52 protein-coding genes, 2 pseudogenes and 1 other annotated feature (2 of these 55 cut by a window edge) are annotated in these 56,526 nt (G+C 63.4%); of the genes and pseudogenes, 31 read left to right on the forward strand and 23 right to left on the reverse strand.

All coding sequences use genetic code 11. The features are described from left to right. Positions 1-582, reverse strand: the start of a protein-coding gene (tolB, locus tag AAV94_RS07540) for a Tol-Pal system beta propeller repeat protein TolB (protein ID WP_046741710.1). The gene continues 732 nt to the left of window position 1, outside the view; only the first 582 of its 1,314 coding nucleotides appear in the window; it begins with the start codon at positions 580-582; its stop codon lies beyond the left edge, outside the window. 379 nt (positions 583-961) lie between these two features. Here tolB and msbA point away from each other — a divergent pair, with 379 nt between their 5' ends. The 3 genes from msbA to AAV94_RS07555 all read left to right on the forward strand — a co-directional run bounded on the left by msbA (position 962) and on the right by AAV94_RS07555 (position 5,237). Beyond that, positions 962-2,830, forward strand: coding sequence for a lipid A export permease/ATP-binding protein MsbA (gene msbA, locus AAV94_RS07545; RefSeq protein WP_046741711.1), 1,869 nt, complete (start codon positions 962-964; stop codon positions 2,828-2,830). Positions 2,831-2,959: 129 nt separating this feature from the next. Next, positions 2,960-4,435: an FAD-binding oxidoreductase gene (locus AAV94_RS07550; protein ID WP_046741786.1), complete on the forward strand. Its 1,476-nt coding sequence runs from the start codon at positions 2,960-2,962 to the stop codon at positions 4,433-4,435. Then, positions 4,428-5,237: a thymidylate synthase gene (locus AAV94_RS07555; protein ID WP_046741712.1), complete on the forward strand. Its 810-nt coding sequence runs from the start codon at positions 4,428-4,430 to the stop codon at positions 5,235-5,237. Before AAV94_RS07550 ends, AAV94_RS07555 begins: the two co-directional genes overlap by 8 nt. 9 nt (positions 5,238-5,246) lie before the next feature. Here AAV94_RS07555 and AAV94_RS07560 read toward each other — a convergent pair whose 3' ends face one another. The 3 genes from AAV94_RS07560 to gph all read right to left on the reverse strand — a co-directional run bounded on the left by AAV94_RS07560 (position 5,247) and on the right by gph (position 7,458). After that, positions 5,247-5,921, reverse strand: coding sequence for a histidine phosphatase family protein (locus AAV94_RS07560; protein WP_046741787.1), 675 nt, complete (start codon positions 5,919-5,921; stop codon positions 5,247-5,249). A gap of 64 nt (positions 5,922-5,985) precedes the next feature. Then, positions 5,986-6,714, reverse strand: a complete 729-nt coding sequence (locus tag AAV94_RS07565) for an alpha/beta fold hydrolase (RefSeq protein WP_046741713.1) — start codon at positions 6,712-6,714, stop codon at positions 5,986-5,988. Between the two features lie 39 nt (positions 6,715-6,753). Then, entirely contained in the window at positions 6,754-7,458 is a 705-nt protein-coding gene (gene gph / locus AAV94_RS07570; protein WP_046741714.1) for a phosphoglycolate phosphatase, read from the reverse strand. A 71-nt stretch (positions 7,459-7,529) separates the two neighbouring features. On the opposite strand from gph, the gene rodA reads away from it, so the two are divergent. Beyond that, positions 7,530-8,768 (forward strand): rod shape-determining protein RodA, encoded by a 1,239-nt coding sequence (gene rodA, locus AAV94_RS07575; protein ID WP_084824809.1) that lies wholly within the window; start codon positions 7,530-7,532, stop codon positions 8,766-8,768. Here rodA and AAV94_RS07580 read toward each other — a convergent pair. Further along, positions 8,752-9,543: a class I SAM-dependent methyltransferase gene (locus tag AAV94_RS07580; protein WP_046741715.1), complete on the reverse strand. Its 792-nt coding sequence runs from the start codon at positions 9,541-9,543 to the stop codon at positions 8,752-8,754. The two genes, rodA and AAV94_RS07580, sit on opposite strands and share 17 nt — an antisense overlap. A gap of 7 nt (positions 9,544-9,550) precedes the next feature. On the opposite strand from AAV94_RS07580, the gene gloB reads away from it, so the two are divergent. Both gloB and AAV94_RS07590 read left to right on the forward strand, forming a co-directional pair. Then, a complete protein-coding gene (gene gloB, locus AAV94_RS07585) occupies positions 9,551-10,333 on the forward strand; it encodes a hydroxyacylglutathione hydrolase (RefSeq protein WP_046741716.1) in 783 nt (260 codons plus the stop codon). Between the two features lie 63 nt (positions 10,334-10,396). Continuing rightward, positions 10,397-11,608, forward strand: a complete 1,212-nt coding sequence (locus AAV94_RS07590; RefSeq protein ID WP_052754960.1) for a transglycosylase SLT domain-containing protein — start codon at positions 10,397-10,399, stop codon at positions 11,606-11,608. A 45-nt stretch (positions 11,609-11,653) separates the two neighbouring features. Here the strand turns inward: AAV94_RS07590 and bfr are convergent, their stop codons facing one another. After that, the gene (bfr, locus tag AAV94_RS07595; protein WP_046741790.1) at positions 11,654-12,121 is read right to left on the reverse strand and encodes a bacterioferritin; all 468 of its coding nucleotides are present in this window, start codon (positions 12,119-12,121) and stop codon (positions 11,654-11,656) included. 302 nt (positions 12,122-12,423) lie between these two features. On the opposite strand from bfr, the gene AAV94_RS07600 reads away from it, so the two are divergent. The 7 genes from AAV94_RS07600 (at position 12,424) to AAV94_RS07630 (ending at position 19,019) form a co-directional block, all read left to right on the forward strand. Next, complete coding sequence (locus tag AAV94_RS07600) at positions 12,424-13,353, forward strand: polyprenyl synthetase family protein (RefSeq protein ID WP_046741791.1); 930 nt, start codon at positions 12,424-12,426, stop codon at positions 13,351-13,353. A gap of 314 nt (positions 13,354-13,667) precedes the next feature. Then, positions 13,668-14,711: a type IV pilus twitching motility protein PilT gene (locus AAV94_RS07605; protein ID WP_046741717.1), complete on the forward strand. Its 1,044-nt coding sequence runs from the start codon at positions 13,668-13,670 to the stop codon at positions 14,709-14,711. A gap of 33 nt (positions 14,712-14,744) precedes the next feature. Then, positions 14,745-15,380: a cyclic nucleotide-binding domain-containing protein gene (locus AAV94_RS07610; RefSeq protein WP_052754961.1), complete on the forward strand. Its 636-nt coding sequence runs from the start codon at positions 14,745-14,747 to the stop codon at positions 15,378-15,380. Between the two features lie 65 nt (positions 15,381-15,445). Then, entirely contained in the window at positions 15,446-16,582 is a 1,137-nt protein-coding gene (locus tag AAV94_RS07615; protein WP_046741718.1) for a PilT/PilU family type 4a pilus ATPase, read from the forward strand. A 213-nt stretch (positions 16,583-16,795) separates the two neighbouring features. After that, a complete protein-coding gene (locus tag AAV94_RS07620; RefSeq protein ID WP_046741719.1) occupies positions 16,796-17,752 on the forward strand; it encodes an NAD(P)-dependent oxidoreductase in 957 nt (318 codons plus the stop codon). Positions 17,753-17,774: 22 nt separating this feature from the next. Then, positions 17,775-18,239 carry a type II 3-dehydroquinate dehydratase gene (aroQ, locus tag AAV94_RS07625; RefSeq protein ID WP_046741720.1) on the forward strand — a complete coding sequence of 155 codons (465 nt, stop codon included), beginning with the start codon at positions 17,775-17,777 and terminating at the stop codon, positions 18,237-18,239. A gap of 135 nt (positions 18,240-18,374) precedes the next feature. Further along, positions 18,375-19,019, forward strand: a complete 645-nt coding sequence (locus AAV94_RS07630; protein WP_046741721.1) for a DUF6806 family protein — start codon at positions 18,375-18,377, stop codon at positions 19,017-19,019. A gap of 42 nt (positions 19,020-19,061) precedes the next feature. Here AAV94_RS07630 and murI read toward each other — a convergent pair whose 3' ends face one another. Then, positions 19,062-19,913 (reverse strand): glutamate racemase, encoded by an 852-nt coding sequence (murI, locus tag AAV94_RS07635; RefSeq protein ID WP_046741793.1) that lies wholly within the window; start codon positions 19,911-19,913, stop codon positions 19,062-19,064. Between the two features lie 114 nt (positions 19,914-20,027). On the opposite strand from murI, the gene AAV94_RS07640 reads away from it, so the two are divergent. Next, on the forward strand, positions 20,028-20,552 hold the full coding sequence (locus tag AAV94_RS07640) for a low molecular weight protein-tyrosine-phosphatase (protein WP_456236137.1): 525 nt from the start codon (positions 20,028-20,030) through the stop codon (positions 20,550-20,552). Between the two features lie 53 nt (positions 20,553-20,605). On the opposite strand, the gene AAV94_RS07645 is transcribed toward AAV94_RS07640, so the two are convergent. The 3 genes from AAV94_RS07645 to AAV94_RS07655 form a co-directional block, all read right to left on the reverse strand. Then, the gene (locus tag AAV94_RS07645; protein WP_046741722.1) at positions 20,606-21,733 is read right to left on the reverse strand and encodes an ABC transporter ATP-binding protein; all 1,128 of its coding nucleotides are present in this window, start codon (positions 21,731-21,733) and stop codon (positions 20,606-20,608) included. After that, entirely contained in the window at positions 21,721-23,415 is a 1,695-nt protein-coding gene (locus tag AAV94_RS07650; RefSeq protein WP_197408034.1) for an ABC transporter permease, read from the reverse strand. The genes AAV94_RS07645 and AAV94_RS07650 overlap by 13 nt, the downstream gene beginning before the upstream one ends. Positions 23,416-23,481: 66 nt before the next feature. Then, positions 23,482-24,471 carry an ABC transporter substrate-binding protein gene (locus tag AAV94_RS07655; RefSeq protein WP_046741723.1) on the reverse strand — a complete coding sequence of 330 codons (990 nt, stop codon included), beginning with the start codon at positions 24,469-24,471 and terminating at the stop codon, positions 23,482-23,484. A gap of 182 nt (positions 24,472-24,653) precedes the next feature. Here AAV94_RS07655 and AAV94_RS07660 point away from each other — a divergent pair, with 182 nt between their 5' ends. Next, positions 24,654-24,887, forward strand: a complete 234-nt coding sequence (locus AAV94_RS07660) for a hypothetical protein (RefSeq protein WP_046741724.1) — start codon at positions 24,654-24,656, stop codon at positions 24,885-24,887. Between the two features lie 102 nt (positions 24,888-24,989). Continuing rightward, positions 24,990-26,177: an MGDG synthase family glycosyltransferase gene (locus AAV94_RS07665; RefSeq protein WP_046741796.1), complete on the forward strand. Its 1,188-nt coding sequence runs from the start codon at positions 24,990-24,992 to the stop codon at positions 26,175-26,177. Here AAV94_RS07665 and mutS read toward each other — a convergent pair. The 4 genes from mutS to glmS all read right to left on the reverse strand — a co-directional run bounded on the left by mutS (position 26,159) and on the right by glmS (position 34,052). Further along, complete coding sequence (gene mutS / locus AAV94_RS07670) at positions 26,159-28,855, reverse strand: DNA mismatch repair protein MutS (RefSeq protein ID WP_046741725.1); 2,697 nt, start codon at positions 28,853-28,855, stop codon at positions 26,159-26,161. The genes AAV94_RS07665 and mutS overlap by 19 nt on opposite strands. Positions 28,856-29,458: 603 nt before the next feature. Beyond that, on the reverse strand, positions 29,459-31,393 hold the full coding sequence (locus tag AAV94_RS07680; protein WP_052754962.1) for an FUSC family protein: 1,935 nt from the start codon (positions 31,391-31,393) through the stop codon (positions 29,459-29,461). Continuing rightward, entirely contained in the window at positions 31,390-31,854 is a 465-nt protein-coding gene (locus AAV94_RS07685) for a MarR family winged helix-turn-helix transcriptional regulator (protein ID WP_046741727.1), read from the reverse strand. The genes AAV94_RS07680 and AAV94_RS07685 overlap by 4 nt, the downstream gene beginning before the upstream one ends. Positions 31,855-32,156: 302 nt before the next feature. Beyond that, on the reverse strand, positions 32,157-34,052 hold the full coding sequence (gene glmS / locus AAV94_RS07690) for a glutamine--fructose-6-phosphate transaminase (isomerizing) (RefSeq protein WP_046741728.1): 1,896 nt from the start codon (positions 34,050-34,052) through the stop codon (positions 32,157-32,159). Positions 34,053-34,249: 197 nt separating this feature from the next. Between glmS and AAV94_RS07695 the strand changes: the two genes are divergently transcribed. The 12 genes and pseudogenes from AAV94_RS07695 to AAV94_RS14860 all read left to right on the forward strand — a co-directional run bounded on the left by AAV94_RS07695 (position 34,250) and on the right by AAV94_RS14860 (position 42,990). Further along, positions 34,250-34,738, forward strand: a complete 489-nt coding sequence (locus tag AAV94_RS07695) for an Lrp/AsnC family transcriptional regulator (RefSeq protein ID WP_046741729.1) — start codon at positions 34,250-34,252, stop codon at positions 34,736-34,738. 88 nt (positions 34,739-34,826) lie between these two features. Continuing rightward, positions 34,827-36,041 carry an ATP phosphoribosyltransferase regulatory subunit gene (locus tag AAV94_RS07700; protein ID WP_046741730.1) on the forward strand — a complete coding sequence of 405 codons (1,215 nt, stop codon included), beginning with the start codon at positions 34,827-34,829 and terminating at the stop codon, positions 36,039-36,041. A 99-nt stretch (positions 36,042-36,140) separates the two neighbouring features. Beyond that, a complete protein-coding gene (locus AAV94_RS07705) occupies positions 36,141-37,559 on the forward strand; it encodes an adenylosuccinate synthase (RefSeq protein WP_046741731.1) in 1,419 nt (472 codons plus the stop codon). 50 nt (positions 37,560-37,609) lie between these two features. After that, positions 37,610-38,134, forward strand: a complete 525-nt coding sequence (locus AAV94_RS07710; RefSeq protein WP_046741732.1) for a phosphoribosyltransferase — start codon at positions 37,610-37,612, stop codon at positions 38,132-38,134. A gap of 11 nt (positions 38,135-38,145) precedes the next feature. Then, complete coding sequence (locus tag AAV94_RS07715) at positions 38,146-38,913, forward strand: zf-TFIIB domain-containing protein (protein ID WP_046741733.1); 768 nt, start codon at positions 38,146-38,148, stop codon at positions 38,911-38,913. A 60-nt stretch (positions 38,914-38,973) separates the two neighbouring features. Next, on the forward strand, positions 38,974-39,642 hold the full coding sequence (locus AAV94_RS07720) for a DUF2621 family protein (RefSeq protein WP_197408035.1): 669 nt from the start codon (positions 38,974-38,976) through the stop codon (positions 39,640-39,642). Positions 39,643-39,765: 123 nt separating this feature from the next. After that, positions 39,766-40,958, forward strand: a pseudogene (locus AAV94_RS14625) (IS3 family transposase). Continuing rightward, positions 40,047-40,163 (forward strand) — a sequence feature (AL1L pseudoknot). Its footprint overlaps the pseudogene before it by 117 nt. A gap of 194 nt (positions 40,959-41,152) precedes the next feature. Continuing rightward, positions 41,153-41,434: pseudogene (locus AAV94_RS15350) on the forward strand (FUSC family protein); the annotation flags it as partial. 28 nt (positions 41,435-41,462) lie between these two features. After that, entirely contained in the window at positions 41,463-41,801 is a 339-nt protein-coding gene (locus AAV94_RS15300) for an FUSC family protein (RefSeq protein WP_269430769.1), read from the forward strand. A gap of 6 nt (positions 41,802-41,807) precedes the next feature. Further along, on the forward strand, positions 41,808-42,395 hold the full coding sequence (locus AAV94_RS07740) for an FUSC family protein (protein ID WP_046741737.1): 588 nt from the start codon (positions 41,808-41,810) through the stop codon (positions 42,393-42,395). A gap of 17 nt (positions 42,396-42,412) precedes the next feature. Then, positions 42,413-42,661, forward strand: a complete 249-nt coding sequence (locus AAV94_RS07745) for a hypothetical protein (protein WP_156454373.1) — start codon at positions 42,413-42,415, stop codon at positions 42,659-42,661. Between the two features lie 20 nt (positions 42,662-42,681). Further along, positions 42,682-42,990 carry a hypothetical protein gene (locus AAV94_RS14860; RefSeq protein ID WP_156454374.1) on the forward strand — a complete coding sequence of 103 codons (309 nt, stop codon included), beginning with the start codon at positions 42,682-42,684 and terminating at the stop codon, positions 42,988-42,990. Here the strand turns inward: AAV94_RS14860 and AAV94_RS14380 are convergent. The 3 genes from AAV94_RS14380 to AAV94_RS07760 are packed head-to-tail and all read right to left on the reverse strand — an operon-like array spanning position 42,950 to position 45,199. Then, complete coding sequence (locus AAV94_RS14380) at positions 42,950-43,783, reverse strand: PAS domain-containing protein (protein WP_052754963.1); 834 nt, start codon at positions 43,781-43,783, stop codon at positions 42,950-42,952. The two genes, AAV94_RS14860 and AAV94_RS14380, sit on opposite strands and share 41 nt — an antisense overlap. A 1-nt stretch (position 43,784) precedes the next feature. Further along, positions 43,785-44,447 carry a response regulator gene (locus AAV94_RS07755; protein ID WP_046741739.1) on the reverse strand — a complete coding sequence of 221 codons (663 nt, stop codon included), beginning with the start codon at positions 44,445-44,447 and terminating at the stop codon, positions 43,785-43,787. Then, entirely contained in the window at positions 44,444-45,199 is a 756-nt protein-coding gene (locus tag AAV94_RS07760) for a sensor histidine kinase (RefSeq protein ID WP_084824813.1), read from the reverse strand. Before AAV94_RS07760 ends, AAV94_RS07755 begins: the two co-directional genes overlap by 4 nt. A gap of 147 nt (positions 45,200-45,346) precedes the next feature. On the opposite strand from AAV94_RS07760, the gene AAV94_RS07765 reads away from it, so the two are divergent. From AAV94_RS07765 to AAV94_RS07775, 3 genes are all read left to right on the forward strand, one after another. Then, positions 45,347-47,002 (forward strand): NAD(P)/FAD-dependent oxidoreductase, encoded by a 1,656-nt coding sequence (locus tag AAV94_RS07765; protein ID WP_331396810.1) that lies wholly within the window; start codon positions 45,347-45,349, stop codon positions 47,000-47,002. Between the two features lies 1 nt (position 47,003). Then, on the forward strand, positions 47,004-49,379 hold the full coding sequence (locus AAV94_RS07770) for a DUF1989 domain-containing protein (RefSeq protein ID WP_046741740.1): 2,376 nt from the start codon (positions 47,004-47,006) through the stop codon (positions 49,377-49,379). Positions 49,380-49,756: 377 nt separating this feature from the next. After that, positions 49,757-51,127 carry an ammonium transporter gene (locus tag AAV94_RS07775; protein WP_231731298.1) on the forward strand — a complete coding sequence of 457 codons (1,371 nt, stop codon included), beginning with the start codon at positions 49,757-49,759 and terminating at the stop codon, positions 51,125-51,127. A gap of 241 nt (positions 51,128-51,368) precedes the next feature. Here the strand turns inward: AAV94_RS07775 and folD are convergent, their stop codons facing one another. The 6 genes from folD to AAV94_RS07805 all read right to left on the reverse strand — a co-directional run. Beyond that, complete coding sequence (gene folD / locus AAV94_RS07780; protein ID WP_046741742.1) at positions 51,369-52,262, reverse strand: bifunctional methylenetetrahydrofolate dehydrogenase/methenyltetrahydrofolate cyclohydrolase FolD; 894 nt, start codon at positions 52,260-52,262, stop codon at positions 51,369-51,371. Continuing rightward, on the reverse strand, positions 52,259-53,122 hold the full coding sequence (gene purU, locus AAV94_RS07785; protein ID WP_046741743.1) for a formyltetrahydrofolate deformylase: 864 nt from the start codon (positions 53,120-53,122) through the stop codon (positions 52,259-52,261). The genes folD and purU overlap by 4 nt, the downstream gene beginning before the upstream one ends. 95 nt (positions 53,123-53,217) lie before the next feature. Beyond that, a complete protein-coding gene (locus AAV94_RS07790; protein WP_046741744.1) occupies positions 53,218-54,351 on the reverse strand; it encodes an aminomethyltransferase family protein in 1,134 nt (377 codons plus the stop codon). Between the two features lie 43 nt (positions 54,352-54,394). Then, a complete protein-coding gene (locus AAV94_RS07795) occupies positions 54,395-55,477 on the reverse strand; it encodes a heme-dependent oxidative N-demethylase family protein (RefSeq protein WP_084824815.1) in 1,083 nt (360 codons plus the stop codon). Between the two features lie 12 nt (positions 55,478-55,489). Then, positions 55,490-56,440 (reverse strand): PDR/VanB family oxidoreductase, encoded by a 951-nt coding sequence (locus AAV94_RS07800; protein WP_046741745.1) that lies wholly within the window; start codon positions 56,438-56,440, stop codon positions 55,490-55,492. Beyond that, positions 56,437-56,526 carry the end of a dimethylamine monooxygenase subunit DmmA family protein gene (locus tag AAV94_RS07805; protein ID WP_052754965.1) on the reverse strand. Its footprint extends 456 nt past the window's final position, so 90 of the gene's 546 nt are visible here — the last part of the coding sequence; the start codon falls outside the window, past its right edge; its stop codon occupies positions 56,437-56,439. Before AAV94_RS07805 ends, AAV94_RS07800 begins: the two co-directional genes overlap by 4 nt.

Consider the following 56,526-nt stretch of genomic DNA (forward strand, 5'->3'; position numbering starts at 1 on the left):
AGCATCGGCCACCCACAGGTTGTAGCGCGCGGCCTTGGTAACGTAGGCGATGCGGGTGGAGAAGATGCCGGGCTGGCCGACGATGCGTTCGTAGATGAAGTCGGCAATGCGGTGCGCCGCAAGGCGCAGGTCGGCTGCGGCAACGACATAGCTCTGGCCGCCCAGATCCTGACTGCGGGCCACATCCCAGAGGCGAAAGCGCACGTCGAACCGGCCGTCGCCCTGGCGGGTCATGCTGCCGCCCACCAGCCAGCTGGCGCCACGGTCGCGCCAGATGTTCATGTCCGGGCGGGCCAGCTCGTCCAGGGCGAAGCCGCTCGGATCGACGCTGCGGAAGAACCCGCTGCGCTCCAAGTCGGCCAGCACGATGGTTGACACCGGTTGGGGGGCCTGCTCCTGGCCGCGAAAAGGTGCAACGGCAATTGGATACTGGCGTTCACGCCCAGGAATGCGAATGTATACCCCTTGCGCGAGAAGCTGCGGGGCCGCCCCGGCAGCCACCAGTGCCGTGATTGCGGTGCGCCGGGTCGTGCCGGCGGCGGAGGTGCGCACGCCGGTCGGCGATTGGCGCCAGCCGAACATCGTTGGTTTTGTCATGCGGTCGCTCTCGATCCAATGAGGGTCGTCCAGAAGAAATCCAGAAGAAAGGAACACGGCAGATCACGCGTCGCCGAGCAGAGGAATTGTGCATCAACTGCGTGCGGCAGTCTTGACGTCCAGCGCGCGGCGAAAGGTTTTTTGCAGCTACAACCCTTCAGCGGTCTGATTGGTTGACAGCAGCGTGATTGCCGCAGAGGCAAAAAGGCGCAGCGCGCAGCGCGCGTAGAATCGCCGCCCATGCATCGCAGCGATACTTTAACGTCTGTTCCTAATTATTTGTTGCGCGGCGTGGCAGCCGTCAGGGGTGCGGCCGGGAGCCAGCCGCGGGCTTGCCTGGCTGCGTGATGCACAAGAAGTTTTTATGAACAGCTTTTCAGAGGACCCATCGCAGTCACCTGCATCGGCGCGCGCTGATGCTGCGCCCTCACGTCAGGATGAGGAGCCCGCGCCGGCGCCGCTGCGCGCACGCATCCGGCGTCTGGTGCCTTATTTCGGCAGCCACCGCTGGGCCTGGTTGCTGGCGGTGCTGGCTTCGGTGCTGGCGGCGGCTTCGGAGCCGTTGATGGCCCACGCGCTCGGTCTGATCCTGGATGAAGGGTTCATCGAGAGCACGCTGCCGCTGTGGTGGATTCCGGCGGTGATGGTGGGCATCTTCATCATGCGTGGCATGGCACAGTTTGCGGGCCAGTACGCACTGGCGCGCATCACCAACAACGGCATGTTCCGCATCCGCACCTTGCTGTTCGAGCGCATCCAGCGCGCCGACATGGGGCTGTACCGGCGCCAGTCGGCCAGCAAACTGGCCAACACCATCGTCTACGAGACGCAGAACGGTGCGCAGCAACTGGTTCAGGCCCTGCTGGGCATTTCCCGCGATGGCTTCACGCTGGTGGCGCTGGTGTGCTATTTGCTCTATCTGAACTGGCAGCTGACGCTGATCGTATTCCTGATGGTGCCGGTCATTGCCCTGGTGATGAAGACGCTGTCGCGGCGCCTTTACCGCATTACCAAGCTCAGCCAGCAGGCTACCGACGAGCTGGCCTACGTGGTTGAAGAAAATGCGCTGGCCCATCGCATGATCCGCCTGCATGCGGCGCAGACGCAGCAGTCGCAGCGCTTTGCCGGGCTGAGTCGCCGACTGGAAGGGCTGGCGGTGCGCAGCACCATCGCCTCGGCAGCCATGACGCCGACGACCCAGGTGCTCGCCGCAATCTCCCTGTCGATCATCATCTGCATCGCGCTGTGGCAAAGCCGCACCGGCAGCACCGTCATCACGGTGGGGGACTTCACCGCATTTGCCACCGCCATGCTGCTGCTGGTGGCGCCGATGCGCCGTCTCACCGACGTGGCCAATCCGTTGACGCGGGGTGTGGCGGCCCTTGAGCGCGGCCTGAACCTGCTCGATAGCATGCAGCAGGAGCGCGGTGGCAATCACTGTGTCGAGCGCGCGCGCGGGGATTTGCGCCTGGAGGCCGTGTCTGTCCAGTTCGAAGGGCAGGCGGTGCCGGCGCTGCGCGCTATTCATCTGGAAGTGCCGGCAGGCCAGACGGTGGCGCTGGTCGGCCCGTCCGGCGCGGGCAAGACCACGCTGGTCAACCTGTTGCCACGCTTTATCGAGCCGACGGCCGGGCGCGTGCTGATCGATGGCACGCCGTTGCCGCAATGGGACATTGCCTGCCTGCGCCGGCAGATTGCGATGGTCAGCCAGGATGTCGTGATGCTGCACGTGAGCGTGGCCGAAAATGTGGCGCTGGGTGCGCAGCCGGATGAACAACGGGTGCTGCAGTGTCTGGAGGCAGCGAATCTGGGGGAGTTGGTCGAACGGCTTCCGCAGGGCATTCACACTGTGGTGGGCCACAATGCATCGCAGCTCTCGGGAGGCCAGCGTCAGCGCCTGGCGATTGCGCGAGCGCTGTACAAGGATGCGCCGATCCTGATCCTGGATGAGGCCACTTCCGCGCTGGATACGCAGTCCGAGCGCCTGGTGCAGGAGGCGTTGCAACGCCTCATGCGCGGTCGCACGACGCTGGTGATTGCGCATCGTCTCTCTACCATCGAGCACGCCGATCGGGTGGTGGTGATGGAGCAGGGCCGCATCGTTGAGCAGGGCACGCATGCGCAGTTGCTGCAGCGCGATGGTCTGTACGCGCGTCTGCACGCCGCGCCGGCCCAGGCCCAGACGGAGAACGGCATTGGTGCGGAGGCTGGCTCACCGGTTGCGCCAGCATGATGGCGCGATAATGCGACGCTTGGCGCTTCCGGGATGGGCAACGGGTACCCGCGGCGTGCCAAGCCAAGCTTTCTGAATTTGCATGGCGCCTTCGCAGACGGCGAGGCGTGCCAGACACTGACCTTTGTTATGACAACCACCGCCGACCAACTCTTTGCCGAACTGCAGACCATCGTGGGGCCCGAGCACGCTCGGCGCGACGGCGACCTGAGCGCATTCGAGCAGGATTGGCGCCAGCTTGCCAAGGGCAAGGCGCTGGCTGTGGTGCTGCCCGCCGATACCGCGCAGGTGGCGGCCGTGGTGCAGGCTTGCGCGGCCGCCAGGCGCTCTGGGCTGGCAGTCTCTATCGTGCCGCAAGGCGGCAATACCGGGCTGGTGCTGGGCGGCACGCCCGATGACTCCGGCCTGCAGGTGGTGCTCAGCCTGCGGCGCATGCAGACCATCCGCGCCATTGATCGGCAGAACCTGTCGATGACGGTGGATGCTGGCTGCATTCTGCAGAACTTGCAGGAGGCGGCGGCCGCCGAAGGCCTGCTGTTTCCCCTCAGCCTGGCTGCCGAAGGCAGCTGCGTGATCGGGGGCAATCTGGCCACCAACGCCGGCGGCACGCAGGTGGTGCGCTATGGCAACACGCGCGACCTGTGCCTGGGGCTGGAGGTCGTCACTGCCGATGGCGCAATCTGGTGCGGGCTGTCGGGCCTGCGCAAGAACAATACGGGCTACGATCTCAAGCACCTCATGATTGGCAGCGAAGGCACGCTGGGCATCATTACCGGGGCGACGATGAAGCTGTACCCGCAGCCCGTGGCCACCTGCTGTGCGTGGCTGGCGGTCGATTCGCTGGATCACGCGGTTGAACTACTCGCTCTGAGCCAGAAGCATCTGGCGTCGGGGCTGACGGGCTTCGAGGCGATGGAGCGCGATGCGCTGGCGCTGGTCGAAAAGCACATGCCGCATCTGCGCATGCCGGTGGCCCTGGCCGCCGGTCAGGCCTTCATCCTGCTGGAGTATTCCGACGACGAGAGCCAGGAGCGCGCCCGTACGCGGCTGGAGGGCTTGCTGGAGGCCGCCTTCGAGGCCGAGCTGCTGACCGATGGTGCCGTGGCGCAGAGCATGGAGCAGGCCCAGCGCATGTGGGACATTCGCGAGCACATCACGCTGGCCCAGGCGGCCGAAGGGCTGCACCTCAAGCACGACGTATCGGTGCCGTCCTCGCAGATTCCCGCCTTTGTGCGCAAGGCCAAGGCGGAGCTGGCCAAGGTGCTGCCGGATGCGCGGGTGATCAATTTCGGCCATCTCGGTGACGGCAACCTGCACTTCAACGTCCAGGCGCCCGAGGGGGCCGATGCACGCGACTTCGTGGATACGCAGCAGCGCGTGGCCGAGCGCGCCATCTACGACTGCGTCAATGCCTTCGGTGGCTCGTTCTCGGCCGAGCATGGGGTGGGGCGGCTCAAGCGCCACGATCTGGCGCAGTACAAGGACCCGGTGGCGCTTTCCATGATGCGTTCCATCAAGCAGGCGCTGGATCCGCTCAACTTGCTCAATCCCCACGTACTTTTGCCGGAAGTGGCCGCAACATCCCCGGAGGTCGCGCATGACTGAGCCCGTTTGCTGCCAGTACGAGGAATTGCTGCGCCACGTTTACACGCATGGCACGCCCAAGAGTGACCGCACTGGCACCGGTACGCGCAGCGTGTTCGGCTACCAGATGCGCTTTGACCTGCGTCAGGGTTTCCCGCTGGTGACGACCAAGAAGGTGCACCTCAAGTCCATCATTTACGAGCTGCTGTGGTTTCTGCGCGGTGACCGCAATGTGCGCTGGCTGCAGGAGCATGGCGTGACCATCTGGGACGAATGGGCCCGCGATGACGGGGATCTTGGACCGGTCTATGGCGTGCAATGGCGCAGCTGGCCCACGCCTGATGGTGGCCACATTGACCAGATCGCCCAGGTCATCGAGACGCTCAGGACCAACCCTGATTCACGCCGCATCATCGTCAGCGCATGGAACGTCGCCGAGCTCGACCAGATGGCACTGATGCCCTGCCACGCGTTCTTCCAGTTCTACGTGGCCGATGGCAGGCTCAGCTGCCAGCTCTACCAGCGTAGCGCCGACCTGTTTCTGGGGGTGCCCTTCAACATCGCCAGCTACGCGCTGCTGACGCACATGGTGGCGCAGCAGGCCGACCTGGCTGTGGGGGATTTCATCTGGACCGGTGGCGATTGCCACATTTACGACAATCATGTCGAGCAGGTGCGCGAGCAGCTGGGTCGCACGCCTTATCCCTATCCGCAACTGGTCATCAAGCGTCGGCCGCCTTCGATCTCGGATTACCGGTTCGAGGACTTCGAGGTGGTGGGCTACCAGCACCATCCAGCCATCAAGGCACCCGTAGCGGTCTAGCGGCGCCGTTCAGGCAGCGGTGACCAGTGCCTGCGCCTCCACTTCGGCCAGATGCGGCAGCGTATTGAAGCTGCGCAGTGTGGAGCGGCGTGGGCCGAGCACGATTTCGCTGACGGCGCTGTTGCGCAGCTGCATGTTCAGGCCGATCATGGCGTGCGCCGGGGCCGCCAGGGTCGCTGCCACCAGCGTCGAGATGGGCCCCCCACTGCTGAGGAGCAATACGTTCTGACCTTGATGGGTTGTGCGCAGTTGCTCCAGCGCCCGGAGAAGGGTTGCCTGAAAGCATGTCCACTCCGGCATGCCCGCTGGGGTGATGCGCCCATCGATCCACATGGCCAGCGCCTTGCACAGCGCAGCGAAATGCGCGCGTCTGGTCTGCGCGTCGAGAGGCCTGGGTTGCGCCAGATGGGCTGCCTTCAGCAGCGCCTCGGCGTCATATTCGTCAAGTGCTGGCCAGCGCCTGGCGCGTTGCGCCCAATCGCTGCGGCTGCCGCGCGCCATTGCTGTCAGGGTCTGTGCATGCCGGCGCAGGGTGCCGGAATAGATAGCGTCGAATGTCAGGCCATGTGCGCGCCAGTACGCACCCAGGCGCTCCGCCTGGCGTTGTCCCGTCGGGCTCAGGCAGTCGTAATCGGCGGCGCCCAGGGATGCCTGCCCATGTCGCACGAGGTAGAGGTTGGCCATGCACTGCATTGTGCAAAGCCGATGGGCGCGCGCCTGTCACAGGCAGGACTGGGCGGCAAGTGATCTATGGCAGGCGCGCCAGCCACTGTTGCAGAACCTGATTGACCAACTCGGGCTGCTCCAGCGTGCTGAGATGACCGCAGCGTGGAATGATCGCCAGTTCCGATCGCGGTATCAGCCCGTGCATTTCCTCGGCCAGCGCCGGAGGCGTGAGCGCATCGCTGTCGCCGACGATGATTAATGTGGGGCAGGCGATGGCGGCCAGACCGGCGCGGGCGTCGGGACGCGCGGCGATGGCGGTTTGCTGGCGGATGTAAGCGTCGGAGCCGGTGTCCTCTGCCATGGCCAGCACTAGCTGGCGCAATGTGGCGTCACTGGCGGCTTGCGGATGCACCGAGCGCGGGAAACTCAGCTCTGTTGCCAGTGTCAGCTTGCCCTGTGCTGCCAGTGCAATCATGCGCTGGCGGTTTTCGCGGGACTCTTCGGTATCTGCACGCGCGGAAGAGTCAAGAATTGCCAGCGCCGCGACCCGATGTGGCGCTTGGCGCAGGATTTCGAAACTGATGTAGCCGCCCATCGACAGCCCCATCAAGATGAATCGTGGCGGAGCCTCCTCCAGGATTGCCGCAGCCAGCGCTGCGATGCTGGCATGCCGAGTCGGGCTGGCGATACAGATACTGCCATGGCGCCATAGCACAGGCAACTGCGGCGCAAACAGGCGCGGTGAGCACGCCAGCCCCGGAATGAGAACGATGGGGCAGGCGGAAACGTTGGACCCTGAAGGAGAGGACATGGCGGTAATCGCTATAAAAGAAACACGCGCGACATGACTTCAGGCGCTGCGGGGCGGCAGTTGCGTGGCAATCTCGGCGATGGAATCGAAATAGCCATCGGCAGGTACCTGCTCCACAGGTTGGCCATGGTTGAAACCGTAGCGCATCAATACTACCGGACAGCCGGCGGCACGCGCGGCGGCCGCGTCATTGGCCGAATCGCCAATCATCAGCGCTTGCGCTGGCGCCACCTGCAGCCGCTCGCAGGCCTTGCGCAGTGGCAGCGGATCCGGCTTGCGGCGCGCGAAGCTGTCTCCGCCGTAGAGAAAAGCGATGTAGGCGTCTAGCCCCGTCGCAGACAGTAGCGGTTCGGCCAGCCGGGTGGGCTTGTTGGTGACGACCGCCATCGGGTAGCCCTTGCGGTGCAGGCACTGCAGGCCTTCGCGAACGCCGGGGTACAGTCTGGCAAGCTGGTGCTGCTGTGCCTCGTAGGCCCGCAGGTAGCCTTCCATGGCCGGCGCGTACAGCGCCTGTACGGCCGCCTCGTCCGACGCGCGTCCGTCCTGCTCAAGTGCGCGTGTTAGTACGCTGCGGATCAAGTGCTCCGATCCCTTGCCGATGGTGTGGGCAATGTGGGTGCGATCAGGGCCGGGCAGGCCCAGCCCGGCCAGCATGTCTGCAAGGGCGTGTTCGAATTCGTCCAGGGTATCGATCAGTGTGCCATCCAGGTCCAGGAGGATGGCGTGGGGGCGGTGCACAGTCACGTTGGCTCGGGCAGGAGGTGATTCAGGGCAGGCAGCGAGCTCATGCCACGCCGCACAACGATAATAAGGCAATGGCTGTAACCCTTAATAAAACGCCCTGGTACCGGTTGGTGCTGGGCATGTTTCAACGTTTCGATGGCGGGCTGATCCTGGCCATCCTGTTCATGGCTGCGCTGGGGATGATTGCGATGTACTCGGCCGGCTTTGATTTCACGGGACGATTTGCCACGCACGTGCGCAACATGCTGCTGGCTGCGGGTATTCTGTTCGTGGTTGCGCAGTTTCCGCCGCACCGGCTCATGCAGCTGGCACTGCCACTGTATCTGGTTGGCATCGTGCTCTTGCTAGGAGTGGAATTTTTCGGGGTGATCCGAAACGGCGCACAGCGCTGGATCAACCTCGGCATCGTCATTCAGCCCAGTGAAATCATGAAGATTGCTGCACCGTTCGTGCTGGCATGGTGGTTCCAGCAGCGCAGCGCGCCGCTGCGCGCCTCCGACTATGCGGTTGCAACGGTGCTGTTGGCAGTTCCGGTGGCGTTGATTCTGCGACAGCCAGATCTCGGCACGGCGCTGCTGGTGCTGGGTGCGGGGCTTGCGGTGATCTTTTTTGCAGGGCTGCCGTGGAAGCTGGTGCTGCCGCCCGCTTTAATAGCCGTGATCGGCATCACCTTGATCGTGGCATTTGAGTCGCAGCTGTGCCAGGACGGGCTGGACTGGGTGATTCTGCACGACTATCAGAAAACGCGGGTATGCACGTTGCTTGATCCCTACCACGACCCGCTGGGGCGGGGCTTTCACATCATTCAGGGCATGATCGCAATCGGCTCTGGCGGCTTGTGGGGCAAGGGGTTCATGTCCGGCACGCAGACCCATCTGGAGTTCATCCCCGAGCGCACCACCGACTTCATCTATGCGGCGTTTGCCGAGGAGTTCGGTCTCGTTGGCACGGTAGCGCTGCTGGTGGGCTTCTTGTTCCTGATCTGCCGTGCGCTGATCATTTCCTATCGTGCCAGGACTCTGTTTGGCCGGCTGATGGCCGCCTCGATTGCCATGTCGATCTTTACCTACGCTTTCGTCAACATGGGCATGGTGATGGGGGTGCTGCCGGTTGTCGGGGTGCCGCTGCCGTTTGTCAGTTATGGCGGCACGGCGATGGTTTCGCTGGGCCTGACGCTGGGCATTCTGATGGCGATTGCGCGCGACGCCGCCATCAAGCCGCCAAGCATCGACTACGCTTGTTGGGACAACAGCCGCTTCAACACGCGACGCATGGGCGATGAGGCAGGCGGCGCTATGGTGCGCGGTTGACGGCAGCAGCCCGTGTCGCCTTGGCGCGCAGCGGCTTCCAGCCGGCCTCCAGCATGCGAACGCCCTGGACCTTCTTGGTGGCCGTCAGGAAATAGGTGCTGCCGCACAGCGGCAGGCGGTCTTCGGCGAGTCGGTCAATCCAGGCCAGGCGTTCGTACCACTGCTGCTTCGTAAATGGCGGAATGTGGCAGCCAAACCAAACCTGCTCGACCTCGAAGTTCAGCAGGTGCAGCCAGTCGCGCAGGCGGAGATAGCCAATGGGCTTGCCCAACTGGGTCTGCGACCGGGACGGGCGGCTGGCCAGCCAGAAGCGCGCGGGGTTGAAGCCGCTGACGATCAGCTGGCCTTCCGGGCGCAGCACCCGCGTGGCTTCGCGCAAGGCCGCGTGAGGCTGGTGACACGCTTCCAGCCCGTGGGGCATGACAATGAGGTCAAACTGGTCCGCGCCAAAGGGCAGCGCCTCCGGTGCCGCGTACAGGGCTGGCGGGGATGGTTGCCGACTGCTGCCCGGCTGGGTATGCTCGTGGGTTTGTGTGCTGACGCTGCGCGCATCGGCAGGCCATGTCTCTGGCGTCTCGACGCCGACGCGCCAGGCACCCTGGATACGGCTGGTGCGCAGTGCCTCGATGGTGGCCACGCCAATGTGCAGTGCGTGGTAGCCGAAGATCTTGTCCACGACCTCGTCGTAATGGCGCTGCTGCCAGTCGCGCACGTACTGGCCGGTGGCGCTGCAATCCAGCCAGGCATCAAAAGAAAGTGAGTGTGTCGCCACCATGTCGAAAATGTACCTGCAACCGCTGGCTGCACTGTCGGATAACTACATCTGGCTGCTGCACGATGGCAGCAACGCGCTGATTGTCGATCCTGGCCAGGCGGAACCCGTGCTGCACGCCGTCAGTGAAAGGCATCTGCGCGTGCAGGCGGTATTGGTCACGCATCACCATGGCGACCATACCGCCGGATTGCCGGCGTTGCAACAAACGCTGGCGGTGCAGGCATTCGGGCCTGCGGACGAGGCCATTGCAGCGCTGGATGTGCGCGTGCGCGCAGGCGATCGCGTGCAGGCACTGGGACTGGACTGGCAGGTGCTGGCCGTTCCCGGCCATACGGCAGGTCATATCGCATTCTTCCATCCCAGCGTGCCGCTGCAGACAGGTACGGCGCCGGTGCTGTTCTGCGGAGACACCTTGTTTGCGGCAGGATGCGGGCGCATCTTTGAGGGCACTGCTGCGCAGATGCTGGCTTCGCTGGAAGGGCTTGCCACCTTGCCGGATGCAACCCTGGTGTGCTGCGGGCATGAGTACACCGTGTCCAATCTTCGTTTCGCAGCAGCGGTTGAGCCCGATAATGTTGCTGTTTCTCAGGCGCGCGCGCGCGCGCTGGCATTGCGCGCCGATGGCCTGCCGACCGTGCCGACAACGCTTGCAGATGAGCGCGCGGTCAATCCATTCCTGCGCAGCCGCCTGCCTGGCGTGCGGCGCGCGGTGGCGCAGTGGCTTGGCCATGCGCCTGCCGACGATGCGGGCTGGTTTGCGGCGCTGCGTGAGTGGAAGAACGTCTTCTGACCGAGCCATCGCTGCGGTTGCTGTGGCCCCCTTTGGGGCCGATCTTATTCTTTGCTTTTCCCCATGTTTGTTTCACGCGTGATTGCCGTGCTGCTGTTGGCGTTTACGGTAAGTGGCTGCGCCAGCATCGCCAATGGTGCGCGGCACGCTCCGGATCTGCCCAGCGGCGCGCTGGCACACATCGAATCGCTGGAAGTGGCCACGCGCCCGGTCAGTGGCCTAGAGCCGCCAGCGGACATCTGGGAGCGTATGCGACGTGGCTTCGCGATGCCGGACTTTGACAGTGCGCTAGTGCTGGAGCGGCAGGACTGGTGTGCACAGCGCCCCACCGCGTTGCTGCGCATGACCGAGCAGGCGCGCAAGTATCTGTTCTACATCGTCGAGGAGCTGGAGCTGCGCGGCATGCCTACGGAGCTGGCACTGCTGCCGTTCGTGGAGAGCGCCTACAATCCCGCCGCCGTCTCGAGTGCGAAAGCTGCAGGCATGTGGCAGTTCATGCCGGCGACGGGAACCTATTTCGATCTGACCCAGAACGCCTTTCGCGATGACCGGCGCGATGTGCTGGCCTCGACACGGGCAGCGCTCGATTATCTGCAGCGCCTGCATCGAATGTTCGGTGACTGGCATCTTGCGCTGGCTGCCTACAACTGGGGTGAGGGCAATGTGGGGCGCGCGCGGGCGTTCAATCAAAACCAGGGTCGCCCGACGGGCTACATGGATCTAGTCATGCCCGAGGAGACCCGCTGGTACGTGCCGAAGTTCCAGGCACTGAAGAACATCGTGCGCGATCCTGCCGCATTCGGAGTGCAGCTGGCCGAGATCGGCAACCATCCCTATTTCGACGTGGTGCCGATTGCGCGGGATATTGACGTGGCACTCGCTGCCAGGCTGGCGGGCATCAGCGAGGAGGATTTCAGGCAGCTCAACCCATCGCACAAGGGCCCGGTGATCTTTGCGGCGGTAACGCAGGGGGTTTTGCTGCCGTGGGACAACGCGCGAATCTTCGCGCAGAAACTTGCCGATCAGCAGGATGAGCGCCTGTCAAGCTGGACGGTGTGGCAGGTGCCCAGGCGCATGGCGGTGGCGGAAGTTGCCAGGCGCGTCGGCGCCGGCGAGCGTGCCGTGCTGACGGCTAACGCAATCCCCCGCGGCATGCTGGTTGATGCCGGCTCGACGCTGCTGGTGCCGCGCTCGCCGCAAGCGCAGGGCAATGCCCCGGCACATCTGGTGCAGCGTGGCCATGTGCGGCTGGTCAAGGCCTCGCGTGAGCGGTAGCGCTGCCGCGGTCAGCGCGCGCCAGGGTGCCTGCAAGGCGGCGTGTCAGCCCATCTGGGACTGGAGGTAATTCTCCAGGCCAATCTTCTCGATCAGGCCAAGCTGCTGCTCCAGCCAGTAGGCATGGTCTTCCTCGGTATCGATCAGCTGGCGCAGCAGCATGTCGCGCGAGACGTAGTCGCCGTGCTGCTCGCACAGCTTCATGGCCGCGCGCAGGCGATCGCGCACCTCGATCTCGGTGTCCAGATCCTTGCGCAGCATCTCGGGCACCGTGTCGCCCGGCGTGAATGGCAGAGGGCGCATGTCGGGCTTGCCTTCCAGCAGGAAGATGCGGCGCATGATGTCGTCGGCATGCTGGGTTTCCTCCTCCATCTCATGGTTGAGGCGTTCGTACAACTTCTTTAGGCCGAGATCGTCATAGCGGCGCGAGTGGTAGAAGTACTGGTCGCGCGCGGCCAGTTCGCCACGCAGCAGCTCGACAAGGGTGTCAATGACTTGTGGGTCGCCTTTCATGGAGGTGTTCCTTTCGATGGGCGTGCGCGCCGCAGCCTGGTGCTGCAACGGTCAAGTTGGTGCAAGTATGCGCGCTGTCGGCGCCGCTTCCAAGCCTTGTCCCTGCTGCGCCGCTCTGCATGCAGATGGCTATGCAAAGGCAGCTGATAAGCGTTCCCGTTGGGGCGCAGCCTGCATGCACTGGCCGCTCCTATAATGGCCGCTTTGCCAGATGCAGCGCCTTGCCTGTTTGTCCGGCGCCCTCTTCGTGATTTTTCCCCATGACTCGCAACGACCAAGGACTGACATTGATTGCCCGCGACATGCAGGCCGTCGATGCGGTCATCGACGCTCGTCTGACGACCAGTGTGCCACTGATCGGTCAGGTAGCGCGCTACATCATCAGCGCGGGCGGCAAGCGCCTGCGTCCGGCCATGCTGCTGCTGGTGGCCAATGCGTTGGGCTATCAAGGGCGCTTTCACCACGAGATGGCGGCCGTGATGGAGTTCATCCATACGGCCACGCTGCTGCATGACGATGTGGTCGATGAGTCCACGCTGCGACGCGGTCGGCCCACGGCCAACGAAAGCTTCGGCAATCCGGCCAGTGTGCTGGTGGGCGATTTCCTGCACTCACGCGCCTTCGAGATGATGGTGGAGACCGGCAACCTTCGCGTGATGCAGATCGTGGCGGCGGCGACCAACATCATTGCCGAAGGGGAGGTGCAGCAGCTCATTAACATGCACGATGCCTCGCTCGACGAGGCAGGCTACCTGCAGGTGATTCGCTCTAAGACGGCCAAGCTGTTCGAAGCCAGCACGCAGGTCGGTGCGGTACTGGCTGGTGCCGATCCTGATAGGGAGGCGGCTGCCGCCACGTACGGGCAGGCGCTGGGCGTGGCATTTCAGATCATCGATGACGTGCTTGATTACGACGGCTCAGCCGATGAGATGGGCAAGAATGTGGGCGACGACCTGCGCGAAGGCAAGGCAACGTTGCCGCTGATCGTGGCCATGCAGCGGGGCACGGCCGAGCAGGCAGCGGTAGTGCGTGGCGCCATCGAGCAAGGGTCGACCGAGCAATTGGCCGATGTCATCGCCATCGTGCGTGAGACGGGCGCGATCGAGCAGGCCCGACACGCCGCGCAGACCGAGGCGCAGCGCGGCCTGGATGCCATCGCGATCTTTCCGGATAACGCCTATACCGGCGTACTGCGCAGCCTGCCGCAGCAGCTGCTGACGCGCCGCAGCTGAGCAGCTGCCCTCGGCTTGCGTAGCCTGGATTCGCACGGCGGCGTGTTCTGCCAGTGCGCCGAGTCCGCCCGCCTGGTTTGGCGCTGGCGCATTTTCCTGTTGGGAATGCCGCCCGAGAACGCGCCGGGCAGCATGGTCCCTCTTGTGAGCACGCCCAGCCTGGCTGTGCCAGGCACCCTGCGCGCCACGTCTTCCCGGCCCTGCGTGGTGCGAAAAGGCTTTGAACTATTGCAAACGCCGTTGCTGACGTTGCCGCAAGGTGTGCAAACGTTGATAATCGCACGAATTCGTTTCTATTGATAGGAAATGTAAAAGTGGATATCACCCAGCTGCTGGCGTTCAGCGTCAAAAACAAGGCTTCCGATCTGCACCTGTCGGCTGGCATGCCGCCGATGATCCGCGTCAACGGCGATGTGCGTCGCATCAATGTCGAGCCGCTGGACCACCGCGAGGTGTTCTCCATGGTCTACGACATCATGAGCGATTCGCAGCGCAAGATCTACGAAGAGTTCCTGGAGGTGGATTTCTCCTTCGAGATCGAGGGGCTGGCACGCTTTCGCGTCAACGCCTTCAACCAGAATCGCGGCGCAGCAGCGGTGTTTCGGACGATTCCCAGCAAGGTGCTGACGTTGGAGCAACTGCACGCGCCGAAGATCTTTGCCGACCTGGCCCTCAAGCCGCGAGGTCTGGTGCTGGTGACCGGACCGACGGGCTCCGGCAAGTCGACCACGCTGGCGGCCATGATCAACCATCTCAACGAGAACGAGTACGGTCACATCCTCACGGTGGAGGACCCGATTGAGTTCGTGCACGAGTCCAAGAAGTGCCTGGTCAACCAGCGCGAGGTGGGGCCGATGACGCACTCCTTCACCGCTGCGCTGCGCTCGGCATTGCGGGAGGACCCGGATGCCATTCTGGTGGGTGAGCTGCGTGATCTGGAAACGATCCGCCTGGCACTGACGGCGGCGGAGACGGGCCACTTGGTGTTTGGCACGCTGCATACCTCCAGCGCCGCTAAGACCATCGACCGCATCATTGACGTGTTCCCCGCCGAGGAGAAGGAAATGGTGCGCTCCATGCTGTCGGAGTCGCTGGAGGCGGTGATCTCACAGACGCTGCTCAAGACCAAGGACGGCGGTGGACGCATCGCCGCACACGAAATCATGCTGGGCACGCCCGCGATCCGCAACCTGATTCGCGAGGCCAAGGTGGCACAGATGTATTCGACCATCCAGACCAGTCAGTCGCAAGGCATGCAGACGCTCGACCAGAATCTGGTGGAACTGGTACGCCGCAACGTCATCAGCGCACGCGATGCCCGGCTCAAGGCCAAGATGCCGGAGAACTTCCCGGTCTAGCCGGGCCTTTCATGCCGCGAAGCGAGCCCTGAGATGTGGTGGAACAAGCGTCATCGTCCCCCGGCGGCACGGCCACTGCAGCCGCAGCAGCAGCCCCTGCGGCTGAGTGGGGAGTCGCTGCTATTGAGCCAGTTCGATAGCACGGGCGATGCCGAACTGCCGGTCGTGCCGTGGCAGCGGCGCGCGCGCAGCCTGGGCGCGAGGCCGCTGCGGCCGGAGCGGGGGCTAGCATTGCTGCAGGCGGCATGGTCGCATCAGGGACCGTCCCAGCCGTTCGGGCGCGACGACATGGCGGCGCTGGCCCCGTTTCTTCAATTCCAGCAGGTGCCTGCCGAACGCGAGGTGGTGCAGCAGGGCGAATATGGCGACTTCATGCTGGTGCAGCTCTCCGGGGTGATGGGCGTGGAGCGCCAGGGCGCCGACGGTGCGCCGCAGCGCATGGCCGAAACGCATGTGGGCGATTTCATCGGCGAGATGTCGCTGCTCGACCAGGGGCAGCGTTTTTCCTCCTGCGTCACGCTCACGACCTGTGATCTGGCGGTACTCACGCGTGAAGGGCTCGACGGCATGCTGCACAATCAGCCGCAGTTGGCAGCACGGTTGGTGATGCTGCTGGCGCGCAAGCTGTCGGTGCGTCTGCGCGCCGTCAGTGCCTCGCTGCGTCGGTAAAAACGGGCTCAAGAGACCGCTGCCCACACACCGTACGATTTTTCGACATCAATCAGGAGAGAGCCATGGAGCGTGATCAGGCCAGCAAATTCATCAACGACTTGCTCCGGTTGATGATCAGTCGCAAGGGCAGTGACTTGTTCATCACGGCCGACTTTCCGCCAGCCATCAAGGTCGATGGCAAAGTCACCAAGGTCTCCCCGCAGCCGCTGACGCCAGCGCACACGCTGGCCCTGGCGCGCTCCATCATGAGCGACCGGCAGGCCGCCGAGTTCGAGCGTACCAAGGAAGCCAACTTCGCCATCTCGCCCGCGGGCGTGGGGCGCTTTCGCGTCAACGTCTTCATGCAGCAGGGCCACGTTGGCATGGTGCTGCGGGTGATCCCGCTGCAGGTGCCCACCATCGACGGTATGGGGCTGCCGCAGGTCCTCAAGGAAGTGTCCATGGCCAAGCGCGGCCTGTGCATCCTGGTGGGGGCGACAAGCTCGGGCAAGTCCACCTCGCTGGCAGCGATGGTGGACTGGCGCAACGAGAACTCGTTCGGGCATATCGTGACGATCGAGGATCCCGTCGAATTCGTGCACGCGCACAAGAACTGCGTCATTACCCAGCGCGAGGTTGGGCTGGATACCGAGTCCTGGGAGGCCGCGCTCAAGAACACGCTGCGCCAGGCGCCGGACGTGATCCTGATGGGCGAAATCCGCGATCGGGAAACCATGGAGCATGCCATCGTCTTCTCAGAGACAGGCCATCTGTGCCTGGCCACCCTGCATGCCAACAACGCCAACCAGGCGCTGGACCGCATCATCAACTTCTTTCCCGAGGAGCGCCGTGCCCAGCTGCTGATGGATGTCTCGCTCAACTTGCGCGCCATCATTTCGCAGCGGCTGATACCGCGCCAGGACGGCAAGGGCCGCGTGGCGGCCGTGGAGGTGCTGCTGAATACGCCGCGCGTGGCTGACCTGATCTTCAAGGGCGAGGTTTCCGAAATCAAGGAAGCCATCAAGCAAAGCCGCAACCACGGCATGCAGACCTTTGACCAGGCGCTGTTCGATCTGTTCGAGGCCAACCTCATCAGCTACGAGGATGCGCTGCGCAATGCCGACTCACTCAACGACCTGCGCCTGCAGATCAAGCTGCAGAGCACACGGGCGCGCAACAGCGATCTGGCCGCCGGTACCGAACACCTGTCGGTGATCTGACGCGCGGGCCGTTGCCAAGTAGCGTGGCGCACTGCACTCTGCACTGCATTGATCCCGCACGGCGCGTGTAGAAAAAAAAGTCTGTGGGCAGGTGCATGCCGGACCTTGAATCGCCAGCATGCGGTACCAATTGCTGACAGAATCGGGGTTTTCAATGCTGTTGTTCCGCCGTGCGAGTTGCAGGGCGGGCTGATTGATCGAGGTGTATATCCCATGAGCGCAGCTTCTCCAGCATCCATTTATCCGCGTGCGTACGAAAGCGTTGCTGCCAAGCGCGTGGCTTTCATTGGCCTGGGCGTCATGGGCTATCCCATGGCAGGACATCTGGTCGCAGCAGGCCATAGCGTGACCGTTTACAACCGTACTGCCAGCAAGGCGCAACAGTGGGTCGCCGAGTTCGCGCCTGTTGCGGGTGCCGAGCGCGTGCGCGCAGCAACCACTCCTGCACAGGCAGCGCAAGGGGCGGACATCGTATTCAGTTGCGTTGGCAACGATGATGATTTGCGCAGTGTCACCACTGGCGAGCAGGGAGCGTTTGCCGGCATGGCCTCCGGTGCCATCTACGTCGATCACACCACTGCTTCTGCCGATGTGGCGCGTGAGTTGTACGCCGTGGCACAGCAGCGCGGGTTGCACTTCGTTGATGCACCGATCTCTGGCGGTCAGGAGGGCGCGCAAAAGGGGGGGCTCACCGTCATGTGCGGGGGCGATGCGGATGTGTTCGAGCGTGTTGCACCGGTCATTGCAGCCTATGCGCGCGCCTGCGCGCGGATGGGGCCGGCCGGCGCGGGCCAGTTGACCAAGATGGTCAACCAGATTGCCATTGCGGGCGTCGTGCAGGGTCTGGCCGAGGCCGTTGCATTCGGGCAGGCTGCAGGGCTGGACATTCCCAAGGTCATCGAGGTCATCAGCAAAGGCGGCGCCCAGAGTTGGCAGATGGAAAATCGCGCGGTTTCCATGGCCGAGGGGCGTTTTGACTTCGGTTTTGCGGTGGACTGGATGCGCAAGGACCTGGGGCTGGTGCTGCAGGAAGCGCGGCGCAATGGTGCGCAGGTGCCGGTGACGGCACTGGTTGACCAGTTCTACGCTGAAGTGCAGGCTATCGGTGGCAACCGCTGGGACACCTCCAGCCTGATTGCGCGGCTGCGCAAGCCAGCCAACAAGCACTGAGAACGGGCGAGGGACTTCCACCATGCAGGCCAATGCCCCGACACCGCGCACCGTCATCGTGCTCAATGGCCCCAACCTGAATCTGCTCGGCACGCGCGAGCCCGAGATCTATGGCGCGGCGACGCTGGCCGATGTCGAGGCATTGTGCGCGGAGCGTGCGCGCCAGCACGGACTGCGCGCACTGTGTTACCAGAGCAACAGCGAGGGTGATCTGGTCAGCTGGATTCATGAGGCTGGGCAATTGTACCGGCAGGGGCAACTGGCGGGCGTGGTGCTCAATGCCGGCGCCTACACCCACACCAGCGTTGCCTTGCTCGATGCGATCAAGGGAACGGGCGTGCCGGTGATCGAACTGCACATCAGCAACGTGCATGCGCGTGAGCCGTTTCGCCACCATTCCTACCTGTCCGCGGCAGCCCGCGCGGTAATGTGTGGTTTCGGTGTGGCAGGCTACGGCTTGGCCATCGATGCCATTGCCGGCTGGTGACGTCAGCCTGGGCGGGCACGCAACGGGGCACTGCGGCGCAGTGTCATTAGGCATCACAGGCACTCTGCTGTCGGGGTATAGTGTGGGCAGACTGCGCAAACGTTTGGGTTGCCAGTGTTGACAGTTAGGCGAGCCATGACCAACGAGAACGATACTCCCTTTGAAATCCATGTCCACGGTCAGGTATTCGTGCGACCTGACGTGAATTTTTCCGCCATCGAGGAGGCGCTCAAGCCGATGTGGCGTTACGCCGGTGCCCGTTCGCTGACCGCTGCGGCCGTTGGTTACTATGACGAGGAGCCTGGCATCGAATTCGTGGCCCGCGACCATGTGCTGCAGATGTGCTGGACGGTGCGCGGCGATGACGACTTCCGCCAGGTCATCGACGAGGTCTGCATGAATCTCAATGAGCTGGCCGACCGCGGTTGCGTGATCGAGGTCACCTTCTACGACCGTGCGTTCGACGAGCAGATGGACGAGGAGGACATGTCCGGCCACGAGGATGCCTCGCGCGACGACTTCTTCCTGCTGTTCGTCGGGCCCACCCCCTCGGCCATCATGCAGGTCCAGCGTGATCTGCTGGTGCAGGATGTGGTGTCCCTGATGGAGCGCCACTTCGAGGCCAATGAGCTGACCGGTGTCGTGGCGGAGATTGACCGCCTGTTCACCAACCGCTTCGATGCGCTGGTCAATTCGCTGGAGCTGGGGCGTCCGCCGCGCGGCGAACCCGGCACGGGCGGCCCCGGCCACGGCCCGCGCAGGCCGCGCCACCTGCACTAGTCAGGTGTGCTGCGCCCGACCTTGAAGCGGCCCTTGGCCGCTTCATGCGTTTGCGGGGTGCGCAGGCAGTGCGTCCGGCTCGTCGCCGTGCAGGGCAGCGCCAGCATGCAGGTGGCGCTGCGCCGCGGCCTGCAGGCATGGCAGGCTGCCCGACGTGCGCAGCGTCAGCGGCAGGCGGGCCTGCGCGTTGCCAGCGGCAGGCGGGCGCAGCAACCGCTGCGCCTGTAGCCGCAGTGCGGTATGGCGCGCCACGGCCGCCGCCGAATCCACAAAGCGCAGCTGTGGCGGCGCGAGCCGCTGCAGGGCCGGCAGTACCAGCGGATAGTGCGTGCAGCCCAGCACCACGGTGTCGACCGGCGCAGCGCTCGGGCGCAGCGCCTGCACCAGGAAATGCCTGCACAGACGCTCGATGGCGGCAGTGTCATTGGCTTCGATGGCGCTAGCCAGGCCCGGGCAGGGAATGTCGTCGACGCGCACGCTCGTACTGAGTGACTGCCGCAGCCGCTGGTACTTGCCGCTTTGCAGGGTGCGTTCGGTCGCGAGCACAGCGATGTGGCCGGTCTGCGTGATGCGCACGGCCGGTTTGATGGCCGGTTCGACGCCGATGATGGGCAGGACGGGAAAGTCCTCGCGCAATGCCTCGATCGCCACCGTGGTGGCCGTATTGCAGGCCACCACCAGGGCTTTGATGGCGTGTTCGGTCAGCAATTGCTGCACAATTTGTTGGCAGCGCAGCTGTACGAACGCATCATTGCGCTCGCCATAGGGGGCGTGGCCCGCGTCGGAGAAATAGACAAAGTGTTCGTGCGGCAGTGCCTGCAGCAGCGCATCGAGAATGCTCAACCCGCCGATGCCACTGTCGAACACACCGATGGGAAGATAAGGCTGGGTCATGGCAGGTTCACACAAGGCTGCGATGCTGCGCTCCAATGCCGCGCCAGCGCAGAGGCAGGCATTGTAGGCCTGCAGGCGTCGCTGTGCAGTGACACAACGGATGGGGAATTGGCAATGCCAGAAGTTTCGCTGGATTACTTGAAAAAGCACCCGCCAGGCCAGCCCTTGCGGATTCTGATGGTATGCATGGGCAACATCTGCCGCAGCCCGACCGCCCAAGCCGTGCTGGAGGCCAAGATCAAGGCGGCCGGCCTGGCCGGGCATATCCAGGTGGATTCGGCCGGCACGCACGACTACCACGTGGGCGAGCCGCCGGATGCGCGGGCGCAGCAGCATGCCGCCTTGCGCGGCTATGACCTGAGCGGTCAGCGCGCGCGCCAGTTGCAGGCGGAGGACTTTGCCGCCTTCGATCTCGTGCTGGTCATGGATGCCGTCAATGAGCGCTCCGCGCATGCCCTGTGCCCGCCCGCACATCGGCACAAGCTGCAGCGTCTTGCCCGCTTTGCACGTCGGCACGATGCCGACGAGGTGCCAGATCCGTACTACGGCACGGCCGGCGGTTTCGAATACGTGCTGGATCTGGTGGAAGATGCGTGTGATGGCCTGCTGGCACAACTGGCGCCGCTGCTGGCCAGATAGTGGGCCGGCAAGGCGTCATGGCATCGGCGCGCGCTGCGGGGCGTCCTGCGCTGTCATGGCTGCGCCAGCGGCCAGGCCCGAGCTATGCGCACGCCCACCATGGCACCTGCCGTGTAAGGTCTGGGGCTGAAGGCGAGCAGCTGCTGGCAAGCGTCGGGCAGGGTCAATGCCAGCTCCACCTCGTAGCGCTCGCCCTTGAACACGCAGTCTGTCACGCGGGCTGGCAACGGCGCGTCCTGCGCGCTGTCGACGCTCTCCGGTGACGGGATCAGCGTAACGTGCTCAGGGCGCACCAGCACCTGGCGCTGGGGCCGGCGCGACTCCTGCAGGGCGTGGCGCAGCCCGGTGTGCAGCAGGGCGCAGTCCTCGATGAACCGGCCATCCTGCCACGGCGCGGCCGCCGGCGCCTCGATGTGCAGCACACTGCCCTGGCCGATGAACCGCGCCAGCCAAGCCGTGCGCGGCTGCTGATACAGCCGCTGCGGCGTGGCGCGCTGCACCAGCTGGCCTTCGTGCAGGACGGCGATCTCATCGGCCAGCGCCATGGCCTCGCCCTGGTCGTGCGTGACGTAGAGGAAGGTGGCGCCGCTACTGCGGTGCAGGCGGCGAAAGGCGCTCTCCATGGTGCGGCGCAAGTGGCGGTCCAGGTTGGCCAGCGGCTCATCCAACAAAATGACGCGTGGCGCGGCGGCCAGGCAGCGTGCCAGCGCCACACGTTGCTTCTGTCCGCCCGAGAGCGCATGTGGCATGGCATCGGCCTTGTCGGCCAGTTCGACCTGCTCAAGTGCCTGAACGACAGCGCGTCGCAGGTCGGCGCCACGCATGCCGCGCAGGCGCAGCGCGTAGCCAACGTTTTCGGCCACCGACATGTGTGGCCACAGCGCATAGGACTGAAACACCATGCCCATGCCGCGCAGTTCCGGGGCCACGTGGGTGGATGTGTCGCTCAACAGCCTGCCGTCGAGATGGATGCTGCCGGCATCGGGCTGCTCAAAGCCGGCGATCATGCGCAGCGTGGTGGTCTTGCCACAGCCGCTGGGGCCCAGCAGCGCAAGAAACTGCCCGCGCGGCACGCGCAGATCCAGCGCACGCACGACGGCGCGATGGGCAAAGTTGCGCTGCAGCCCGCGCAAGACCAGATGGTCCGCCGCAGCTGCCGGGGCGGTCTTCAGTTGCGCCATGGGATGGCTCCTCGCGGCAGGTGGCGCCCCAGCCACGCCAGCAGCAGCATGGCGGCGACCACGAACACCACAATCAATACGGCAATTGCTGAGGCCAATACGCTCTCGCCGCTTTCGTAGAAGTTGAAGATCAGCACGCCCAGCGTTTCCTGCCCGGCACTCCACAGCAGAGCCGAGACGGTCAGCTCGTTGAGTGCGGTCAGAAACACCATCAGCGCCGCCGCCCAGCATGCAGGCGCAAGCAGCGGAGCCAGAATGCCGCGCATGCGCCTCACTGGCCCTGCGCCAGCCAATTGCGCGGCTTCCTCCAGTGCAGGGTCGACATCGTGCATTGCGCCCAGCACCGGACGCAGCGCGACGATCCAGAAGCGCGCCAGATAGGCCAGCAGGATCAGCCACAGCGTACCGTACAGGCCCCATTGCAGGCCGGGCAGGGGGCGCGCAAAGGTCAGGATGCACGCGACTGCCAGCACCACACCCGGCAGGGCGTAGGGCAGCTCCAGCAGCCCCTCCAGCCAGCGCAGCGCACGCCCGTGGCGCCGGGTCATCAGCCATGCCAATGGCAGCGCCAGCGCCACCAGTACGGCGGCAGCGGTGGCCGAGAGCAACAAGCTGTTGCGTGCGGCGCGCCAGGTCACGCCCTGCCGTGTGAGCATCTCCACATACGCTGCCGCCGATGCCGTCTCGGCACTGAGCGGCACGCCCAGTGCCGGCACCAGGGAGGCCGCCAGCAAGGCCAGCAGCGGAGCAATCAGCACGACCAGCAGAATCAGCGCGAGCGCGACCTCGGCCAGGAGCCGCCAGCGGCCCAGCGGCCAGACCAGCGGCTTGCCGACGTGGCCCAGCAGCCGGTAGCCAGGGCCGCGCTGCAGCCGCTGATACACCCAGACGCCAGCCAGCGCCAGCGCGCCGGTCAACATCGACAGCGTGGCCACCTGTGCCAGCACGGCCGTGCCCAGGCTGGCCATCTTCTGATAGATCAGTGTCGGCAGGACGTAGTAGCTGACAGGAATACCCAGCAGTGCCGGAATGCCGAAATTGCCAAGGCCCGAGACGAAGGCCAACATGGCACCGGCGGCCACGCCCCGACGTGCCAGCGGCCAGAGTACGTCGCGCAGCACCCGCCCGCGTGAGGCGCCGGCCTGCTGCGCCGCCTCGACCAGATCGGCCGGAATGGCCAGCAGGCTGGCGCGTACGGCCAGGTACACGAGCGCGGCATGCTGCACGCCCAGCAGCAGTGCGATGCCTCCGGCCGAGTACAGCGGCTGCGGGCTGCCCAGCGGCGGCGCCGCGCCAATAGCCTGCAGCAGCGCGCTGGACGGGCCCGTCATCTGCAGCCAGGCCAGCGCTGTCACTTGCGGCGGAATCATCATCGGCAGCATCAGGCCAAACACCCACAGCGGCTTGCCGCGCACGTCGGTCAGTGTCACCAGCAGGGCGAAGCTGCCGCCCAGCAGCAATGCGACGACCATGCCCCAAAAGCTGGTGATAAGGCTGCGCCACATTGCCAGCCAGGTTGCGCGCTCGGCGAGAATGCGCGCTGCGGCGCTGCCATCGGGCTGGAGCCAGTCGGCCACGGCCACGCCGGCCAGCCGCAGCATCGGCAGCAGGCACAGCAGGGCCGCCAGCGTAAACAGCGCCGTGGTGGCGGCGCGTTCGGCAAACGAGGAGGACAAGGCCAAGGCAATGGGAGGCGGAGAGCCACCGCGCCGATGGCGCGCGAGGCAAGTCGCAGGCGTCAACCGGACTTAGTTGGTGGCGTCGAAAATCGCGGTAAAGCGCTCACGGTCGGCCTGGGCATCGCTGAGTGCCTTAGCGGCATCCAGCGGCAGCGTCCTGATCTGCGTGCGCGGCGGAAAGCCCGGCGGCACGTCCATGCCGTTGCGTGCCGGAATGTAGCCCTGCTGCAGCACCAGCTGCTGGCCAGCCTCGGAGAGTAGGAAATCGACGAACTTCTCGGCGGCCTGCGGCTGTTTGCTGGTCTTGAGAATGGCGACCGGCTCTGTCACGACCGACACACCTTCCTGCGGAAACACGAATTCGATCGGCGCGCCCTTGGCCTTCTCGCGGATGGCCAGATAGTCGGCCAGCACACCGTACGGCTTGGTGCCGGTGGCAACGTCCTTGAGCACGCCGCCGTTGCCTCCCTGTACCTGGGCGTTGTTGGCCTTCAGCGCCTCGTAGTACGCCCAGCCGAACTCCGGAAGATTGACCAGGGTCTGCATGTGCAGCATGGCGGCGCCCGAGTACAACGGGCTGGGCGCTGCCACCAGGTTGCGGTATTCAGGCTTGGTCAGATCATGCCAGCTTGTAGGCTTGTGTGGCGCCTGACTGTGGTGGGCGATCCCGGTGGTAATCAGCTTGGTGCTGTAGTAGTACCCATCTGCATCAAACAGGTCCGACGCATAGTGGCTGCGCGCGTTGCTCAGATACGGGCGCAGCAGCTCGCGCTGCTTCAATGACTCCAGCGTGACCATGTCGGCGATCAGCAGTACGTCCGGCTTGATGGCTTCTGCGGCAATCTCCGCTTCGAGACGCGTCATCAACTGGGTTGTGCCATCACGTACCCACTCCACTGTGATACCGGGGTGCGCAGCCATGAATGCATCGACGGTGGCCTGCGCGTCGGCATTGGGCTGACTGGTGTAGAGCGTGAGCGTCTCGGCATGGGCGGCGGTTGCGAAGATCGCAGTGGCCATGGCGGCACTGGCGAGCAGACGGGGCAGAGCGTAAGGCATGTGATGGCACCATTTGCAATAGGAACTTCAGCGCCGCGCAGCGTAGAGGGCCTGTGTGACACGACGATGACGCTGAAGGTGCTCTCCGTGCTCTCCGTGCTCTCGGCCTCCAGGGCGTTGTTGTCAAACTGTCATACGTGGCCACTAGCATCGGTATTGCCTGCAACAGTCCGGAGCAATCCATGAGCCATCACCGCCCTCACGCGCACGCCATCGCCCTGGCCGACCACTTCGTTGCGACCATTCTGGAGGAAGATCCGGAGCTGCTGGTCAGCAGCCTCGACGGGTTGGAGGACGAGGAAATTCGCCAGGTTGCCAGGCGCCTTGCGACCTTTCGCCTTGCGCTGGTCGAAGCGCTTTCGCTCCAGCCGCTTGATGCGGACGACGATGACGAATTGGACGGTGACGATGACTGACTGGCATTGCCGCGTGTATTGAGTATTGACGTTCTCGCGTACCCTGAGCCCGCAGGCCGACGTTGCCCGCCGGCACCCTATCTGACACCTGAAACGCGCGTGATGACGCCTTCGCTGGAACTCATTTACATCAATGCCGGTGGCGGGCACCGCGCCTCCGCCCAGGCGCTGCAGGCCATTGCGCAGCAGCAGGGACGCAACTGGGATGTGCGGCTGGTCAATCTCTTCGAGCGAATCGATCCGGGTCAGCGCTTTTACGCCCTGACCGGCCTCAACCCCGAGGATCTTTACAACAAGCGCCTCGCGCGCGGCTGGACGCGCGGCATGGCCCAGGAGCTGTATGTGCTGCAGCAGCTCATCCGGCTGGGCCACCGGCGCCTGCTGCAGCGGCTGTTGCCACACTGGCAGGCCAGCCGTCCGGACATGGTGGTCTCACTGGTGCCCAACTTCAACCGCGTGATGTTCGAAAGCCTGCGCGCCAGCGGCAGTGCGGCGCCGTACGTCACCGTGATGACCGATTTTGCCGACCTGCCGCGCGGCCGGTTCTGGATCGAGCGTGATCTGCCCATCCACCTCGTCTGCGGCACGCGAAAGGCCGTGGAGCAGGCGCGCGCCATGGGCCACCCGCCAGCCCTGTTGCACGAGGTATCCGGCATGCTGGTGCGCCCGGAGTTCTATGCGCCGCCCAAGCAATCGCGCGAGCAGGCCATGCGCCGCCACGGGCTCACGCCAGGCAGGCCCACGGCGCTGGTGCTGTTTGGTGGCCACGGCGGGCGTCACATGCTGCAGATCGCGCGCAGGCTGGGGGACATGCAGGCGATCTACCTTTGTGGTCACAATCAGGCGCTGGCCGAGCGTCTGCAGGCGCTGCCGGCGCAGGCGCCACGGCTGATACAGGGCTTTACCAGCGATGTGCCTGCCTTCATGCATATGGCTGATTTCATGATTGGCAAACCAGGGCCAGGCAGCATCAGCGAGGCGGTGCGCTGTGGCCTGCCGGTGGTCCTGCTGCATTCCGGAGCGACCATGCCGCAGGAGCGCTACAACGTGGAATGGGTGCGTGAAATGGGCGTTGGCATCGCCTGCACCACCTACCTGGAGATTGCGCGCGCAGCCCATGCGATGCAGGCGGACCTTCCTGCCTGGCAACAACGGGTGCGGGCCATCGACAACCGGGCGCTATTCGAGGTGCCGGAGATTCTCGAGACGATTCTCGCTACCGCCGGGCGCCGCCACGCAGTCCGCGATGACCGCGCGCGCAGCCCAGCCGTTCAGTCGGCATTGAGCTGATCCTTGAGCGCATACAGCGTCTGCAGCGCTTCACGGGGGCTGAGGCTGTCCACATCCAGTTCGGCCAGTGCGCGTTCGATGGCGCTGGGCGCAGGCGGCTCGCCGGTTCCAGCGGTAGGCAGTGGCGCACTGAACAGGTCGGGCTGAAGTTGGGTCGCGTCCTGCTGCTCCAGCCGCTCCAGCGTGGCGCGTGCATGCTGGATCAGCGCCGCTGGCATGCCGGCCAGCTTGGCGACCTGGATGCCGTAGCTGCGGCTGGCCGGGCCGGGCTGCAGCTCGTGCAGGAAGACGATGCGGTTGGCGCTCTCCACCGCGGCCACGTGCATGTTGACGGCGTGTGGCAGCTGCGCGGGCAGCTGCGTGAGCTCAAAGTAATGGGTGGCAAACAGCGTAAAGGCTTGTGTCTTGTCATGCAGGTAGGTGGCGATGCTGCCTGCCAGTGCCAGTCCGTCGAAGGTGGAGGTGCCCCGGCCAATCTCATCCATCAGCACCAGTGAATGGGGAGTGGCGCTGTGCAGAATCTGCGCGGCCTCGGTCATCTCCAGCATGAAGGTCGACTGCGCATTGGCCAGGTCGTCGGCGGCGCCGATGCGGGTGTGGATGGCATCGATGGGGCCGATGCGGCAGCGGCTGGCCGGCACATAGCTGCCCATGCTGGCCAGCAGCACGATCAGCGCCACCTGGCGCATGTAAGTCGATTTGCCGCCCATGTTGGGGCCGGTGATGATCTGCATGCGGCGCTTGCCAGCCAGCGCCGTGTCGTTCGCGATGAAGGGCGATTGCGTGGTTTCGGCCAGCCGCATCTCCACCACCGGATGGCGGCCCCGTTCGATGTCGATACACGGCTCGATGGCGAATTCCGGCCGGCACCAGCCCAGCGTCTCGGCCCGCTCGGCCAGCGCGCAGAGGGCATCCAGTTCCGCGAGCGCGGCAGCAATCTGCATCAGCTCCGCAACCCGTGGCTGCAGCTGTGCGAGCAACTGTTGGTAGAGCCATTTCTCGCGCGCCAGTGCACGCTCTTGCGCCGAAAGCGCCTTGTCCTCGAAGTTTTTCAGTTCGGGGGTGATGAAGCGCTCAGCATTCTTGAGGGTCTGGCGGCGCTTGTATTCGGCGGGCACCTTGTCGGCCTGGCCTTGCGTGACCTCGATGTAGAAGCCATGCACACGGTTGTACTGTACTTTGAGGTTGGCAATGCCGGTACGGGCGCGTTCACGCGCTTCGAGCTCCAGCAGGAAGTCGTCGGCATTGGTCTGGATGGCACGCAGTTCGTCAAGCTCCGCGTCAAAACCCGTGGCAATTACGCCGCCATCGCGCACCAGCACGGCGGGCTCGGGCACGATGGCCGCATCCAGCAGGTCAATGACGCCGTCGGGCGGCGTCAGGCTCGCCAATAGCGGTGCCAGACCCTGTGGGCCGTCCTGCAGCAGCGCCGTGCTTTGCGGCGCCGTAGCGGGCAGTTGCTTCGCCAGCGAGGCGGCACGCTGCAGCGTGTGCTTGAGGGCCACCAGCTCGCGTGGGCGTGCCTGGTCCAGTGCAATGCGTGCAGCGATGCGTTCGACGTCGGCCACGCCCTGCAGTTGGTGGCGGTAATGCTGCCAAAGCGCTTGCGCGCCATCGTGCGCATGCAGCAGGGCGATGTGTGTTAGCCGCGCGCTGGCTATCTGGCGATCGCGCGGGGGATTCAGCAGCCAGTGACGCAGTAGCCGGCTGCCCATGCTGGTGACGCAGGTATCGAGCAGGGAAAACAACGTCGGGCTGGCTTCACCGCGCAACGTCTGTACCAGCTCCAGGTTGCGCCGGCTGGTAGCGGGCAGGGCGATGACATCGCCCTCGCGCTCGACGACAAGGCGCTGCAGATGCTGCAGCTCGCGCCCTTGTGTGTGGGCCGCGTAGTGCAGCAATGCGCCGCTGGCGGCATGTGCCAGCGGCAGCGCTTCGGCACTCCACGCCTGCAGGCTGGCAGCCTGCAAGGTGTCCATCAACTTGTTGCGGCCCAGCTGGGCGTCGAACTGCCAGGCGGGCACAGGCGTGAGCGCCCCCGCAGCGGCGCCGCTTTGCTGGCGCGTGCGCAGCAGCGTCTCCAACGTTTCGGATGCGCCTGCGCCAAACAGCGTCTCGCTGGGGGCAATGCGCTCAAGCCAGCCCGGCAATGCGTCGGCTTCGCACTCGGCCAGATGCAGCGTGGCCTGCGTCAGGCTCATCCAGGCCAGCCCATAGCGGACTTTCCTGCCACGCCCTTCGGCGATGGCCAGCAGCACGGCTTCCTGCTTGTCCTGCAGGAGCGCGGCGTCAGTCAGCGTACCCGGCGTGACCACGCGCACCACCTTGCGCTCGACCGGCCCCTTGCTGGCGGCGGGATCGCCAACCTGCTCGCAGATTGCAACCGATTCCCCCAGCTTGATGAGACGCGCGAGATAGGTCTCCACCGAGTGGAACGGCACACCCGCCATGGGAATGGGCTGTCCGGCGGACTGGCCGCGCTGCGTCAGCGTGATGTTCAGCAGCCGCGCGGCCTTTTGGGCGTCCTCGTAGAACAGCTCGTAGAAATCGCCCATGCGGTAAAAAAGCAGCGTGTCCGGATGCTGGCTTTTGAGTTGCAGGTACTGCTGCATCATGGGCGTATGGCCGGATAGGTCGACTTCCGCAATCCCTTGATGTGCGCTGGTTTTTCTCGTCATTTATTCAGTAATCAATCGGTGGCCTGGCGCGGGGGGACACTGCGCTTCCAGTGGGCCCCGCCCCGCACGGTGCCAAGCCGTGTGCCCGGCGATTACGCGGGCGACGGTCTGGAAATGTCACGCCACGCGGGTGCATCGGTGGTAGTGTGCGCTAGCAGCGCAAACCCGCACCGCCGGCGAACCCGTTATTGTGAACGATGCAGCCGCCGCAGCCTGCGTGCAAACGCTGCATCGACAGCGAGGAGCGCACGGCAGCGGCGAGCGCGGAACTTCAGCAGATGCGAGGCCGATTCGGGCGGCAGGCATTGCGCGCTGGCGCAGTCAGTCCTGCCGGTGGGGCCGGGCGAGCCTGCAGTCAGCGCACTTTCAGGCGAAACAGCGGCGTAGGCCAATGGGTGCGCGAAACGCCGTTGTGCAACATTGGCGCCCAGCCCAGCTGTGCGATAGGCAACCAGAGGTAGCCGTCGGGTATTAGTCATGGCGTATCGGCCCAGCGCAGCCGATCGTCCTGGAGTGCGCCACACGGGCGCCTGCAATAAGGAATTGCTGTGGCGGCATCCGGCACTGCCGTGTGGCGTGGCGGCGCCCCGCATGGGCGGGCCATTACCGCCGAGGCGCGCCGCGCTGCAGGAACGCCTGCTGGTGCACCAAGGCATCGGTGGTCTGCTGTAGCAGGGCGAGGTCCACCTCGCTTGTGCCCGCCAGCACTGTGCTGGCGCGTCGCAGGGCACGTGCCGCCCGCGCCGGGTCGGCGCCAAGGCGGCCCAGCCGGGTGCGGGCCGCCTGCAGGCGTTTGGAGGCCTTGACGGAAAGATCCGTGCGGCCCTGCAGTGCGTCCATGTGCAGTAAGGCGCGGCCCACCATCAGTAGTGCAAAGCAGCCGTCCAGGGCCAGTTGGCTGCTTTGCCCGGCCTTGTCGCACCAGCGTACCAGTCGCAGCATACGATGGCGCAGGCGGGCCTGCCACAGGCTGCGCTGGGTGGCCGCGTCCGGGCGCGTTGCCATGGCCTCAATTTCCTGCACCATCATGTCCCGCAGGGCATCAAGCCGGCGGGCGGCCGTGACGGGAAAGATCAGGCTGTAAGCGCACAGTGCGATCAGCGGGCCGAGCACCACCGCCAGCGCAGCCGACAGTCCCGAGGACAGATCTCCCTGCAGCGGCCAGAGCGGCTGCAACAGCAGCAGCAGGACCATGTTGTAGTCAAAGCCGATGACGGCGCTGCGACGGTGTGCGGCAATGAGCGCACCCAGCAGAATGAAGGGCATCATCCAGAGGATCAGCCCGGCCTCGCTGCCAGCCAGAGGCCAAGCCAGCCAGCGGCACGCCAGGGCGCCAACGGCGCCTACGGCCTGGCCTACCGCGACGATGCGCAGCGTCTTGAGCGGGTTGTCGACATTGGCGAACACGGTGGTCATGATGGTGGTGCCCAGCATCATGAATGCGCCAGCGCTCCAGCCCGAGGCCAGCCACGCCATGCCCACCAGCAAGGTGGTGCCGCCGGCGCGCACGGCGGCCTCGCGGGCGCCGATCCAGTCACGGTGCAGCGCCAGCGGCACATTGACATGCACGCCCGCATCCCCGTCGGGGCTAACGCCACCATACTCGCGCAGCGCCCGCACCAGTTCCTGCAGCACGTAGTGCAGTTCCTGGTCCGCAACGGCGCACTGCTGCAGACGCCGCAGCGCCGCGTCGAGCCGGTCGCGCGCGTGGGCGTCAAGGGCCGCGATGGCTTCGCGCAAGGTCTGGCAGACCACGAGATCGGCCGCACCACCGCCAGCGTGCGGATGGCGTTTCAGCCACAGCAGTGCCGCGACCTGGGCCGAAAACAGCTGCCGTATGGCGCGTGTGGACTGGCGCGCCCGCAGCGATCCCGCCGCAAAGGTGTCGAGCTCGTCATCGATCTTTGCCATTTGCGTGAGCAACCGCTGTGTCTGCTCTGCGGTGGCCTGGTCGCGCTGAAGGGCTCGCGCCATCGCCTCCAGCAGCCGCGCAGCCAGGTCATCCACCTGCAGCGTCAGCTGGCTGCGGTCCATGTCCTTGCCCAACAGCCAGCCAAAGGCCAGCGCCACCAGCACGCCAAGCCATACGGTCAGCATCCGGTCGATGCCCAGGGTGAGCACGCCACCGCCGCTTGGGCTGTGCAGCAATGCCACCATTGCGGCCGAGTAGCCGGCCAGCATCACGCCGTAAGAGGCAAAGCCACGAATCAGGCTGCAGGCGCCGGCGCACAGGCCCACCCAGGCCGACAGCCCGAGCACCAGTACCCACTGCTGCCCGTTGGCTGTGGTCAGCAGGACGATGCCAAAGAGCGTGCCGACCACGGTACCGATGATGCGAAAGAACCCCTTTTCCAGGAGATGGCGGCGCATGGGCTGCGAGGCCGCCCACACCGTCATGCCGGACCATTGCGGATGCTCCAGCCCCAGCAGCCATGCCAGCGCCACGGCACAGCAGGCGGCCACGGCGGTGCGCACGGTATAGGGCAGCGCCGCAGGAGAGAAGCCCAGGCGTTCAAGAACGAGACCGGCGTGCGTCACAACGCGGATCCCTGCTGTTCGCGCACGATGGCGATGCGCCGGTCGATCTGCTCCAGCGCGTGTGTGAGCTGCTGCAGTGTCCGTTCGTCAATGCCGGCAAGCAGTGAGGACTCGACCTGCAAGAGGCTCTGCTGTATCGCGTCGACGAGCCTGCGGCCTGCGGGCGTGAGTTTGAGGCGGTTGGCGCGGCGGTCAGTGGCATCCTGCTGCCGCTCCAGCAGGCCCTTGCTGGCGAGGATGTCAATCAGTCGCACGAGGCTGGAGCCATCGATGCCGATGCGCGCGGCCAGTTCTTTTTGCGACAGGCCTTGCTCGGCCCGCGCCACATGCAGCAGCGGCGCCCAGGTGGCATCCGACAATCCTTGGGCTGCAAGGTGCGCATCGACGGCAGCGCGCCAGCGGCGCGCTGTGCCAACGAGCAGCATGCCAAAGCCGCAACGTTCGGAATATGTAGTTTGCATGGATATAGATTGTATTCAAATCATTTTATTTAAAACATTTCCCTGCGCGTGTGGCTTTGCACGTCACTGGCTTGGCGAGGCGACACTGGCTGCCGCAGCATGTGGCCGCGCGGCAGAGCTTTCCGAGGCATTACGGGCCGCTGCCCTGCGTTGCGACCGCACGTGGAAGCGGGAGGCGACGCACCGCAGCGACTTCTGCGGCAGCTCTATGAAGACGTCGGGAAGACTGCGCCGTTGAAAACTTACCGGTGATAAATGGGAGACGGTGCGAGCACTCACGCCCAAGCACCGCGACCGATTACTTACTCAACCGTGACGCTCTTGGCCAGGTTGCGAGGCTTGTCCACATCCGTGCCCTTGCCCAGGGCGGTGTGGTAAGCCAGCAGCTGCAGCGGCACGACGTGCAGCAGGGGGCTGAGATCGCCGTAGTGCTCGGGCATGCGGATGACGTGGGTGCCCTCGCTGTTCTCAATGCGGGTGTGGGCATCGGCCAGCACGTAGAGGACGCCGCCACGCGCGCGCACTTCCTGCATGTTGCTCTTGAGCTTTTCGAGCAGTGCGTCATTGGGCGCGACCACCACCACCGGCATGGCGCTGGTGACCAGCGCCAGCGGGCCGTGCTTGAGCTCGCCTGCAGGGTAGGCCTCCGCGTGGATGTAGCTGATCTCCTTGAGCTTGAGTGCGCCCTCAAGCGCGATCGGGTAATGCATGCCGCGGCCCAGAAAGAGCGCATTCTCCATCCGGGTGAAGGATTGCGCCCAGCTGATGATCTGCGGCTCCAGCGCCAGCACCGCCTGCACGGCTGCGGGGATGTGGCGCAGCTGCTGCAGGCGCGCGGCGATGGCAGCGTCATCCAGGGTCTCGCGCGTCTGTGCCAGTGCCAGCGTCAGCAGATAGAGGCTTGCCAGCTGTGTCGTGAAGGCCTTGGTCGAGGCCACGCCGATTTCGACGCCGGCGCGCGTGATGTAGGCCAGCGCGGTTTCGCGCGCCATGGTGCTGGAGCCGACGTTGCAGATCGCCAGCGTATGGGAATGGCCCAGCGCCTTGGCATGGCGCAGCGCCGCCAGCGTATCGGCGGTCTCGCCCGACTGGCTGATGACCACCACCAGCGCGCGCGGGTTGGGCACGGAGTCGCGGTAGCGGTACTCGCTGGCGATCTCCACCTGCACGGGGATCCGGGCAATCGCCTCGATCCAGTACTTGGCGACCAGCCCGCTGTAATAGCTGGTGCCGCAGGCCAGGATGAGCAGCGAGTCTACGTCCTTGAAGTGGCGCCAGGCGCCATCGCCGAACAGTTCCGGGGTGATGCTGACGACATCGGTCAAGGTGTCCGCCAGCGCACGCGGCTGCTCGAAGATTTCCTTTTGCATGTAGTGCTGGTAGGGTTCCAGCTCGGCTGCGGCGGCGAACGCCTGCACGGTGTGCACCGGCCGCTGTGCGGGTGTGAGCGAGCGCCCCGTGCTGTCGCAGATCCAGTAGCGGCCTGCCTGCAGGTCGACCAGGTCGCCTTCTTCCAGGTAGACGATCTGGTCGGTCACGCCAGACAGTGCCATGGCGTCGCTGGCGACATAGTGTGCGGCGCCGGCGCCGGGCACGATGCCCAGCACCAGCGGCGAGCCGGCGCGAGCGCCGACGAGCCGGTGCGGCTCATGGCGGTGCATCACTGCCAGCGCATACGCGCCCTGCAGGCGGGCCGTCGCCTGACGCAGTGCATCGAACAGATCGCCGTCGTACAGGCTGTCAATCAGGTGCGCGACCACCTCGGTGTCCGTCTCGCTGCTGAACTGGTAGCCCTTGGCCTGCAGCTCGGCGCGCAGGGTCTCGTAGTTCTCGATGATGCCGTTGTGCACCAGCGCCACGCGGGCGCTGGATTCCGGCAGCGCGGCGCCTGGCGCGTGTGGGCCAAAGCTGAAATGCGGGTGCGCGTTGTCCTCGGTAGGTGCGCCGTGGGTGGCCCAGCGTGTGTGGGCGATGCCGGTGCCGGCGTGCAGCTGCTCCTGGGCCACCTGGGCACTGAGCTGCGCCACACGTGCGGTGCTGCGCGTGCGATGCAGGCCTGCGGGTTGTGAGGGGTCCAGGCTGCCCATGTGTACGGCCAGGCCGCAGGAGTCGTAGCCGCGGTATTCCAGGCGCTGCAGGCCTTGCAGCAAGGTGGGCACGACGTCATGGGTAGAGATGCCGGCAACGATTCCACACATAGTCAATCCTTGTGGTCAGTAAGAGAAGGAAACAGGATCCAGGCCGGTCTCGGTCACCAGTTCCATGGCCTGGATGGGCTTGCTGCCGCGCATCCTAGCCGGTGTGCAATGAATTGTGATTGTGTTGTAATGCTATATATGATTGAAAATTTCACGTTTATGTTTTAATTGACGTTTGTATTTTTTATCTGATAAGAATGAACAAAAATTTCGACGAAATCGACCGGCAGTTGCTGGCATTGCTGCAGGATGATGCGTCGCTGACCAACGTGGCGCTGGCGCGCAGGGTCGGCGTGTCCCCGGCTACGTGCCTGCGGCGTGTGCAGCGTCTGCGGGAGCTGGGCGTGATCGAGCGGCAGGTGGCCATCGTCAATCCGTGGGCGCTGGCTGAAGCTACCGGACAGCCTCCCGGCCTGATGTGCGTGGTCGAGGTCAGCCTGGAACAGCAGGCAGCGGAACATCTGCAGGCCTTCGAGGCACTGGCCGTGGCGCAGCCACAGGTGCAGCAGTGCTGGCGCGTGGCTTCGGGCCCGGACTTCGTATTGGTGGTCCAGGCGCCGACCATGGCGCAGTACCAGGAGTTTGCCGAGCGCGTGTTCACACAGCATGCCAACGTACGCAACGTCAAGGCGTTTTTCGCCACCCGCCGCGCCAAGTTCAGCACCGCAGTGGCATTGCCGCAGTAGGTGCGGGAGGCCGCGGCAAAGGCGCGTCAGGGCCATGTTGTGCAACGCCGGTACAATACGTTTTTTAACAGCCTCGCCTTCCTTTGCCATGTCTGCCTGGGTGCTGCCCGACCACATCGCCGATGTCTTGCCGTCTGAGGCGCGCCATATGGAGGAGCTGCGGCGCAGGCTGCTCGATACCGCCACCGCGCATGGCTACGAGTTGGTCATCCCACCGTTGCTCGAACACGTCGAGTCCCTGCTGACCGGTACCGGCGAGGCGCTGGATTTGCAGACCTTCAAGACGGTTGATCAGCTCTCGGGCCGCACGGTCGGCATCCGCGCCGACAGCACCCAGCAGGTGGCGCGCATCGATGCCCATCTGCTTAACCGCGAGGGCGTCACCCGCCTGTGCTATTGCGGTCCTACCCTGCACACGCGCCCCGAGCGGCCCTACGCCTCGCGCGAGCCGCTGCAGTTCGGCGCGGAAATCTATGGCTATGCCGGCCAGCAGGCTGATCTCGAAGCCATTGAGCTGGCGCTTGCCTGCGTGCGTGAGGCTGGCGTGGTGCGGCCCGTGGTGGTGATGGGGGATGTGCGCATCGCACGTTCCCTGCTCGGCGGGGTACTGGCCAGCATGGAGACGCTGCGCGCCGTGCACGTGGCACTGGCGGCCAAGGATGCCAGTGCGCTGGCGCAGGTCAGTGCGGCCTTCCCGCCGGCTACGCGCAAGGCACTGGCGGCACTCTTGCAGCTCTACGGCGATGCCCAGGTGCTGGAGCAGGCACGCGCGCAGCTGGCGGCGTTTCCTGCTGCGCTCAAGGCCATCGGCGCGCTGCAATGGCTGGGGGCGCAACTGCAGGTGCAGTTCGGCGCCGATGTCGAGCTTGCCTATGATCTGGCCGACCTGCGTGGCTATGCCTACTACAGCGGCATGCGATTTTCCATCTATGCCGAGCGCTGCAACGATGCGCTGGTGCGCGGTGGGCGCTATGACGAAGTTGGCGCTGCATTTGGCCGCAATCGACCGGCGGCGGGCTTTAGCCTCGACATCAAGCAATTGGTAAGCGTCGCGGCGCAGCGCCCGCTGCAGAGCGCTATCCGTGCGCCCTGGGCGGATGATGCGGCCTTGCGCACAAGGATCCGCCAGCTGCGCGCGGCTGGAGAAGTCGTCATCCAGGACTTGCCGGGCATGCCCTCGGAAGTCGACGAGTTCGCCTGTGACCGGGCGCTGGTGCTGCAGGACGGCCAGTGGCAGATCGTGCCCTTACAGCCTGACAGCCCCGGTCACGCGCAGCCTGCCGGGGTGCGCGTCACCGCATGAGCTGCTGCATCTGATGCGCGGCGTGTTGCCGCCAGATTGCGCGCGCCGCGGCCGGAGCACGGATTTTTTTCATTTAGTCATCGCAACAGGAAGTCGGCAATGAACACTTCGACAAACACTGCACGCAATCAGGGCCAGCGCCATGGCCGCAACGTGGTGGTGGTCGGTACGCAATGGGGCGACGAGGGCAAAGGCAAGCTCGTCGACTGGTTGACCGAGAGCGCCCAGGGCGTGGTGCGCTACCACGGTGGGCACAACGCCGGCCATACGCTGGTCGTCAATGGCGTGCGCACGGCGCTGCACCTGGTGCCAAGCGGCATCCTGCGCGAGGGCGTGACCTGCTACATCGGCAACGGGGTGGTGGTGTCGGTGACCAAGCTGATGGAGGAGGTCGCCGGGCTGGAGGCCGCTGGCGTGAAGGTGCGCGAGCGCCTGCGCGTGAGCGAGGCCAGCCCGCTGATACTGCCTCAGCACGCCTGGCTGGACATCGTCCGCGAAGCCTTCCGCGAGCGCGGCGGCAGCGAGAAGATCGGCACGACCGGGCGTGGCATCGGCCCCGCCTATGAGGACAAGGTCGCACGCCGCGCGCTGCGTGTGCAGGATCTGCTGCATCTGGACCGCTTCGAGGCCAAGCTGCGTGACCAGCTCGATCTGTACAACCACGTGCTGGTGGGCTTTCTGCATGCCGATGAGGTGCCGGTGCCCGAGGATCTCAAGCCCTTCGTGCAGGGCGGCAAGCTGGCGGCCGAGCCCATCCTGGAGGCCGCACGCCAGCAGGCCGAGTGGCTCAAGCCGATGATCGCCGACGTCTCCGCCGAGCTCAACGCCGCGCATCGCCGGGGCGATAACCTGCTGTTCGAGGGCGCGCAGGGCACGCTGCTGGACATCGACCATGGCACCTATCCGTTCGTGACCTCCAGCAACTGCGTGGCTGGCAATGCCGCCGCTGGTGCCGGCGTGGGGCCGTCGTTGCTGCACTACGTGCTGGGCATTACCAAGGCCTACTGCACGCGCGTGGGCAGTGGGCCGTTCCCGACCGAACTGGACTGGGCCACGCCCGGCACGCCGGGCTACCACATGAGCACGGTCGGTGCCGAAAAGGGCGTAACGACCGGGCGTTCGCGCCGCTGCGGCTGGTTCGATGCCGCGCTGCTCAAGCGCAGTGCGCAGGTCAATGGCCTGACCGGCCTGTGCATCACCAAGCTGGACGTGCTCGACGGGCTGGAAAAGCTGCAGATCTGCGTGGGCTACGAGCTGGAAGGCCGCCGCATCGACCTGCTGCCACTGGGCGCCGAAGACATCGCCGCCTGCAAGCCGATTTACGAGACCGTTGACGGCTGGAGCGAATCCACCGTGGGCGTGACCGAGTATGACCAGCTGCCGGTCAATGCGCGCAGATACCTCGAACGCATCGAGCAGGTCTGCGGCGTGCCGATCGCCATCATCTCGACCAGCCCGGACCGCGACCACACCATCTTGCGCCACAAGCCGTTCGAGTATCCGACGACCTGCGCCTGATGCGCGCCGGCAGCCTTTTCGATCCACCGCCCAACCCGACACGAGAACCCATGCTTACCGAAGACGGCCAACACCTCTACGTCAGCTATCACGAGTACAACAGCCTGATCGAAAAGCTGGCCCTGCTGGTCTATCGCTCCGGCTGGGAGTTCGACACCATTCTCTGCCTGGCCCGTGGCGGCATGCGCCCGGGCGACATCCTCAGTCGCATCTTCGAGAAGCCTTTGGCCATCATGTCCACCAGCTCCTATCGCGCCGGTGATGGCACGGTGCAGGGGCATCTGGATCTGGCCAAGTACATCACCACGCCCAAGGGCGAGCTGTCCGGGCGCGTGCTGCTGGTCGATGACCTGGCCGACACCGGCAAGACACTGGCGGCGGTCGTCAAGACACTGCGCGAGAACTATCCGCCCATCACCGAGCTGCGCTCGGCGGTGCTGTGGACCAAGGGGCATTCGGTGTTCCAGGCCGACTATTCGGTCGAGCAACTGCCCACCAATCCCTGGATCCATCAGCCTTTCGAGAACTACGACAGCATGCGTCCCGCCGAGCTGGCGCGCCGCTGGAGCGTCTGAGGCGCGGGTGCATGGTAGCCACCGCGGCGCCCGATCATGCTGCCTTGTGGCCAGCGCCATTGCCCTGTCCGTCCTGCACCAGCGCGATGGAGGCGCTGCGTATTGAATCCCATCAGGGCAAGCCTGTCGAGCTTGATCTGTGCTTTGCCTGCCAGGGCATCTGGTTCGACCACCGTGAAAGCCTGCAGTTGTCCACGCATGGCACGCTGGCGCTGTTTCGCAAGCTGCACGCGCACCGCGACGATCCCCATCTGCCGCTCAAGCAGCAGCTGCGCTGTCCGCGTTGCCGCCAGGCACTGCAAAAAGGCAATGATCGCACCATCAGCGGTGCCTACACCGTCTACCGCTGTGCAACGCATGGGCGGTTCAGCACCTTTGCATCGTTCATGGTGGAGAAGGGGTTCGTGCGCCATCTCGGGCCTGCTGAAGTGCGCGCATTGGCCGAGAAGGTGCGCATCATCCACTGCAGCAGCTGTGGCGCAGCGGTTGACCTGCGCCGCGACCACGCGTGTCCCTACTGCCGCTCGGCCTTCTCGCTGCTTGATCCCCATGCCGTTGAGCGGGCCCTCGCGCGGCTGCAGCAACGCACGCCGGCAACGGCTGCGCAGGCAGATTTCCCCGAGGCCGCCGCACAGGTGCTGATTGCACAGGAGCGCATGCGTCAGGACAATGCCCGGCGTGAGCGCGAGCGGCGCAGCGAGGCGTTGGAGATCAGCGGTTTTGCCGACGAACTCTGGTCCGCAGGGCTGAGCCTGCTCGGTCGCCTGCTGGGACGCTGACGGGGCTTTTTTCGCAGTGAATCTGGCAGCCGCAGGTAACGCGCCGCTATGATGCAGCGCATGCAACTTTCCTCGACCAGCGCGATGTTTTATGGAATCAGTCACCTGCAGTGGCCCACCACCGATCTGGAGCGCAGCGTGGCCCTGTGGCGCGATGCCATCGGCCTGATCGAGGCGCGCCGCGGCGAAGGTTATGTGGATCTGGATTCGGGCAACGTGCTGCTGCGCTTGATGCAGGTTCCGACAATCGAATCGGCTGTGTCGCTGCGCTTGTCGGTGCAGGATGTCGGCAAGGCTTACGAGGCGCTGCTGGCTGCCGGTGCGGCTGCGCGGTACGCGCCCATGCGCACGCCTGAACTGGAGGAAATGGCCTGCGTCAGCGATGCCAACGGCCATGCCATCGTGCTCTGGCGGGCCTTGAGTGAAGATGAATGGGGCTTCGTGCCTGAACTGCCCAAACAGGGCGAATGGCAGCCAGATGCCGAGGAGCTGCTCAAGCGCCTGCTCGCCCATGTGCCCGCACTGTTTCGCATGCTGGTGCGGCGCAAGACCACGCGCGTGATTGAGATGATGGCTGCCGAAGCAAAAAGCCCGGTCACACGTGAGCTGGTGATCCGCGGCTACATCACATCGTCTGCCAAGGCCACGCGCTTTCGCCTGATTGCCCCGCTCAAGGCCGAGGGTATCAACCCCGACGATTACAAAGAAGATTTTGATTTCGAGGGTTGAAAAGGCTTGGTGCAACGTTTCCTACTCTGTTCAAAACTTATTTTTTTCTTCATGTGGCCGGGTAAACGTGCAGTGAGCCGCCCTGGGTTTTGAGGAAGCTCTTTTCCCAGAGAGGATAGAGCCATGAGCAAGAAGTCGAACCAGTTTTCACCCGAAGTGCGCGAACGAGCTGTTCGCATGGTGCTGGAGCACCGTGGCGAGTCCCCATCGTTGTGGGCCGCCATTGATTCGATCGCGCCCAAGGTCGGCTGTGTGCCGAAGACCCTGCACACCTGGGTCAAGCGCCAGGAGATCGACGGTGGCGTGCGCAAGGGCGTCACCACTTCCGAGCTGCAGCGTCTGAAGGAACTCGAACGAGAGAACAAAGAACTGCGCAAGGCCAACGAGATCCTCAAGCTGGCCAGTGCGTTTTTCGCCCAGGCGGAGCTCGACCGCCGTCTGAAGTCCTGAAGGGCTTCATCGATCAGCATCGACAGGCCTACGGGGTCGAGTCGATCTGCAAGGTGCTGCAGATCGCCCCGCCAGGCTATTGGCGCCACGCCTGCGAACAGCGCAACCCCGAGCGACGCTGATCCAGAGCTCAACGTGACGATTTCCTGATGCCGCACATCCAGCGCGTGTGGCACGCCAACATGCAGGTCTACGGCGCCGACAAGGTCTGGAAGCAGCTCAACCGCGAAGGCATTGCCATTGCGCGCTGCACGGTCGAGCGGCTGATGCGGCGCCTGGGCTTGTAGGGCGTGTGCAGTGACAAGGTGGTGCGTACTACCATCAGCGATGGCCGGGCGCCGTGCCCCCTGGACCGATTCAACCGAGTGTTCAGAGCATACCGACCCAACCAACTGTGGGTCTCGGACTTCACCCACGTCTCCACCCGGCAAGGCTGGCTGTACGTGGCCTTTGTGATCGACGTGTACGCACGCCGCATCGTGGGCTGGAGGGTGAGCAGTTCGATGCGCACGGACTTTGTGCTTTATGCCCTGGAGCAGGCGCTGTACGCGCCAACCCGAGCGCGACGGCAGCTTGGTCCGTCACTCCGACAGGGGGTCTCAGTACGTCAGCATCCGCTACACCGAGCGACTGGCCTAGGCTGGTATCGAGCTATGGGTGGGCAGCAAGGGCGACAGCTACGACAACGCCTTGACCGAGCGATCAACGGGTTGTATCAGGCCGAATTGATCCTCCGATGAGCGCCCTGGAACACCAAGGAATCAGTGAAACTGGCTACTCTCGAATGGGTGTCATGGTTCAACCACCATCGGCTGCTCGAACCCATCGGCTACATCTCGCCCGCCGAGGCTGAGGCAAACTACTAACGGCAACTCGCCAATCAGGTCACAGCACCGGCCTGACTTAAACCAACCGGCCTCCATGATTCCCGCGGCGGTTCAATTGATGTACCGGACACGGCCCATGTGACAGAGCTGTGCCCTGCTAACTAACCCTATCCGATCTGGCGACCACTTCGGCACAACTGCTGAGTGGTCGTTTTGTTTGTCCTACTTCAGTCATGATTCAGATCGACAAGAAATCCTTAGCGCAAGCGGCGCGGCTTGCGCTGGCCGCACGGGCTGCGTTCGCCCTGGCCTCTGCCTTGAGCATTCAACACGCCTTCTGGGCCTCCATGCCAGTCTGGGTTGTGGCGCAGCCGTGGCGCGGAGTAGTGTTTGAGCGCGCACTGTGGCGCCTGCTTGGCACCGTCGTGGGGGACGTGCTCGGGTTGGGGTTGCTGCAGCTGTCTCCTTCCGTGTGGTGCTCTGCGTTGTCGATGGCGGCCCTGATGGCATTGGCCGCTTTTTTTGACGCATTACTGGCAAAGCGTGAAGAGCTACATCCCGCTGATGAGCGGCATTGCCGTAGCCGTGGTGGTCATTCCCGCGATGATGGAGCCGCAACTGGGAATGGCACTGGCAGTGGATCGGCTGGCCTGTACGTTGATTGGTGGGGTTTGCGTTGCCATCATCGTAGGCCTGTTCACCCCGAAGGCGCAGCAACAGAGCTTCCAGGATGAAGTGCGCGCCTTCGGGCAGGATGTTGAAACAGAAGCACAAGCCATTTTGCAAGGTGCGGCTGGCGCGCAAATCAGCCGCCTGATGCACCAGACCGGTGAACTGGAAGCGCGGGCACGCCTGATCGCCGCGGGTTTCCGCACCGGCTAACGGCGCATGTCGGCGACGGACGCTGTGATCGCCGCAGGCATTTCGCTTCTGGAGGCGTCGGAGGCCTGGAAGATCACGCACAACGACACGCCGCATAGCGCGCAACGCCCCTTGGTACCGCCATCCGATGGCGGCTTGGGGCCCGCAAACCGGATGCAGGTAGCTGCGCAGATGCTGCGCGATGCCCTGCAATGGTTGCGGCGCGACGATGGCGTGGCACTGCCTGCAGATGCCGGGATCTGGCGCCTGCGGGCGCCCTCCAACCCGCAGCGATGCGTAATGGCAGCCATGATGGCGCTGATCAGCAGTCTGGGAGGATCTCTGGCGATCATCCTGACGGGGAGTTTTTCTGCCGAGTTGACCGCCTTTTCGATGGCCGTGTTCGCGCTGGTCATCGGCTCCATGCCACTGCCGCAGGCACTGACACCCAAAGTGGCAATTGGCGTCATCGCCGATGTCATCCTGGGCGCGCTTTATCGCATCGGTGTACAGCCCTACACATCTGGCTGGTTGATGTTGGTGCTGGGCATTGCTCCTTTCATGATTGTGGGGGCGCTGGCCAAGGTACCCGGCGCACGGCCGTGTATGCGCTAGATGCCAATATGTGCTTCATGCTGGCCAGTCAGGCAGGGGAGCTGCCGCGCCCGGCCGGTGCCGTGATGGTCGATTCGGTGTTCATGGCGTTGGGAACCATCGTGATGGTGTGGTGCTACATGTTATTGCCACGACCAAGCCGCAAGCTGGTTGCCGTAACCGCCGAGCACCTTCTCAAGGATATTGAGCAAATGTCTCGGCGCCCGTCCATTGCCAACGAACGCTGGAATTCCATGGCTGGTCGGCAGCTGCTGACTCTGGCGTAGAACTGGACAAAGTCGGCGAGATGATGCCGCGCAGTCTGCTGGCCTTGATCGGACTTGGACATGCGAAAAACGACGTGCGCCAGCAGGCACAACGCGAAGGCAAACTGGCCGAATGCGATGCCTGGCTGCTGAAGTTGGTGATGCCGACACCATGTCCGATCCACCTTTTGAGGGCCGCATGGACGTGGTGCAGCTGGCCCGATTCAACTTTACGCAAGTCAGACTTTGAGAACCAGCATAACCGGCAAGCGCTGGCAGGAGAGCCTGCCGGGTTTGCCGGTTTCGTCTTCAATCCAGATGGGTTGATGGTGCATCTAGGTGCTCGATGATCATGCCCTCTACACCCAGCACTTCGTTGCTACGGGAATAAATGCCGTGTCCGATTTCCAGAACCTTGCGGACGCTGCCATCAGCGCAGGTAATGGCATACCAGAGTCTGAACGCGCGGTGATGCAGCAGGGCTTCTTGCACGCCATGCCACACGTAGTCGGCATATTCAGGCAGGATCAGTTGCGAAAAATGCAGGCGCCCGCCCACTTCTATATCAGTGGGCGCATAGCCAGTCAGCAGGCGGCAGCCTTCACTAACCATTTCCATGCTCCATTCCCGGTCGTTGCGGCCGCGGTAGAACATGGCTGGAATGCTGTTGAGCAGACTTGACAGCCCGCGGGAGCTTGCCTGCAGCTGCGCTTCGCGTCGGTGGTAGCGCGTGACGTCGTAGGCAATCATGCAGACGGTATCTGCGCTCTGCTGCAGGCAGATCTGACACCATGCGATACCATGCTGCGGCAATAGCAGGCGCATCTCCTCATCCGCCTGATTGGGCAAGACCATGCCTGCGGGATGCCCTGGTGGCAATGGTGCATGCAGACAGGTCGAAAAGCGCTTCAACCAACGCTCTCGGTCTTCCGGATGCAGTAGGCTGGAGACGTTACTGCCAACGTGCAAGGTTCCCATCCAGTGCTGCCACGCCGCATTGCCGGCCAGGATTTTGCCTGCACGGTCTAGCTGCAATGCGGGGATGGGCAGGTTGGCAAGCCATGCAGGTGGTTGGCTTGGCATTGCCTCGCGTGTCATGTCCGCTTCATCGGAGGCGCAGGACGGTGTCACTCTGTTGATCATGTCAGGAGTCCTTCGGGTTCATGCCGGTGCTCTTATAGACCCATACCGCAAGTTCCAGTCGCGAGCGCATGTTCAACTTGCTCAGCAGGCTTTTGACGTACACCTTCACCGTGCTGTCGCTGATGCCGATTTCGCGAGCAATTTCCTTGTTGCTCAGACCTTGGGCAATCAATGCCAAGGTCTGGCCCTCGCGGGGTGTCAGGGTGGAGAGCAGTTCGGCGGAAGGGGCTGATTGCGACTCATCCGGATGGGCCAGCAACGCCACCATTTCTTCGCTCAGTGCGATCTCTCCATGGCGGCAGCGTCGAAGATGCGCCAGCAGCATCTCCGGATCGGCATCCTTGAGTATGTAGCCGGCCACACCCAGCTGAAGTGCAGACAGAAACTCATTGCGATTGAGTTGTGCAGTGAGAATGACGGCCTGAATCGGCAGCGCTAGCTGGCGTAGCTCGTCGAGCACCTGCAGACCGGAGAGGCCTCCAGGCATATGCTGGTCGAGAAGAATCATTTCCGGCCGTAGCTGGCATGCGACTTTGATGGCTTCACGGCCACTGGATGCCTCGGCAACGACTTCGAAATCATCGGTGCTTGCGAGAAGCTCTACGATGCCGCGTCGCATCAGCGGGTGGTCGTCCACCAGGAGGATGCAGGAGCGGTTGCTCATGGTGCGAGCTTCCCCATTGGAATCTGCAGCAGCACCTGTGTTCCGGGTCTGCCTGGTGAGGTACTGCCGCTGCGCGATGACGAAGTGGCGCACCCGACTGGGGCACTGTGCACCGAAAGAGTCGCTCCGATGGACTGCGCGCGCTCCTGCATGATGAGCAAGCCGTAGTGGCCGCCAGTTGTGCCTGGCTTGGGACGCAGGCCCACGCCGTCGTCGCTGATCAGGACTTCAACGCGCTCGTTGTCCTCATCCTGCCAAAGGTGAATGCTCACGTGCCGGGCTTGCGAGTGACGCACAGCATTGGCCAGCGATTCGCGCACGATCTGCAGAACCTGCAGCTTGACGGCCGGTGAAAAAATGCCGTCGGGCAGTCGATTATCCAGCTCGAAGACCATGCTGGTGCGGCTGGAGAATTCTTCCACCGCCCTGAGCAGTGACTCTCGCAGCGAAACGTCCTGCAGTGTGGTGCGCACGCCGGTAATCATCTCACGTACCTGCTTTTGCACTCGGCGCAGTACCAGGCGCATCTCCTTGACCATTGCCTGTGCGTCAGGCTTGTCGTTCAAGAGCCTTTCCACCTGCAGTGCCTGAAGCGCAACAAAGCCCAGCTGCTGCGCAACCGAGTCGTGCAATTCGTGCGACAGCGCTTCGTAGCGCGAATCGCTGAAGAAACCTACGTGATCGCAAGCAGTCGCAGAACCATTTGCTGTGCTTGCATCGGGTACTAAATTCGTGTGGTCACAACCTTTCATGCTTTGCTCTTCTTCGTTGCCACAGCTTGGGTTGCGCCAAGCTGGACATTGCACACGTGCGGCTTAGTCCGAGGCCATTGCACTGAAAAAGTGCAGCGGCTTCGAGAAAGTTGCACAAGTGCATTGGTAGTGATCCCGACGGGGCATATGGAGCAAATTTCATGCCTTTTTTGCCAGGCTGTGGCAGGTCAGCATGCAGGATGCGCGCAGTCGGAGGGGCTGGCCATCGGGTCCACGAGGGAATACCCCTTTTGGTTTATTCCTCCCGAGCAATTGAGGACAGGCGCATGCGATTCGATACTGAATTCATCAGTGCTCGCGCTGGTTCACTGCTGCATCTCAATTTTGAAAGTTGAAAGGATTCACCACATGACCCGTATCGCAATCATTGGCGCAGGTCCGTCCGGTATGGCGCAAATGCGCGCATTCCAGTCCGACGCCAGCAAGGGTAACTCCATTCCAGAAGTCGTTTGTTTCGAGAAATGTTCCGAGTGGGGCGGACTGTGGAACTACACGTGGCGCACAGGCCTTGACGAACATGGCGAGCCTGTGCATTGCAGTATGTACCGTTACCTGTGGACCAATGGTCCCAAGGAAGGGCTGGAATTTGCCGATTACACCTTTGACGAACATTTCGGTCGTCCAATCGGTTCGTATCCGCCCCGCGCCGTGCTGTGGGATTACATGAAGGGCCGCGTGGAAAAGGCCAACGTTCGTCCATGGGTGCGATTCAGTACTGCCGTGCGCAATGTGCGGTTCGACGCGCAGACGCGGTTATTCACGGTGACTGTCCATGATCTGGAAAATGACCGCATCTACAGTGAGACATTTGACTATGTGGTCGTGGCGTCAGGCCACTTCTCCACACCCAATGTCCCCAGTTTCGAAGGCATGGAAACTTTCCATGGACGAATCTTGCATGCGCACGATTTTCGTGATGCCCGTGAATTCAAGAACAAGAACGTCTTGCTGATAGGTAGCAGCTATTCGGCAGAGGATATTGGTTCGCAGTGCTGGAAGTATGGTGCCAAGAGCATTACTACCAGCTACCGCAGCAAGCCCATGGGTTTCAAGTGGCCAGAGAACTGGGAGGAGAAGCCGCTTCTGATGCGCGTGGAAGAAAACACCGCATATTTTGCCGACGGCACTAGCAAGGAAATCGATGCCATTATTCTGTGTACTGGTTATATCCATTACCTGCCATTCATGCCCGATGATCTGCGCCTGAAAACCAACAACCGCCTCTGGCCGCTGGGCTTGTACAAAGGCGTGGTGTGGGAAGAAAACACCAAGCTGTTCTATCTGGGCATGCAGGACCAGTGGTTCACCTTCAACATGTTCGATGCGCAGGCATGGTTTGTACGTGATGTGATTCAGGGCCGCATCCAGTTGCCAAGCAAGGCAGAGATGAAGGCCGACAGCCAACGCATGCGCGAGCTGGAAGAGGCCATCACCGACGATGCCAGCAGCATCCGCTTCCAAGGGGAATACGTGAAGGACCTGATTACCTACACAGACTACCCCAGCTTCGATATCGACGGTGTGGTCGACATCTTCCTCGAATGGAAGAAGCACAAGAAGGAAGGCATCATGACGTTCCGTGACCATGCATACCGTTCGGTCATGACCGGGAAGATGTCACCGCTGCACCATACGCCCTGGAAGGATGCGCTGGACGATTCGCTGGAAGCCTATCTGGCCAATTCGGCGCCCAGCGAATCCGAGCAATATGCTGCCAACGAAAAAGGCATTGGCGAGTCTGCCAAGGCTGGTGTGCGCGAAGCCAGCATGGCAGGGAGCTGAAATGCTGGCCGCGCCGCAACACAGCGCATTGCGCGAACCAGGGCTGCAGGCATGGCCAGCCGGTGTCGATCGCTATCTCGTGCCTGGCAGAGGCGTATGTCTGCTGGAGATTGCCGCAGGCGAGTGCCTGGAGCTCATTGATCCGGAAGGTGGCCAGCCCTGCGAGCTGATGCTGTTCGACAAAGATGGCCGATGCCGCAGTACTGAGTGGGTTGCCTCTGAGGGGCAAGCCCCATCGCCATTGCATGCGGAGGCTGCACGTGGCTTGCAGACACTGCTGCAATTGCGTGAAGAAAGCGACGCCTTGCAGCGGGCCGGTGCTGCGCTGCAAGCCAACGGCATTGACGTAGCCAATGCGCAAGCGCTGCCAGTATTTGATACACAAGGGGCGCCGGGCGCGCAGGTGCGCTACCAAAGCCCCATTGACGGCTATGCCGTGATTGCCGTACCAGGGCCGGTCATGGATGTGACTACCCAGGAGACGACCACGGCCATTGAATTACGCCGCTATGTCCGTCCGACGGTTGATGGTGTGATGCTGCGCAAACCACCGGCGCCATTGGCCAAGCCGCTGCAGGACATCCACATTCCACCAGGCACTGCCAGTGCCTATGTGGTGCGTGCGGGTGAGTACATCCAGGTGCTGGACATTCAAGGGCGCCAGTGTTCTGACTTTCAGGCGTTCTCGCTGGCGGCTTTGAAGGAAGGGCGTGAATCCGGCATTGATGCCACGGTCACCCGCACCATGCTGGGGCAGGCCTATCCGACGCCGGGCTTGCCCTCCAAGGGTTTTTCGCGCGACATGGAACCCCTGGTACAGGTTGTGCAAGATACCTGTGGCTGCCATGATGCCTTCAACACCGCCTGCAATGCCCGCTACTACGATGACTTGGGCTATCCGGGGCATGTCAACTGCTCGGACAACTTCAACCGCGCGCTCGAACCCTATGGCGTCAAGCCACGTCTGGCTTGGGAGGCGCTGAACTTCTTTTTCAACACCTGCGTGGATGCTAGCAACAACGTGATCACGGAAGTGCCGTGGTCACGCCCTGGTGACTATGTGCTGCTGCGCGCGCTCACCGATCTGGTCTGTGTCAGCTCATCCTGCCCGGATGACATCGACCCCGCCAATAACTGGGAACCGACCGACATCCAGGTGCGCGTGTATGCCGCTACCGAAACATTCAAGCCTGCCTTTGCCATTCGTATGAGCCCAGAATCCATTCCGCAGTTGACTCAAGAGAGCGCCTTCCATCCGCGCACCAGCGCCTTGACGCGCTCTTTTACGGAATACCGTGGCTTCTGGCTGCCCGAGCACTTCGATACGGTCGGCACTTTGGGCGAATACTGGGCCTGCCGTCAGAACGTGGCGGTGATGGATTTGTCGGCACTGCGCAAGTTCGAAATCACCGGACCTGATGCAGAAGCACTGCTGCAATGGTGTCTGACGCGCGACATGCGCAAGCTTGCCATCGGCCAGGTGGTCTACACCGCCATCTGCTTTCCACATGGCGGAGTGCAGGACGATGGCACCGTGTTGCGCATGGGCGAACATGCGTTCCGGCTGGTGTGTGGAGAAGATGCAACCGGGCAATGGCTGCGTCAGCAGGCCAGTGAAAAAGGCTACCGTGCCTTTGTTCGCAGCTCCACGGCGCAAATGCACAACATCGCCGTGCAGGGGCCCAAGTCACGGGAGCTGCTGCAATCCATCATCTGGACGGCACCGGCCCACACACCGGTCGCGCAACTGGGCTGGTTCCGTTTCGTGCTAGCGCGCATTGGTGGATTTACCGGCGCTCCGGTGGTGGTTTCCCGCACCGGTTACACCGGCGAGCTGGGCTACGAAATCTTTTGCCATCCCAAGGATGCACTGACGGTCTGGGATGCTGTCTGGGAAGCTGGCCAGCCACTGGGCCTGCAACCCCTGGGCATGCACGCGCTGGACATGCTGCGCATCGAGGCCGGTCTGGTGTTCGCCCAGCATGAGTTTGACGATGGTACCGACCCTTATGAGGCCGGTATTGGCTTTACCGTGCCGATCAAGAGCAAGGAGGTGGACTTCGTCGGCCGGGAAGCCATTCTGGCGCGGCAGGGCCATCCAAGGCATGTGCTGGCAGGTCTGGAATTGCAAGGCCATGACGTAGCCCAGCATGGTGCAGGCGTTTTCATTGGCCGCGCCCGTGTTGGGGTGGTGACCAGTGGCTGCTACTCCCCCATTCTGCAAAGGAGCATTGCACTGGCCCGTCTGGAGCCCAGCGTCGCAGCCATCGGCACGGCCATCGAGATCGGCGCGCTGGATGGCCATCAGAAACGCCAGCCGGGCCAAGTGGTGCGTTTTGCGCATTACGACCCGGACAAGACCCGCGTGCGGGCCTGATTCGCTAGCGCAAGCAGGAAATGGCAACCGAATGGCACCCCAAACCAGTTGCGATGCCATGATGCCGAGCGCCTCGCCATACCGGCAGGGCACTTGCGGTTTCCCCAAAAGCAGGAAACACCACCATCTTCATGTGCGCCCTATTCCATGCGGAGACGGTCCATTTCGGCGCAACCAAGCGGCGATGGATCGCCTCCGCTTTTTCTTTGTTGGCGCACGAATGGCATATAGGCCTTGGTGCGGCGTTGCGGTGGCGCAAAGGCCAGTGCTTTCGCCCCCGCTGCTAATCAACTGGATGCCTGACAGCGCAAAGCGCATCGCACTTGCTGAACCCCGTTTTTGATTTATCGACAACCTGCTGGAAGGATAGCTGCCCCATGAAAACACGACTACGTCTCAAACACTCGATGAAAAACGAGCCACCAGTCTCCGGCTGCCGCGCCGCAGGACTGGCAGGTGCGCTGGCGACGCTACTGCTGACAAGCGTTCCCGCGCGCGCGCAGGAAGCTATGACTCCTGTCCTAGATAGCGGCGACACCGCATTCGTGGCGGTCTGCGCCCTGGTGGTATTGCTGATGATGCTGCCGGGCTTGGCGTTGTTTTATGCGGGCTTGGCGCGTAGCAAGAACGTGCTTTCGGTGCTGATGCAGGTGTTTACCGTCGTCGCGTTCATGTCTGTGCTGTGGGCCGTATTTGGCTATAGCCTGACCTTCGCCGATGGGGGGAGCTTGCAGCCTTTCATTGGCGGTATGGACAAAGTGTTTCTGATGGGAATTGATGGGGATGCACTGGTTGGCACCATTCCTGAGTATCTTTACGTTTTTTTCATGATGATGTTTGCGGCAATTACCCCACCCATCATTGTTGGCGGTTTTGCCGAGCGTATGAAGTTTTCCGCCGTAATGGTGTTCATGCCCATCTGGCTGTTAATCAATTACATCCCGATGGCCCACATGGCTTGGGGCGGTGGCTGGGTGTTCAACCTTAGCGTGCAGGATTTCGCCGGTGGTAACGTAGTGCACGTCAATGTCGGCATTGCGGCGCTGGTGGGTGCTGCCATGATCGGGCGCAGGCAAGGCTGGGGCTCTGCCGCTGTAGCCCCTCACAACATGACCATGACCATGACGGGAGGCTCCATGCTGTGGGTTGGCTGGCTGGGTTTCTGTGGCGGCTGTGCGCTCGCCGCGAACGGCTTTTCTGCCCTCATCATGCTCAATACCATGCTGGCCAGTGCTGCAGGTACGCTCGGCTGGCTCTTCGTCGAATGGCGTCAGCGTGGCCGCCCCAGCATGTTGGGCGCGGTATCGGGCGCGATTGCGGGTCTGGTGGCCGTGACTCCTGCTTGCGGCTTCGTCGGCCCCATGGGCGCCATCATTCTGGGCTTGCTGGCCGGGCCGGTCTGCCTGTGGGCGGTGGAATGGCTCAAGCCTCGCCTGGGCCTGGACGATGCCTTTGATGTGTTTGGCGTGCACGGCGTAGGGGGCATTCTCGGCGGTCTGCTCACCCCTTTGTTTGCACTGCCTGCACTGGGCGGCCTCGGTTTTGCCGAAGGCCGCGGCCTGCTGGAACAAACCGGCATCAACTTCGGCGCATTGGTATTCAGCATCCTCTACGCGGCCGTCACGGCGTGGATTGCCTTCAAAATTGCCGCTGCCTGCTGCAAGGGCCTGCGCGTCGATGCCGATCAGGAACGCGATGGGCTGGATCTCAACGCGCACGGTGAAGTGGGCTATCGGGATATTGGTTGAGCCTACTCGCGCTGCGCCTGATTAGGTGCCTTTGTTCTTGCCTGCCTCTGCAAAAGAAGTTCTTGCTACCTTTCCATGTGGGCGCAAGCCCGGTCACTCGCGCAATGCATGGGTGCTATTTCAGCTGTGCAAATTGTGCTTCCATAACCACATCAGGCAGTGTCCAAAGCGCAAAGCGCCAGCCGGAGGCTGGCGCTTTGCTTTGGCAGGCCCCTTGGGGAGTCTGCAGTGTTTTATCAACTCACATTCCCGCTTGCATGCGAGCGGCTTTGACAGTGTTGGCCATCAGCCCAGCAATGGTCATCGGGCCCACACCGCCGGGCACAGGAGTGATAGCGCGGGCGATGGGGGCGACAGCGTCATAATCCACATCGCCGACCAAGCGGGTTTTGCCTTCAAGGGTACTGATGCGGTTGATGCCCACATCGATCACCACTGCGCCGGGCTTAATCCAGTCCGCACCAATTATGGCGGGGCGACCTACGGCGGCGATGACGATGTCGGCTTGGCGGCACAGGGCGGACGCATCCTTGGAGCGCGAATGCAGCACAGTGACGCTGCAATCGGCTTGCAGCAGCAATGCAGCCATCGGCTTGCCGACAATGTTGGAGCGGCCCACGACCACTGCGTGCAAACCGCGCAGACCATCCTGGCCGAGCACTTTGCGCAATAGCAGCATGCAGCCAGCAGGCGTGCAAGGCACCAGCGTATCCTGGCCCTGCGAGAGCGCGCCGACATTTTCCTTGTGAAAGCCGTCCACATCCTTGCGCGGGTCGATGGCTTGAATCACGGCCGCTTCGCTGATGTGCTTGGGCACTGGCATCTGCACCAGAATGCCGTGCACGCTGGCATCGGCATTGAGGTCCTTGACGCGCTGCAGCAGCTCTGCTTCGCTGGTGCTGGCTGGCAAGCGGTATTCGAGCGAGCGAATGCCGACGTTTTCTGCCGCACGTACCTTGTTGCGCACGTATACGTCGCTGGCCGGGTCATCTCCCACCAAAATCACGGCCAAGGTGGGAAGCACGCCGTGCTTGACAACGGCCTGCACGTCTTCCTTGACCTGCTCCAGCAGTTCTGCTGCTGCTGCCTTGCCGTCGATGCGCAGGCCTTGTTCAGTAGCTACCGTGCTGCTCATCTGAAGACCACCGTCTTGGCCTGGTTGAGGAACACGCGGTGCTGCGTGTGGTATTTGACGGCGCTGGCCAGGGCCACGGTTTCGGTCGCGCGGCCAATTTCCACCATGTCGTCGGGACGGAAGGTGTGGTCAACACGCTGCACGGCCTGCTCGATGATCGGGCCTTCGTCCAGATCCGCGGTGACGTAATGGGCCGTTGCCCCGATGAGCTTGACGCCACGCGCGTGCGCCTGGTGGTAGGGCTTGGCGCCTTTGAAACCGGGCAGGAAGGAGTGGTGGATGTTGATGGCACGGCCTGCCAGCTGGGCACACAGATCGTCGGAGAGGATTTGCATGTAGCGGGCCAAGACGACCAGTTCGGTCTTGGTTTCTTCCACGATCTTGAGCAGCTCTTTTTCTTGCTGGGCCTTGTTGTCCTTGTTGACGGGCAGGTACACGAATCGCAGGCCCTCGCGTTCGGCCATTGGGCGCAGGTCCAGATGATTGGAGACGACGGCGGTGATGTCCATGTCGATCTCGCCCTTGCTGCGACGGTACAGCAAGTCAGCCAGACAGTGGTCGAACTTGCTGACCATCAGCAGCACCTTCATTGGCTGGGCGCTGCTAAAAATGCGCCATTCCATGCTGAATTGCTTGGATGTCTTGGAAAAGTCACTGCGCAGTTTCTCGATGTCACCGGCTTGCCCAGTGAAGTGAAATACGCAGCGCATGAAAAATCGCTGGGTATCCTCGTCATCGAATTGGGCCAGTTCGCTGATGTAGCAACCACGCTCGGCGAGGAAGGAGGAGACGGCAGCAACGATACCTGTGGTGGCGGGGCAGCTGATGGTGAGAATGAAGTTTTCGCGGGTGTTGTCCATGATGAGAGCGAATAGGCGCCAAGGAAAGCCCCACGTGCGACGCACGCGGTGGGGCTATTGAGACGTGAGAAGGCTTGGCTGGCTGCGGTGCGGGTTCAGCCCTTGACCGTGCGCTTTTTCTTCTCCGGGTCGTCAAAGGGCATGGTCTCTGCGGTGGCGGCTGCCTCGATGCTGCCCTTGACCTGCAAAGGCGTTCCTGCAACTGCCGCGTCCACGTTCATACGCGCAATCGCCAGGTTGCGTTGGGTCAGGGGAGAGAACACACCAGCGGTGATCATGCCAACTTGCTGGCCATCGCGCCACAGCGTATCGCCGCCGGCCGCCGGCTGCTGGGTCCCCTGGATCTCCACACCGAAGATCTTGAAGCGCTCCTTGCCCTGCAGGCGGTAGTGCTCTTCCGCGCCACGAAATTGCTTCTTGCCGGGTGAGACGGTGAAGTCCAGCCCCAGCTCCCACAGCGTATCGCCCGCCTTCTCATCGGCAAAGGGATACATCTCAGAGTTGTCAAACGGGAAAAACAACAGTTGGCTTTCCACGCGCAGCCAGTCCAGCGTGGCGAAAGAGCAAGGAATGATGCCGAATGCAGCGCCATTCTCAAGAATGGTGTCCCAGATCAGGGGCGCATCGGCGGCCTTGCAGAAGATTTCATAACCTCGCTCACCGGTGTAGCCGGTGCGCGAAATCATCACCGGACGGCCAAACAGCTGCGTCTGCATGTGATGGAAATAGTTCAGGTTGCGGATCCCCGGTACATGCTCGGCGAGAAAGTCCACCGCTGTGGGGCCTTGCAGGGACAAGTCATGCAGGTCATCGTCAAACAGCACGGCAACTTGCTTGCCCTCAATGCCGCGGGTGAGCATTTCGTAGCCGGTGCCACCACCGTGCACGACCATGAAGGCATTCGGGCCGGTGCGATAGACGATGCCGTCATCGACGAATTTGCCTTCGTCGTTCAGGAATGTGACATAGACCGACTTGCCCGGGTAGAGCTTGTCGATATTACGCGTGGTGGCCCAGTTGAGCAGGTGCTCGGCGTGCGGGCCGACATAGTGAACCTTCTTCAGGCCCGAAACATCCATCAGGCCGGCTTTGGTGCGGATGGCCTTGTAGTGTTCGCTGGTGTCGACGTCATAGGTCCAGGCCGTGCCCATGCCGAGCCAGTCTTCCAGGTTCGAGCCGAGTGCGCGGTGTCTGCTTTCCAGCGCGGAAAAGCGCCATTGAGTGGCCATTGTCAGGTTCTCCAGTTGGTTGTGATTAACGGGCAAAGGGTTTTCAGGAATGGCTGCTGGCATGCAACGCTGCCGCATCGGCGGTGGCTGCAGCAGCCTGGGCGGGGGTGCGCACTGCTTCGTCGAACTGGCTAAGCCATTGCACGAGCTGCGGGCGATAGCGGGTAATGCCTTTGTAGTCAGCCAGCGCATCCGGCAGATCGCGCATCACTCGGTGCAAACGCTGGCCCCAGCCGGGCTGGGTGACCAACTCGTTCATACTGGCCAGATAGGTACGGATGCCAAAGTAAAGCGCATTGCTGCGGGGCAGGCGTACCAGCAGTTGCAGCTCGACCCGCAGATGCACCTTACTGCCGACGTTGTCCACGGTGACAGTGCCGCGGTCCTTGCCCCATTCATGATAGGTTTCTGCGGACGTGTCCATGCGCGGATTGATGGTCAGCGTCCAGTTCAGGCGGCGCACAGGGTGGCCGACCTGGATATTGAGCAGATACTTCAAGGCGCGATCGAAAATACCCATCTGGTGCGCCAGAGGCACAGGCGCATGCCATTGCTTGAAGCTCATGCCCACATCAAATGCCAGTGACCAGTCCGCTGGGCAGGTGACAACGCCTGCATCCATGAACAGATCGCCATCGCGCTGGTCCAGCAAGGCGATGTCGCCCTGCGTTTGGCGTGCGATGTATTCAAGTGGCTCGTAGGGCAGAGTGTCTTCCTGGCCGACAATGAATTCCTGGCGGATGTCCAGTGCCTTGTTTTCCCACGTCCAGGCGTTGCCATTGCGCTGTAGCGTGAACCATTCCGGGTAATCGCGGCTGAAGCTTTCCATCACCAGCTCCAGCGTTTCCCAGGCGGCTTCACGCATGTGTGGCAACACCATGCTGCGGCGTGGGTCCTTGTCCAACACCAGGGCCCGTTCGGCCATTTCGGAGCGGTAGTGCTCATCGACGTCGAGCAAGTGTTCAAATACCGTGCCGGGACGCGGCGTGGCAGGCTCGATGTTCACCGAGTACATGTAGGAGTCTTCGGGAAACGGCAGCGGAAAACGCTTGATGGCTTGCGGGCTATTGCGGTAGGTGAAGTCGTCACGAAACGATTCGATGATTGGAGCAAATTGCAGGGGCATGGTGCGGACTCCTTAGAGATCAAGCGTCAGGGTGCTGTTTTTGCGGCAGCGTGAGACACACGGCATGAGCATGTGCTGGCGGTCCTCCGCGGAGAGGAAGTGGTCACGGTGATCAACATCACCGCTTTCGTAGCGGGTGGCACATTGCCCGCATACGCCGCCCCGGCAAAGGTTGGCCACCTCAATGCCCACGCCTTCGAGTGCTTCCAGCAGGCTTTCGTCGGCGCCGACGGTGATGGTGGTGTTGCTGCGCAGCAGGCGTGCGGTGAAAGGCTCACCGGGTTCAGGAGCGGCAAAGGCTTCGAAGTGCACGCGGGCATCCGACCAGCCCAGGCTGCGCGCTGCGTCACGCACACCGTCGATCAGGCGCTGCGGGCCACAGCAGTAAACGTGGGTGGTCAGGCTCCGCTCGCGCAGCAGTTGTGTCAGCTCCAGTGGCGTGTTGCGATCGGCGTCATAAACGTGCAGGCGCTCACCCAGACGCTCACGCAGCTCCTGTTCATAGGCATTGGTCAAATCGGAGCGGAAGGCGTAATGCAGCTCGAACGACAGGCCGCGGCGCTCAAACTCATGGATGTAGGCCATAAAGGGGGTGATGCCAATTCCGCCTGCTACCAGGATGTGGTGCCCGGCACGTGAATGTGGTGCAAACAGGTTGGCGGGGGAGCCAATGACCAGTTGGTCGCCCACTTGAACCTGTTCGTGCATGTAGCGCGAGCCGCCACGCGAGTCATCCTGCCGGCGCACGGCAATGCGGTACTGCCGGCTGTCGCCGGGGTCGCTGACCAACGAATAAGCGTTGCGCAGCAACCGCGTGCCATTGGGAATCTGCACCTGGATGTGGCTGCCGGCGGAAAAGCGTGGCAGAGCGCTGCCGTCGGTGGCGGTGAAGGTGAATTCGCGAATCAGCGGCGTCAAGGCGCGCGCGGATGTGACGGTGACGTCGATGGTTGTGCGGCTCATGCCTGCTTCCTTCCAAAAGGTTGATCGGCATCGGCAACTACTCCAAGGTAGGCGCCATGGATGCGGGAGAAGTGCTGGCGCACCTC

It is taken from the genome of Lampropedia cohaerens, assembly GCF_001005215.1.
In the GTDB taxonomy this organism is placed as follows: Bacteria; Pseudomonadota; Gammaproteobacteria; order Burkholderiales; family Burkholderiaceae_C; genus Lampropedia; species Lampropedia cohaerens.

Bases quoted from the DNA above. Each gene is read 5' to 3' on its own strand.
- purU (WP_046741743.1), bottom strand. From the start codon at position 53,122: ATGGACAACACCCGCGAAAACTTCATTCTCACCATCAGCTGCCCCGCC.
- AAV94_RS07615 (WP_046741718.1), top strand. From the start codon at position 15,446: ATGGAGCGTGATCAGGCCAGCAAATTCATCAACGACTTGCTCCGGTTG.
- glmS (WP_046741728.1), bottom strand. From the start codon at position 34,052: ATGTGTGGAATCGTTGCCGGCATCTCTACCCATGACGTCGTGCCCACC.
- AAV94_RS07620 (WP_046741719.1), top strand. From the start codon at position 16,796: ATGAGCGCAGCTTCTCCAGCATCCATTTATCCGCGTGCGTACGAAAGC.
- AAV94_RS07765 (WP_331396810.1), top strand. From the start codon at position 45,347: ATGGAGCAAATTTCATGCCTTTTTTGCCAGGCTGTGGCAGGTCAGCAT.
- mutS (WP_046741725.1), bottom strand. From the start codon at position 28,855: ATGACGAGAAAAACCAGCGCACATCAAGGGATTGCGGAAGTCGACCTA.
- AAV94_RS07665 (WP_046741796.1), top strand. From the start codon at position 24,990: ATGACGCCTTCGCTGGAACTCATTTACATCAATGCCGGTGGCGGGCAC.
- AAV94_RS07715 (WP_046741733.1), top strand. From the start codon at position 38,146: ATGGTAGCCACCGCGGCGCCCGATCATGCTGCCTTGTGGCCAGCGCCA.
- AAV94_RS07795 (WP_084824815.1), bottom strand. From the start codon at position 55,477: ATGCCCCTGCAATTTGCTCCAATCATCGAATCGTTTCGTGACGACTTC.
- murI (WP_046741793.1), bottom strand. From the start codon at position 19,913: ATGACCCAGCCTTATCTTCCCATCGGTGTGTTCGACAGTGGCATCGGC.
- AAV94_RS07685 (WP_046741727.1), bottom strand. From the start codon at position 31,854: ATGCAAACTACATATTCCGAACGTTGCGGCTTTGGCATGCTGCTCGTT.
- AAV94_RS07705 (WP_046741731.1), top strand. From the start codon at position 36,141: ATGAACACTTCGACAAACACTGCACGCAATCAGGGCCAGCGCCATGGC.
- AAV94_RS07745 (WP_156454373.1), top strand. From the start codon at position 42,413: ATGCTGGCCAGTCAGGCAGGGGAGCTGCCGCGCCCGGCCGGTGCCGTG.
- AAV94_RS07600 (WP_046741791.1), top strand. From the start codon at position 12,424: ATGCAGGCCGTCGATGCGGTCATCGACGCTCGTCTGACGACCAGTGTG.
- AAV94_RS07645 (WP_046741722.1), bottom strand. From the start codon at position 21,733: ATGGCGCAACTGAAGACCGCCCCGGCAGCTGCGGCGGACCATCTGGTC.
- AAV94_RS07790 (WP_046741744.1), bottom strand. From the start codon at position 54,351: ATGGCCACTCAATGGCGCTTTTCCGCGCTGGAAAGCAGACACCGCGCA.
- AAV94_RS07720 (WP_197408035.1), top strand. From the start codon at position 38,974: ATGCAACTTTCCTCGACCAGCGCGATGTTTTATGGAATCAGTCACCTG.
- AAV94_RS07550 (WP_046741786.1), top strand. From the start codon at position 2,960: ATGACAACCACCGCCGACCAACTCTTTGCCGAACTGCAGACCATCGTG.
- AAV94_RS07560 (WP_046741787.1), bottom strand. From the start codon at position 5,921: ATGGCCAACCTCTACCTCGTGCGACATGGGCAGGCATCCCTGGGCGCC.
- rodA (WP_084824809.1), top strand. From the start codon at position 7,530: ATGGCTGTAACCCTTAATAAAACGCCCTGGTACCGGTTGGTGCTGGGC.
- AAV94_RS07590 (WP_052754960.1), top strand. From the start codon at position 10,397: ATGTTTGTTTCACGCGTGATTGCCGTGCTGCTGTTGGCGTTTACGGTA.
- AAV94_RS07555 (WP_046741712.1), top strand. From the start codon at position 4,428: ATGACTGAGCCCGTTTGCTGCCAGTACGAGGAATTGCTGCGCCACGTT.
- bfr (WP_046741790.1), bottom strand. From the start codon at position 12,121: ATGAAAGGCGACCCACAAGTCATTGACACCCTTGTCGAGCTGCTGCGT.
- AAV94_RS07800 (WP_046741745.1), bottom strand. From the start codon at position 56,440: ATGAGCCGCACAACCATCGACGTCACCGTCACATCCGCGCGCGCCTTG.
- AAV94_RS07565 (WP_046741713.1), bottom strand. From the start codon at position 6,714: ATGTCCTCTCCTTCAGGGTCCAACGTTTCCGCCTGCCCCATCGTTCTC.
- AAV94_RS07740 (WP_046741737.1), top strand. From the start codon at position 41,808: ATGTCGGCGACGGACGCTGTGATCGCCGCAGGCATTTCGCTTCTGGAG.
- AAV94_RS14860 (WP_156454374.1), top strand. From the start codon at position 42,682: ATGATGCCGCGCAGTCTGCTGGCCTTGATCGGACTTGGACATGCGAAA.
- AAV94_RS14380 (WP_052754963.1), bottom strand. From the start codon at position 43,783: ATGATCAACAGAGTGACACCGTCCTGCGCCTCCGATGAAGCGGACATG.
- AAV94_RS07755 (WP_046741739.1), bottom strand. From the start codon at position 44,447: ATGAGCAACCGCTCCTGCATCCTCCTGGTGGACGACCACCCGCTGATG.
- AAV94_RS07655 (WP_046741723.1), bottom strand. From the start codon at position 24,471: ATGCCTTACGCTCTGCCCCGTCTGCTCGCCAGTGCCGCCATGGCCACT.
- msbA (WP_046741711.1), top strand. From the start codon at position 962: ATGAACAGCTTTTCAGAGGACCCATCGCAGTCACCTGCATCGGCGCGC.
- AAV94_RS07695 (WP_046741729.1), top strand. From the start codon at position 34,250: ATGAACAAAAATTTCGACGAAATCGACCGGCAGTTGCTGGCATTGCTG.
- AAV94_RS07700 (WP_046741730.1), top strand. From the start codon at position 34,827: ATGTCTGCCTGGGTGCTGCCCGACCACATCGCCGATGTCTTGCCGTCT.
- gloB (WP_046741716.1), top strand. From the start codon at position 9,551: ATGTACCTGCAACCGCTGGCTGCACTGTCGGATAACTACATCTGGCTG.
- AAV94_RS07640 (WP_456236137.1), top strand. From the start codon at position 20,028: ATGCCAGAAGTTTCGCTGGATTACTTGAAAAAGCACCCGCCAGGCCAG.
- AAV94_RS07610 (WP_052754961.1), top strand. From the start codon at position 14,745: ATGTGGTGGAACAAGCGTCATCGTCCCCCGGCGGCACGGCCACTGCAG.
- AAV94_RS07630 (WP_046741721.1), top strand. From the start codon at position 18,375: ATGACCAACGAGAACGATACTCCCTTTGAAATCCATGTCCACGGTCAG.
- AAV94_RS07760 (WP_084824813.1), bottom strand. From the start codon at position 45,199: ATGAAAGGTTGTGACCACACGAATTTAGTACCCGATGCAAGCACAGCA.
- aroQ (WP_046741720.1), top strand. From the start codon at position 17,775: ATGCAGGCCAATGCCCCGACACCGCGCACCGTCATCGTGCTCAATGGC.
- AAV94_RS07775 (WP_231731298.1), top strand. From the start codon at position 49,757: ATGAAAACACGACTACGTCTCAAACACTCGATGAAAAACGAGCCACCA.
- AAV94_RS07710 (WP_046741732.1), top strand. From the start codon at position 37,610: ATGCTTACCGAAGACGGCCAACACCTCTACGTCAGCTATCACGAGTAC.
- AAV94_RS07580 (WP_046741715.1), bottom strand. From the start codon at position 9,543: ATGGTGGCGACACACTCACTTTCTTTTGATGCCTGGCTGGATTGCAGC.
- folD (WP_046741742.1), bottom strand. From the start codon at position 52,262: ATGAGCAGCACGGTAGCTACTGAACAAGGCCTGCGCATCGACGGCAAG.
- AAV94_RS07770 (WP_046741740.1), top strand. From the start codon at position 47,004: ATGCTGGCCGCGCCGCAACACAGCGCATTGCGCGAACCAGGGCTGCAG.
- AAV94_RS07660 (WP_046741724.1), top strand. From the start codon at position 24,654: ATGAGCCATCACCGCCCTCACGCGCACGCCATCGCCCTGGCCGACCAC.